This is a genomic window from Pseudomonas sp. P1.31, assembly GCF_001269815.1.
GTDB lineage: Bacteria > Pseudomonadota > Gammaproteobacteria > Pseudomonadales > Pseudomonadaceae > Aquipseudomonas > Aquipseudomonas rustica.
In genome coordinates this window covers 115,344-170,989 of record NZ_LHVN01000013.1, presented here as the reverse complement: position 1 = coordinate 170,989, position 55,646 = coordinate 115,344, and the positions used below count along the sequence as shown (strand labels likewise).

The 55,646-nt window shown below is 57.6% G+C and carries 59 protein-coding genes and 5 tRNA genes (2 of these 64 cut by a window edge); 22 read left to right on the top strand and 42 right to left on the bottom strand.

The features are described 5' to 3' along the window. The 5 genes from AD669_RS09555 to AD669_RS09535 form a co-directional block, all read right to left on the bottom strand. Positions 1-248: the 5' end (the start) of an amidohydrolase gene (locus AD669_RS09555; RefSeq protein ID WP_053119047.1), read on the bottom strand. It extends 1,591 nt beyond the left edge of the window; the window shows 248 of its 1,839 coding nt (coding positions 1-248); it begins with the start codon at positions 246-248; its stop codon lies beyond the left edge, outside the window. Positions 249-291: 43 nt separating this feature from the next. Further along, positions 292-918 (bottom strand): antibiotic biosynthesis monooxygenase, encoded by a 627-nt coding sequence (locus tag AD669_RS09550; RefSeq protein ID WP_053119045.1) that lies wholly within the window; start codon positions 916-918, stop codon positions 292-294. Then, entirely contained in the window at positions 911-1,327 is a 417-nt protein-coding gene (locus AD669_RS09545; RefSeq protein ID WP_053119043.1) for a DoxX family protein, read from the bottom strand. Before AD669_RS09545 ends, AD669_RS09550 begins: the two co-directional genes overlap by 8 nt. Before the next feature lie 273 nt (positions 1,328-1,600). After that, on the bottom strand, positions 1,601-1,960 hold the full coding sequence (locus tag AD669_RS09540) for a DUF6124 family protein (RefSeq protein WP_053119041.1): 360 nt from the start codon (positions 1,958-1,960) through the stop codon (positions 1,601-1,603). A 510-nt stretch (positions 1,961-2,470) separates the two neighbouring features. Beyond that, positions 2,471-3,394, bottom strand: a complete 924-nt coding sequence (locus tag AD669_RS09535) for a LysR family transcriptional regulator (protein WP_053119039.1) — start codon at positions 3,392-3,394, stop codon at positions 2,471-2,473. A 212-nt stretch (positions 3,395-3,606) separates the two neighbouring features. On the opposite strand from AD669_RS09535, the gene AD669_RS09530 reads away from it, so the two are divergent. Further along, positions 3,607-4,029 (top strand): helix-turn-helix domain-containing protein, encoded by a 423-nt coding sequence (locus tag AD669_RS09530; protein ID WP_053119037.1) that lies wholly within the window; start codon positions 3,607-3,609, stop codon positions 4,027-4,029. Positions 4,030-4,171: 142 nt separating this feature from the next. Then, positions 4,172-7,066 carry a winged helix-turn-helix domain-containing protein gene (locus AD669_RS09525; RefSeq protein ID WP_053119035.1) on the top strand — a complete coding sequence of 965 codons (2,895 nt, stop codon included), beginning with the start codon at positions 4,172-4,174 and terminating at the stop codon, positions 7,064-7,066. Here AD669_RS09525 and AD669_RS09520 read toward each other — a convergent pair. Continuing rightward, positions 7,031-8,467: a winged helix-turn-helix domain-containing protein gene (locus AD669_RS09520; RefSeq protein ID WP_053119033.1), complete on the bottom strand. Its 1,437-nt coding sequence runs from the start codon at positions 8,465-8,467 to the stop codon at positions 7,031-7,033. The genes AD669_RS09525 and AD669_RS09520 overlap by 36 nt on opposite strands. A gap of 89 nt (positions 8,468-8,556) precedes the next feature. Further along, the gene (locus AD669_RS09515; protein WP_053119031.1) at positions 8,557-9,507 is read right to left on the bottom strand and encodes a GlxA family transcriptional regulator; all 951 of its coding nucleotides are present in this window, start codon (positions 9,505-9,507) and stop codon (positions 8,557-8,559) included. A 220-nt stretch (positions 9,508-9,727) separates the two neighbouring features. Here AD669_RS09515 and AD669_RS09510 point away from each other — a divergent pair, with 220 nt between their 5' ends. Beyond that, the gene (locus tag AD669_RS09510) at positions 9,728-10,450 is read left to right on the top strand and encodes a pirin family protein (protein ID WP_053119028.1); all 723 of its coding nucleotides are present in this window, start codon (positions 9,728-9,730) and stop codon (positions 10,448-10,450) included. 48 nt (positions 10,451-10,498) lie between these two features. Here AD669_RS09510 and AD669_RS09505 read toward each other — a convergent pair whose 3' ends face one another. Beyond that, positions 10,499-11,005, bottom strand: coding sequence for a hypothetical protein (locus AD669_RS09505; protein WP_256218830.1), 507 nt, complete (start codon positions 11,003-11,005; stop codon positions 10,499-10,501). Between the two features lie 169 nt (positions 11,006-11,174). Further along, a complete protein-coding gene (locus AD669_RS09500) occupies positions 11,175-12,050 on the bottom strand; it encodes a LysR family transcriptional regulator (RefSeq protein ID WP_053119026.1) in 876 nt (291 codons plus the stop codon). 111 nt (positions 12,051-12,161) lie between these two features. Here AD669_RS09500 and AD669_RS09495 point away from each other — a divergent pair, with 111 nt between their 5' ends. The 4 genes from AD669_RS09495 (at position 12,162) to AD669_RS09480 (ending at position 16,130) form a co-directional block, all read left to right on the top strand. After that, positions 12,162-13,445 (top strand): YbfB/YjiJ family MFS transporter, encoded by a 1,284-nt coding sequence (locus AD669_RS09495; RefSeq protein ID WP_053119024.1) that lies wholly within the window; start codon positions 12,162-12,164, stop codon positions 13,443-13,445. Between the two features lie 60 nt (positions 13,446-13,505). Further along, a complete protein-coding gene (locus AD669_RS09490; RefSeq protein WP_053119022.1) occupies positions 13,506-14,504 on the top strand; it encodes an NAD(P)H-quinone oxidoreductase in 999 nt (332 codons plus the stop codon). A gap of 109 nt (positions 14,505-14,613) precedes the next feature. After that, complete coding sequence (locus AD669_RS09485) at positions 14,614-15,558, top strand: alpha/beta hydrolase (RefSeq protein WP_053119020.1); 945 nt, start codon at positions 14,614-14,616, stop codon at positions 15,556-15,558. Positions 15,559-15,716: 158 nt separating this feature from the next. Beyond that, positions 15,717-16,130: a VOC family protein gene (locus AD669_RS09480; protein ID WP_053119018.1), complete on the top strand. Its 414-nt coding sequence runs from the start codon at positions 15,717-15,719 to the stop codon at positions 16,128-16,130. Between the two features lie 57 nt (positions 16,131-16,187). Here AD669_RS09480 and AD669_RS09475 read toward each other — a convergent pair whose 3' ends face one another. Next, entirely contained in the window at positions 16,188-16,517 is a 330-nt protein-coding gene (locus tag AD669_RS09475) for a hypothetical protein (RefSeq protein WP_053119016.1), read from the bottom strand. Positions 16,518-16,714: 197 nt separating this feature from the next. Between AD669_RS09475 and AD669_RS09470 the strand changes: the two genes are divergently transcribed. The 3 genes from AD669_RS09470 (at position 16,715) to AD669_RS09460 (ending at position 20,591) form a co-directional block, all read left to right on the top strand. Beyond that, a complete protein-coding gene (locus tag AD669_RS09470) occupies positions 16,715-16,993 on the top strand; it encodes a hypothetical protein (RefSeq protein ID WP_053119014.1) in 279 nt (92 codons plus the stop codon). Positions 16,994-17,550: 557 nt separating this feature from the next. Further along, entirely contained in the window at positions 17,551-19,047 is a 1,497-nt protein-coding gene (locus AD669_RS09465; protein WP_053119012.1) for an MBOAT family protein, read from the top strand. Between the two features lie 11 nt (positions 19,048-19,058). After that, positions 19,059-20,591: a hypothetical protein gene (locus AD669_RS09460; RefSeq protein ID WP_053119010.1), complete on the top strand. Its 1,533-nt coding sequence runs from the start codon at positions 19,059-19,061 to the stop codon at positions 20,589-20,591. A 345-nt stretch (positions 20,592-20,936) separates the two neighbouring features. On the opposite strand, the gene AD669_RS09455 is transcribed toward AD669_RS09460, so the two are convergent. Further along, positions 20,937-21,266, bottom strand: a complete 330-nt coding sequence (locus tag AD669_RS09455) for a hypothetical protein (RefSeq protein WP_256218829.1) — start codon at positions 21,264-21,266, stop codon at positions 20,937-20,939. 244 nt (positions 21,267-21,510) lie between these two features. On the opposite strand from AD669_RS09455, the gene AD669_RS09450 reads away from it, so the two are divergent. The 4 genes from AD669_RS09450 to AD669_RS09445 all read left to right on the top strand — a co-directional run bounded on the left by AD669_RS09450 (position 21,511) and on the right by AD669_RS09445 (position 23,732). Continuing rightward, positions 21,511-21,786, top strand: a complete 276-nt coding sequence (locus AD669_RS09450; RefSeq protein WP_053119187.1) for a hypothetical protein — start codon at positions 21,511-21,513, stop codon at positions 21,784-21,786. After that, entirely contained in the window at positions 21,777-22,037 is a 261-nt protein-coding gene (locus tag AD669_RS28985) for a DNA methyltransferase (protein WP_082341414.1), read from the top strand. The genes AD669_RS09450 and AD669_RS28985 overlap by 10 nt, the downstream gene beginning before the upstream one ends. Before the next feature lie 260 nt (positions 22,038-22,297). Continuing rightward, positions 22,298-22,657 carry a hypothetical protein gene (locus AD669_RS28580; protein ID WP_172680096.1) on the top strand — a complete coding sequence of 120 codons (360 nt, stop codon included), beginning with the start codon at positions 22,298-22,300 and terminating at the stop codon, positions 22,655-22,657. Beyond that, positions 22,554-23,732, top strand: a complete 1,179-nt coding sequence (locus AD669_RS09445) for a tyrosine-type recombinase/integrase (RefSeq protein WP_053119006.1) — start codon at positions 22,554-22,556, stop codon at positions 23,730-23,732. Before AD669_RS28580 ends, AD669_RS09445 begins: the two co-directional genes overlap by 104 nt. A gap of 79 nt (positions 23,733-23,811) precedes the next feature. Here AD669_RS09445 and AD669_RS09440 read toward each other — a convergent pair. From AD669_RS09440 to thrS, 9 genes are all read right to left on the bottom strand, one after another. After that, a tRNA-Pro gene (locus AD669_RS09440) sits at positions 23,812-23,888 on the bottom strand. Positions 23,889-23,977: 89 nt separating this feature from the next. Continuing rightward, positions 23,978-24,334 carry a MerR family transcriptional regulator gene (locus tag AD669_RS09435; protein ID WP_003179985.1) on the bottom strand — a complete coding sequence of 119 codons (357 nt, stop codon included), beginning with the start codon at positions 24,332-24,334 and terminating at the stop codon, positions 23,978-23,980. Beyond that, a complete protein-coding gene (gene ihfA, locus AD669_RS09430) occupies positions 24,315-24,617 on the bottom strand; it encodes an integration host factor subunit alpha (protein ID WP_002553164.1) in 303 nt (100 codons plus the stop codon). Before ihfA ends, AD669_RS09435 begins: the two co-directional genes overlap by 20 nt. Positions 24,618-24,620: 3 nt before the next feature. Beyond that, on the bottom strand, positions 24,621-26,999 hold the full coding sequence (gene pheT, locus AD669_RS09425) for a phenylalanine--tRNA ligase subunit beta (protein ID WP_053119004.1): 2,379 nt from the start codon (positions 26,997-26,999) through the stop codon (positions 24,621-24,623). A gap of 26 nt (positions 27,000-27,025) precedes the next feature. Further along, positions 27,026-28,042, bottom strand: coding sequence for a phenylalanine--tRNA ligase subunit alpha (gene pheS / locus AD669_RS09420; RefSeq protein ID WP_003226365.1), 1,017 nt, complete (start codon positions 28,040-28,042; stop codon positions 27,026-27,028). A 109-nt stretch (positions 28,043-28,151) separates the two neighbouring features. After that, positions 28,152-28,508: a 50S ribosomal protein L20 gene (gene rplT / locus AD669_RS09415; protein WP_007913489.1), complete on the bottom strand. Its 357-nt coding sequence runs from the start codon at positions 28,506-28,508 to the stop codon at positions 28,152-28,154. A 28-nt stretch (positions 28,509-28,536) separates the two neighbouring features. Next, positions 28,537-28,731 carry a 50S ribosomal protein L35 gene (rpmI, locus tag AD669_RS09410; RefSeq protein ID WP_002553160.1) on the bottom strand — a complete coding sequence of 65 codons (195 nt, stop codon included), beginning with the start codon at positions 28,729-28,731 and terminating at the stop codon, positions 28,537-28,539. A gap of 60 nt (positions 28,732-28,791) precedes the next feature. Beyond that, on the bottom strand, positions 28,792-29,343 hold the full coding sequence (gene infC / locus AD669_RS09405; protein WP_170947229.1) for a translation initiation factor IF-3: 552 nt from the start codon (positions 29,341-29,343) through the stop codon (positions 28,792-28,794). Next, positions 29,343-31,265: a threonine--tRNA ligase gene (gene thrS, locus AD669_RS09400; protein ID WP_007913488.1), complete on the bottom strand. Its 1,923-nt coding sequence runs from the start codon at positions 31,263-31,265 to the stop codon at positions 29,343-29,345. The genes infC and thrS overlap by 1 nt, the downstream gene beginning before the upstream one ends. Before the next feature lie 372 nt (positions 31,266-31,637). Here thrS and AD669_RS09395 point away from each other — a divergent pair, with 372 nt between their 5' ends. Together AD669_RS09395 and AD669_RS09390 are read left to right on the top strand one after the other, a co-directional pair. Continuing rightward, positions 31,638-31,940, top strand: a complete 303-nt coding sequence (locus tag AD669_RS09395) for a hypothetical protein (protein WP_053119002.1) — start codon at positions 31,638-31,640, stop codon at positions 31,938-31,940. 290 nt (positions 31,941-32,230) lie between these two features. After that, positions 32,231-32,443 carry a cold-shock protein gene (locus tag AD669_RS09390; protein WP_003179963.1) on the top strand — a complete coding sequence of 71 codons (213 nt, stop codon included), beginning with the start codon at positions 32,231-32,233 and terminating at the stop codon, positions 32,441-32,443. A gap of 72 nt (positions 32,444-32,515) precedes the next feature. Here the strand turns inward: AD669_RS09390 and AD669_RS09385 are convergent, their stop codons facing one another. Together AD669_RS09385 and AD669_RS09380 are read right to left on the bottom strand one after the other, a co-directional pair. After that, complete coding sequence (locus AD669_RS09385; protein ID WP_053119000.1) at positions 32,516-32,833, bottom strand: I78 family peptidase inhibitor; 318 nt, start codon at positions 32,831-32,833, stop codon at positions 32,516-32,518. 167 nt (positions 32,834-33,000) lie between these two features. Further along, a complete protein-coding gene (locus tag AD669_RS09380) occupies positions 33,001-33,306 on the bottom strand; it encodes a hypothetical protein (RefSeq protein ID WP_053118997.1) in 306 nt (101 codons plus the stop codon). Positions 33,307-33,438: 132 nt separating this feature from the next. Between AD669_RS09380 and AD669_RS09375 the strand changes: the two genes are divergently transcribed. Then, on the top strand, positions 33,439-33,645 hold the full coding sequence (locus AD669_RS09375) for a hypothetical protein (RefSeq protein ID WP_053118994.1): 207 nt from the start codon (positions 33,439-33,441) through the stop codon (positions 33,643-33,645). A 33-nt stretch (positions 33,646-33,678) separates the two neighbouring features. Here the strand turns inward: AD669_RS09375 and AD669_RS09370 are convergent, their stop codons facing one another. The 8 genes from AD669_RS09370 to AD669_RS09335 all read right to left on the bottom strand — a co-directional run bounded on the left by AD669_RS09370 (position 33,679) and on the right by AD669_RS09335 (position 41,296). Beyond that, positions 33,679-34,707: a nucleoside hydrolase gene (locus AD669_RS09370; protein ID WP_053118992.1), complete on the bottom strand. Its 1,029-nt coding sequence runs from the start codon at positions 34,705-34,707 to the stop codon at positions 33,679-33,681. 31 nt (positions 34,708-34,738) lie between these two features. Next, positions 34,739-35,143, bottom strand: coding sequence for a D-ribose pyranase (gene rbsD, locus AD669_RS09365; protein ID WP_053118990.1), 405 nt, complete (start codon positions 35,141-35,143; stop codon positions 34,739-34,741). Next, positions 35,140-36,057 (bottom strand): ribokinase, encoded by a 918-nt coding sequence (gene rbsK, locus AD669_RS09360; RefSeq protein ID WP_053118988.1) that lies wholly within the window; start codon positions 36,055-36,057, stop codon positions 35,140-35,142. The genes rbsD and rbsK overlap by 4 nt, the downstream gene beginning before the upstream one ends. A 24-nt stretch (positions 36,058-36,081) precedes the next feature. Then, on the bottom strand, positions 36,082-37,101 hold the full coding sequence (locus AD669_RS09355; protein ID WP_053118986.1) for a LacI family DNA-binding transcriptional regulator: 1,020 nt from the start codon (positions 37,099-37,101) through the stop codon (positions 36,082-36,084). Between the two features lie 9 nt (positions 37,102-37,110). Then, on the bottom strand, positions 37,111-38,088 hold the full coding sequence (locus AD669_RS09350) for an ABC transporter permease (protein ID WP_053118984.1): 978 nt from the start codon (positions 38,086-38,088) through the stop codon (positions 37,111-37,113). Beyond that, positions 38,085-39,638, bottom strand: a complete 1,554-nt coding sequence (locus tag AD669_RS09345) for a sugar ABC transporter ATP-binding protein (protein WP_053118982.1) — start codon at positions 39,636-39,638, stop codon at positions 38,085-38,087. Before AD669_RS09345 ends, AD669_RS09350 begins: the two co-directional genes overlap by 4 nt. Before the next feature lie 56 nt (positions 39,639-39,694). Next, the gene (locus tag AD669_RS09340; protein ID WP_053118980.1) at positions 39,695-40,651 is read right to left on the bottom strand and encodes a sugar ABC transporter substrate-binding protein; all 957 of its coding nucleotides are present in this window, start codon (positions 40,649-40,651) and stop codon (positions 39,695-39,697) included. A 198-nt stretch (positions 40,652-40,849) separates the two neighbouring features. Further along, positions 40,850-41,296 carry a hypothetical protein gene (locus tag AD669_RS09335; protein ID WP_053118978.1) on the bottom strand — a complete coding sequence of 149 codons (447 nt, stop codon included), beginning with the start codon at positions 41,294-41,296 and terminating at the stop codon, positions 40,850-40,852. 349 nt (positions 41,297-41,645) lie between these two features. Here AD669_RS09335 and AD669_RS09330 point away from each other — a divergent pair, with 349 nt between their 5' ends. The 3 genes from AD669_RS09330 to AD669_RS09320 all read left to right on the top strand — a co-directional run bounded on the left by AD669_RS09330 (position 41,646) and on the right by AD669_RS09320 (position 43,899). After that, entirely contained in the window at positions 41,646-42,734 is a 1,089-nt protein-coding gene (locus AD669_RS09330) for an asparaginase (protein WP_053118976.1), read from the top strand. Positions 42,735-42,932: 198 nt separating this feature from the next. Further along, positions 42,933-43,202, top strand: a complete 270-nt coding sequence (locus AD669_RS09325) for a DUF1654 domain-containing protein (RefSeq protein WP_371262368.1) — start codon at positions 42,933-42,935, stop codon at positions 43,200-43,202. 4 nt (positions 43,203-43,206) lie between these two features. Further along, positions 43,207-43,899 carry an endonuclease gene (locus AD669_RS09320; RefSeq protein WP_053118972.1) on the top strand — a complete coding sequence of 231 codons (693 nt, stop codon included), beginning with the start codon at positions 43,207-43,209 and terminating at the stop codon, positions 43,897-43,899. A gap of 53 nt (positions 43,900-43,952) precedes the next feature. On the opposite strand, the gene AD669_RS09315 is transcribed toward AD669_RS09320, so the two are convergent. After that, the gene (locus AD669_RS09315) at positions 43,953-44,852 is read right to left on the bottom strand and encodes a siderophore-interacting protein (protein ID WP_053118970.1); all 900 of its coding nucleotides are present in this window, start codon (positions 44,850-44,852) and stop codon (positions 43,953-43,955) included. A gap of 86 nt (positions 44,853-44,938) precedes the next feature. Further along, the gene (locus AD669_RS09310; RefSeq protein ID WP_053118968.1) at positions 44,939-45,307 is read right to left on the bottom strand and encodes a sporulation protein; all 369 of its coding nucleotides are present in this window, start codon (positions 45,305-45,307) and stop codon (positions 44,939-44,941) included. Positions 45,308-45,557: 250 nt separating this feature from the next. Between AD669_RS09310 and csrA the strand changes: the two genes are divergently transcribed. Further along, the gene (gene csrA, locus AD669_RS09305) at positions 45,558-45,752 is read left to right on the top strand and encodes a carbon storage regulator CsrA (RefSeq protein ID WP_003179932.1); all 195 of its coding nucleotides are present in this window, start codon (positions 45,558-45,560) and stop codon (positions 45,750-45,752) included. Positions 45,753-45,972: 220 nt separating this feature from the next. Here the strand turns inward: csrA and AD669_RS09300 are convergent, their stop codons facing one another. After that, the gene (locus AD669_RS09300; RefSeq protein ID WP_053118966.1) at positions 45,973-46,428 is read right to left on the bottom strand and encodes a DUF2214 family protein; all 456 of its coding nucleotides are present in this window, start codon (positions 46,426-46,428) and stop codon (positions 45,973-45,975) included. Positions 46,429-47,248: 820 nt separating this feature from the next. Next, positions 47,249-47,325, bottom strand: a tRNA-Val gene (locus tag AD669_RS09295). Positions 47,326-47,508: 183 nt separating this feature from the next. Here AD669_RS09295 and AD669_RS09290 point away from each other — a divergent pair. Further along, positions 47,509-48,792 (top strand): FAD-binding oxidoreductase, encoded by a 1,284-nt coding sequence (locus tag AD669_RS09290; RefSeq protein ID WP_053118964.1) that lies wholly within the window; start codon positions 47,509-47,511, stop codon positions 48,790-48,792. Between the two features lie 145 nt (positions 48,793-48,937). On the opposite strand, the gene AD669_RS09285 is transcribed toward AD669_RS09290, so the two are convergent. The 8 genes from AD669_RS09285 to AD669_RS09250 form a co-directional block, all read right to left on the bottom strand. Continuing rightward, positions 48,938-49,909, bottom strand: coding sequence for an XdhC family protein (locus tag AD669_RS09285; RefSeq protein WP_053118962.1), 972 nt, complete (start codon positions 49,907-49,909; stop codon positions 48,938-48,940). A 1-nt stretch (position 49,910) separates the two neighbouring features. After that, on the bottom strand, positions 49,911-51,146 hold the full coding sequence (locus tag AD669_RS09280; protein ID WP_053118960.1) for a cytochrome c: 1,236 nt from the start codon (positions 51,144-51,146) through the stop codon (positions 49,911-49,913). Positions 51,147-51,148: 2 nt separating this feature from the next. Next, positions 51,149-51,688, bottom strand: a complete 540-nt coding sequence (locus AD669_RS09275) for a (2Fe-2S)-binding protein (protein WP_053118958.1) — start codon at positions 51,686-51,688, stop codon at positions 51,149-51,151. Beyond that, the gene (locus AD669_RS09270; protein ID WP_053118956.1) at positions 51,681-54,512 is read right to left on the bottom strand and encodes a xanthine dehydrogenase family protein molybdopterin-binding subunit; all 2,832 of its coding nucleotides are present in this window, start codon (positions 54,510-54,512) and stop codon (positions 51,681-51,683) included. The genes AD669_RS09275 and AD669_RS09270 overlap by 8 nt, the downstream gene beginning before the upstream one ends. A gap of 474 nt (positions 54,513-54,986) precedes the next feature. Beyond that, positions 54,987-55,063: transfer RNA gene (locus tag AD669_RS09265), tRNA-Asp, on the bottom strand. 93 nt (positions 55,064-55,156) lie between these two features. Beyond that, positions 55,157-55,233, bottom strand: a tRNA-Asp gene (locus tag AD669_RS09260). A 55-nt stretch (positions 55,234-55,288) separates the two neighbouring features. Further along, positions 55,289-55,364, bottom strand: a tRNA-Val gene (locus tag AD669_RS09255). Positions 55,365-55,531: 167 nt separating this feature from the next. Continuing rightward, positions 55,532-55,646 carry the 3' end of an SDR family oxidoreductase gene (locus AD669_RS09250; protein ID WP_053118953.1) on the bottom strand. Its footprint extends 662 nt past the window's final position, so 115 of the gene's 777 nt are visible here — the last part of the coding sequence; the start codon falls outside the window, past its right edge; it ends in the stop codon at positions 55,532-55,534.

Here is a 55,646-nt window from a genome sequence, read left to right as displayed (position 1 = left end):
CAGCGTAGTTCGAGGTTGTAGTTCAAACCGCCACGGATCAGGTGCAAGTGCGAGTCGTTGAGTCCGGGGATCACGCAGCGGCCGTGCATATCGACCACTTGCGTGTTCGGCCCGCGCAGGGCCATGGCCTGGTTGTCGTTGCCAACGACCACGAAACGGCCATCGGTAATCGCCACGGCACTGGCCAGCGGTTTGGTGCGGTCTACGGTATGAAATTGGCCATTGAACAGAATCAGATCGGCGCTCATCGCAGTTCCTCAAGCAAAGTAAAAAGAAGCAAACCCCGCGCGCTCAGCGTGGCGAGGTTTCTTGGGAATCGAGGTGTTCATGGGCCTGACTGGCTTCGAGCCACGGCGCGAACAAGCGAGTGACGCGCGGCATGAACACGTACACCACCGACACGACGATGGTCAGAGTGATCAGGAACGTGGCAACCACGTAGTTGGAAAGCAGCGGATGCAATCTGAGCAGCGGCCCCCAGATCAGCGGCACCAGCAAGGTGTGCGGCAGAATCACCAGCAGCGTGATCACTGCTTGTTTCCAGCGCGGCGGTGGCGAGGCGGCTTCGGCCAGCGGCGAGAACCAGAACTCGTTGACCGGCGCGACTTCGGTCTGGTCGCCATCGGCAAGCATCGGCGCAGCTTCATCGACCAGCGCCTGACGCTGCGGCGATTCCAGCCACGATTGCATGGCGTCGGTGGAGCAAAAGCGCAGTACGCAGGTGTAGAAGTCGAGACCGGCACGTTTACCGCGCACCACATCAACCCCCAAGTGCCCTTCCCGCTGCCCCGCGACCCGCACGATATTGCGCAGCCAGGCTTCATACGCCGCCTCAAACCCGGCCTTGACCCGGTGCTTGACGATCAGCGTCACGGTCTCATCAGACCCCGGTGCTTTTGGACTCAGGACTTCAGGCATAACGCAGCACTCCGGGCAAACGGACATTGAGCGCCAGCCGTCCCGGCCCGGCGATAAACACGGTGGCAAACAGGATCAACAGCAACCAGCCGAACTGCCCCTCGGCCACACTCCATTGCGGATGCACGACCAACAACGCCACCAGCAGAACAAAGAGAATAGGCACGCAGGCCAATCGCGCCAGTACCCCGGCGACGATCAGTAGCGGGCAGACGACTTCGGCGAAGATCGCCAGCATCAGGGTGAGGTGCGAACCGAGGTGGAACGGATCTTCGATCAGCTGTAGTTGCGCGCTGAAATCCAGCAGCTTGGGCAAGCCATGTACCCACAGCAAAAACAATCCGCCGCTGACCCGCAGAAACAGCAAACCGGCGTCGCGCGCCTGTTCATCGCGTTGCAAAGCGTTCATGACCCCATCCTGGAAACTTCATCGACCTGAATAATGCCGATGCCGGGAAGGGAAAAATTGAACGGGTGTGCTCAGTTCACCAGCGTACCGAGATATTCAGCACACCACAAAACCCTGTGGGAGCGGGCTTGCTCGCGAAGGCGTCGGGCCAGTCGATTGATCGTTCCCACGCTCTGCGTGGGAATGCAGCCCGGGACGCTCCGCGTCCCTTCCAGGGCCGAACGCGGAGCGTCCGTTGAGGCATTCCCACGCAGAGCGTGGGAACGATCATGTTCAGGCAGGTGGATTAAGGTTATCCAGCACCCGATTCACCGCGAGCTCGCCGAGCATGATCAACTGCGCTATCCCCAACAATGCCCGGCGCTGCGCGGCGGGCAAGAGGTGGGCGACGTCTTGGGCAATGGTTTTGGCCGAGGCGAGGGTTTCGCTGGCGTCGGTCAGAAGATCTTCGTTTTTGGTGTCGGCGGTGACGGCGTACATCCCACGGGTTTTACGTGGAGGCGGCGTAGAGCCGGGTGGGCAAAGGTAATGGTCGAGGGCGCGGTCGGCGGCTTGGTGGAGTTTTCTGGAATCGATGGATGCGTAGGGGGATGTGGGGTCGATGTCTGGTGGGTTTGGTGTGATTTTGAACATGGATGGTGCTCCTAGAGTCAATGGAGCTGCCACGATTCGCTGCGAGACGAATTAAGGTGGCAGCTATACGCGGGTCGCAGACCGGGACTCTAGAACCGGCAGACCCGAAGGTCTCCCACGTACAGCCGCCATGACAAAAACGAACAGATGAGTGTTCGACGATGGAAGATGTTGTGCGTCTAGAGATATGCGGGCTGCGAGACCCGATCACTGGTGTCAATGACCGACCCACAATAGAACCCAGCTCCAGAGCGCACAAGCCGGCGGATTCTGTCTTAGCTGTAGGCAAAGGCGCAAGGTTGTGTAGCCTGAAAGAGTGTCTGCTGGTGTTGCTTAAACAGTGGTGTTTAAAACACCAAAAACTCAAGCATCACACAGATGCCAATGTGGGAGCGAGCCTGCTCGCGAAGGCGTCGGGGCAGTCGATAAATGCTTTGACTGACACACCGCTTTCGCGAGCAAGCTCGCTCCCACAGGGGTCTTTTATTGTCTGTGAGATCGGCGCTGGGTTTAAATCGCAGGGATATCCAGCGGCGCCGCCATGAACTGACTGATCCGCGACCGCAACCACTTCTCCGCCGGATCGTTGTCATGCACCCCGCTCCACGCCATCGACAACTGCGCCGCATCAATCGGAAACGGTGGGTCTTCGGCGCGCAGCGCACAGCCCTCAACCAGCGCGCACGCCGCATAATCCGGCACGGTGGCGATCATTTCAGTACCCGCCAGCAACGCGCGCAAGCCACTGAACTGCGGCACGCCGAGCACGACGCGGCGGCTGCGGCCGAGTTTGGCCAGGTCGAGGTCGATGTTGCCGCTCAAGTCTCCGGAGAACGAGACCATCGCGTGCGGGCGTGCGCAGTATTCGTCGAGCGTCAGCGGGCCTGGGCGGTCGTCGCCGCGCAGGACTTTGCAGGGGATGTCGCGGAGTTTTTTGCGTTTGGCGTTGGCCGGCAGATCGGTGGTGTAACTGACACCGACGGAGATCTCGCCGGACGCCAGCAGCGCCGGCATCAGCAAGTAGTTGGCGCGGCGCACCACGACGACGATGCCCGGTGCCTCTTCCTGAAGCTGACGCAACAACGGCGGGAACAGGCCAAATTCCGCGTCGTCCGACAAGCCGATCCGGAACACATCGCAGCTGCTTGCTGGCTCGAATTCCTTGGCGCGGCTGACGGCGCCGGAGATCACGTCCATGGCCGGTTGCAGTTCTTTGAGAATGTCGAGCGCGCGCGCCGTCGGCTCCATGGCGCGACCGTTGCGCAGCAGCAACGGATCATCGAACAGATCGCGCAAACGGCCTAACGCGGCGCTGACGGCGGGTTGGCCCATGAACAGTTTTTCGGCCACGCGGGTCAGGTTCTTTTCGAACATCAGTGCTTCGAATATCACCAGCAGGTTCATGTCGACGCGGCGCAGATCGTTACGGTTCATGGGTTCGATTTCCTTGTATGGCCAGCCAGACGCAAGTGCTACGCACTTTACTCGATCAACGGCCCATCCAGCGCGGGTCTGTTAAGCGAATTAACAACGATTAACTCGTCAGCGGCCAGCCCGCGCACAACAATCGATGGCCTGCGCAGCGTTGTTTTTTGACCTGAGGGAAAGCGCCGAGTGTGCGTTCCCCACCGACACGGATCCTGGCCATGGCTCATTCTCTGCAAACCGTCGCCCTCGCCCCTGCCTGCGAACCCGTCGTGCCACGCACCGGTGGCCTCAGCCCGCAACGGGTGCGGCGGGTCAAGCAACTGATCCTCGACCGTCTCGGCGAAAGTCTGGAAGTCACCGAACTGGCGCAGGCGTGCTCGTTGTCGCGCAGTCATTTTTCGCGTGCCTTCAAGTGCAGCACTGGCGTTTCACCGCAAGACTGGATACGAGGCCAACGCCTCGCTCGCGCCAAACTGTTGATCCAGCACACCGACCTGAGCCTGACGCAAATCAGCCTGGAATGCGGTTTCTGCGATCAAGCGCACTTCTGCCATATTTTTACTCGCAGCGAAGGGATCAACCCGTTCGCCTGGCGCTGCCAGGTCATGCGTGAACCGAGAAGTCCTCGCCCACTGTCATGAAGTTTTGAACCCACCACTCACACCAGCCGTTGCACCGATGCTCAAACCTGAGGATTATGCCCGGACACCGCGAAACAGACGCCCTGCGCGCTCGCCCAGTGCTGTTTCGTCCTGTCCGCTGCAGCACCGCAGGAGTGAGTGGTTGAGTCTTCCGTCAAATCAGGCCATCGGCTTCGGCCCTTATCGGATTTACCCGGCACAACGGCTGGTGCTTGAGGGTGAGCAACCGTTGCGGCTGGGTCGCCGGGCCATGGACATTCTCCTGATTTTGCTGGCGCACGCTGGCGAAGTGGTAAGCAAGCAGGCGTTGATGGCCGGAGTGTGGCCGGACAGCGTTGTCGAAGACATCAATTTGCGCGTGCACATGGCCGCCTTGCGCAAGGCACTCGGCGATGGTCAGGCCGGTCAGCGCTACATCGTCACCGTGGCGCAGCGGGGTTACAGCTTTGTCGCACCGATTCTGCAACAGAATATCGATCAACAACCCGCTGGCACGCACGTTGGGCGACATAACCTGCCGCTGCGGCGCACGCGGATGATCGGCCGCCAAATGCTGGTCGACAGCCTGATGACGCAATTGCCGCGTCAGCGCTGCATCACCTTGGTCGGCCCCGGCGGAATCGGCAAAACCACGGTTGCCCTGCGCGTTGCCGAGCAATTGATCGGGCATTATCGCGATGGCATTCGCTTGCTCGATCTGGCACCGCTGTCCGACCCGCGAATGATCTACTCGCACCTGGCTGCCCTTCTCGACACGTTGCTTAACGATCACGATCCGCAGACCAGTCTGATCAACGCCCTGCGCGATCGGCAAATGCTGCTGGTGATCGACAATTGCGAGCACTTGATCGACGCCGTCGCCCTGCTCAGCGAGAGCATTTTGCGCGGCGCGCCGCAGGTGCACATTCTGGCGACCAGTCGCGAAAGCCTGCGCGCCGAGGGCGAGTATGTGCAGCGGCTGGAATCCCTCGACTGCCCGCCGGACATCGTCCTCGACCGCGCGCAGGCATTGAGTTTTGCAGCCCTGCAACTGTTCGTCGAACGGGCCATGGCCGCTTGCGAAAATTTTGAAATCAGCGAAGCCGAACTGCCGCTGGCGATTGAAATCTGCCGACGCCTCGACGGTATTCCGCTGGCGCTGGAGTTGGCGGCCGCGCAAATCGGCGAATTGGGATTGAGCGGTTTGTCGAAGCAGTTGCAGGGGCGTTTGCCGCCCGTGGCGCCGGACAATCAGGATCGTCACATCACACTGCGGGCCACGCTGGACTGGAGTTTCAATTTGCTCACCGCTTGTGAGCAAACCTGCTTGCGCCGGCTGGGGGTGTTTCGCGGCGGCTTCACGCTAGAGTCCGCTGCGGCAGTCATTGGTGGCCAGCACCTCACGCCCGGTGAGGTATTTGGCTCGATCACGCAATTGGTCGCCAAATCACTGCTGAACGTTGAAGTCGGCGATGAAGAGGTGTTCTACCGTTTGCTCGACACCACTCGCCGTTATGCCCTGGAAAAACTCTATATGTCGGGCGAGCTTGGACAGACCCGCAAGCGCCACGCGGAGCGCTGTCTGGCGCTGATGCATCAGGCGCAGAGCGCTTGGGAACACACGCCGACCACGCTGTGGATCGAGCGCTATGCGCGAGGTCTGGAAGATTTGCGCGCGGCGCTGGACTGGAGCCTGAACGGTGACGGCCCGGATGATCTGGCGATTCGATTGGCCGCCGCTTCCGCGCCGTTATGGCAGGAACTGTCGCTGCTCAAGGAATACGGCGGTTACGTGCGTCAGGCGCTGGCTTTGCTGGAGGATGCCGAGACGCCGTGTCCGCGTCTGCAAATTGCCTTGAATCTCGCACTCGGCAGCGCCTGTTATCACACTTGGGGTGGCACCCCGGAAACCATTGAGGCTTTCGCCAGTGCCACTGCGCTGGCCCATCAGCATGGCGATGTCGCCGGGCAACTGCGGGCGGTGTCGGGGCACATGGCGGTCAATCTCAGTTGTGGGCATTACCAAATGGCTCTTGAGCAGAGCGAACAATTCGATCGCCTCGGCCTGCACGGCGATCCGCTTTTGACATTAAGTACTCACCGTTTGCGCGTGCTGGCGCTGCACTACGCCGGCGACCAGACGCAGGCGCGCATCCACGCCGAACAAGTGATTCAGCGCATGGCGCAGAGCGGTCACCTCAATCGCTTTACCCACGGGTTCGGCGTGCAATACGACCAGAGCGTCGCTTCGCTGACCGTACTCGCCCGCGTGTTGTGGTTGCAGGGTTTTCCCGAACAGGCGTGGAATACGGCGCGGCAGGCGCTGGACATCGCGGTGCAGATCAATCATGGCACCTCGATTTGCTACACCCTGGCGCTGGCCACTTGTCTGATCGCGCATTACAACGGTGACCAACAGAACGCGCGGGCCTTGTTGCGTCTGCTGCTGGAGCAATCGCAGAAGCATTCGGTGCTGCTGTTTCATACGTGGGGGCGGCATTACGCGCAGGTGATTGATGCTGAGACGCCGACGGTTGTGCGGGCGGAGGGTGGCGGGTTGATCCGGGAAATCATGGTGACGCTGGACAGTGGTTTTGTGGAAGATGCGTTGCTGGAGCGGGCGCGCAGTGGTGCGGCGGGTTGGAGCACGGCGGAGATATTGCGGGCTCGGGCGGAGCAGCTTTTGGCTGAAGATTTGCAGTGTCTGGACTGGCCTCTTCGCGAGCAAGCCCGCTCCCACATTGGATTTGTGTCAGGCATAGATCCCTGTGGGAGCGGGCTTGCTCGCGAAGGCATTAGCCCGATCACCACAAAATCCCAAGAAGCAGAACACATCCTGCTGCAGGCCCTGTCCATCGCCCAATCCCAAGGCGCACTGGCCTGGGAGCTACGCAGCGCCATGTCACTGGCCCAGCTCTGGCAGCAACAATCGCGCTACCTCGAGGCCCTTGATCTGCTGACCCCGATCTACCAACGTTTCACCGAAGGCTACGCCACCCCGGACTTGCGCAAAGTGCGCCAGCTACTCGACAAGTTGCGCAATCAAACGCAAGCCTGAAACCCGGGATGACCGCCGCAGAAAATGTAGATGGCGATGTTCAAAATCACCGCTGATGAGTTTTGCCCGCGCGTACAACCGAGTGGTGTTGAGCATTCGATAGTGCAACGCCCCCTCCCCGCGCTTTACCGTTAGTAATGACTTCTGCACCAGTTGATCAATGATCAACTGCCCGTGTGCCTCGGCGAGCACCGCCAGCGCCGCCTCAAGCGTAAAAGCCACTTTGAACACCGACAAACGTTGCAGCACCCGCTGCTGTTGTTCGCTCAAGCGCTGATAGCTCCAGTCCAGCGCGGCTTGCAGGGTCTGATGCCTTGGCTCAGCAGTGCGTCGCCCCTGAAGTTGCAGACAATTACTCAATTGCGCCTGCAACCCCACCAGCGCCAGCGCATCGATTTGCGCTGCCGCCAGTTCTATCGCCAACGGCAAACCGTCGAGGCGTCGACAGATATCGCGCACGACTTCCAGATCCTGCAGCCGCAGGCAAAACCCCTGCTGACGTGCGCGGGCGCGGCTGACAAACAGCTGCACCGCCGAATAACCCATGGTTTCTTCGACGCTGTCCAGCGCGCTCGACGGGGGAAGGCTCAGAGGTGGCAGGTGCTGCACGGTTTCCAGATCGGCTTGCAGCGCTTCGCGGCTGGTCACGAGGATCGACAAACGCGGCGCCGCATTCAGCAGTTTCTCCACCACAGACTTGCAGGCGTCGCGCAGATGCTCGCAGTTGTCGAACAGCAACAGCGTGTGACGACTGGCCAACGTGGCGAGATCGGTATTTAGCGTGAGCAAAACGTGATCAAACAGCGCAGTGCCATCGTCGACAAGCGCCAGATCCACCCGCCACACGCCATCGCGAAAGTGCTGCAGCAACAACTCGGCCGCGCGCAAAGCCACCGTGGACTTCCCGACCCCGGCCGGGCCCGTCACGCTCATCAACCGGCACAGTGGCAATTGGCGCACCATCGAACCGACTAACGAATCGCGGCCGGTCACCGGCGTCAGGCGTGCCGGCAGATTGTGCTGGGGCGCTTGCACAGTTTCGAACACCACTTGCGCGGTATTGTCGCCCTGCACCGGGGCGACGAAGCTGTAACCGCATTGCGGCACGTTGACGATGTAGCGCTGGCCATTTTCACCGTCACCCAGCGCCCGGCGCAGCGCGGCAATGTGCACGCGCAAATTGATCTCTTCGACCACCGACGTCGGCCAGACCAGCGCAATCAAGTGCTCCTTCTTGACCACTCGACCGGCGCGCTCGACCAGCACTTGCAGAATGTCCAGCGCACGCCCGCCCATGCGCAATTGCCGATCCCCTTCCAGGATCAGCCGCTGGCGCAAGTGAAACGCGTAAGGGCCAAAATGCAGCACTGACGCCGAGGTCAAATCGATGGGGCTGTTCATGCCATCATCTTGGCAGCCTCAAGTGACGGTACAACTGCCACGCGGGGCGCAACACGGACTTCCGAGTGCGCGAAACGGACAGAACCGCTCTAGCTGAACTGTTCGCGGTACTGCGCGGGGGTCAGACCGAGCTTTTCTGCAAACAGAAAACGCATATGGCGGACGCTGCCGAAACCACTTTTGTAAGCCACGGTTTTCAGCGGCAAATCGCTGGTCTCCAGCAAATTACGCGCGCAATCGATGCGCGCACTTTGCAGAAACTCCATCGGCGTCATGTCGACGTCACGGCTGAACAGGCGCGCGAAATGCCGCGCACTCATGTTCGCCAACCCTGCCATGCGCTCGATGGTGAAAGCCTCGTCGAGGTGTTCAAGGACGTAATTCTGCACGCGGGTAATCGGCGTTTCCTGCGGCGCAACCGCTGCCATCAATGGGCTGAACTGCGCCTGACCACCTTGGCGTTTCATGACGACCAGCAACACTTTGGCGACATTCTGCGCGAGCGTCTTGCCGTGGTCTTGAGCGACTACGGCCAACGCCAGATCGATGCCCGCCGTGACCCCGCCAGAAGTGATCAAGTTGCGATCCTCGACGAAAATCTGATCGGTCGCGACGTCTGCCTTGGGAAATCCCCTGATTAGACGTTCGGTGTAATTCCAGTGGGTGGTCACGCGATAGCCGTCGAGCAACCCGGCGTGTCCCAGCACAAATGCACCGGTACAGATTGACCCGTAACGCTCGGCCCGACTGACCGCGCCCTTCAACCAATTGAGCAACGGCGGAGACTTGTCGTTGTAGGCACCGGGGCCGCCCGGCACCAACAGCAAGTCGTAGTACTCGTCTGTCTGCTCAATATGGCGGTCGGCGTGTACCAACACGCCATTTGAAGCGCGCAGGGGGCCGGGCTCGGTACCCAGAGTGGTCAATTGGTAATGTGCTTCAGCCTTCAAAAAGCGGTTGGCGACCGAAAACACTTCCATTGGCCCGGCCATGTCCAGCAGAAGAAAGTCGGGGAACAGCACCATTGCCACGGTTTTCATGGAAGATTTCACTGAGTTCAAAGAAAGAAAGACGCACCGGATACGCGAGGCATTATGGCCAACTGCAGCGCAGACGTCGGAAAAAATGCGTGAACCACCGCGCAAAACTGTCAACCTGATCAGGACAGTCTTTCAATTTTCATCTACTTATTGCACATGGCAATTACCAGTAACCTTCTCCTCACTCGGACGAATTAACGTCCCGTAAGGAGATTTCATCATGCTGACTCTTCGCAAAGCCTCCGATCGTGGCCTCGCCAATCATGGCTGGTTGAAGTCGTTCCACACCTTTTCCTTCGCCAGCTACCGCGACCCGCGTGAACAGGGTTTCTCTGACCTGCTGGTGATCAACGATGACCGCGTTGCTGCCGGTAAGGGTTTCGGCCAACACCCGCACCGCGACATGGAGATCTTTTCCTACGTGCTGGAAGGCGCGCTGGAACACAAAGACACCTTGGGCACCGGTTCGGTCATCCGCCCCGGCGATGTGCAACTGATGAGCGCCGGCAGCGGCGTGGCGCACAGCGAGTTCAACCACTCGGCGACCAAGCCTGTGCACTTCCTGCAAATCTGGATTGTGCCGGAAGTCAGTGGCGCCAAACCGCGTTATCAGCAGGAGCATTTCAGCGCCGAGAAAAAACGCGGTCGCCTGCAATTGATCATCTCGCCGGACGGCAAAGATGGATCGCTGAAAGTGCGCCAGGATGCGCGAGTGTATGCCGGCCTGTTCGATGGCAAGGAAAGCGCCACACTGAAACTGGCCGCTGACCGTTATGCTTACGTGCATGTGGCACGGGGCAGCGTTGAACTCAATGGCGTGCAATTGCAGGAAGGCGATGGTGTGCGGGTTCGTGAGGAACAGGCACTGACCTTGAGCAATGGCGTAGACGCCGAGGTGCTGGTGTTTGACTTGCGGCCGCAGGAATTGCCGCAGATGCCATAAGCAGTATTTCAACGCCAACAGAAACGGCCTTCTTTTGAAGGCCGTTTTTCATTGGGGTGGTACCGGCATTTGCAACGAGGCCGGCTTTTGCACGCTGATGTCTTTGCCCAGTTGAATTGCTGCGAGCGTAGTCTGCAGGGTAGTCAGCACGGCGGCTTGATTGGCGAAGTGCGCGGCCACAACGATGGTGATCACTCCGAAAAAATGTACGGCAGTCGCTGCCCAGTAATTAGCCTTCACAGTCGAGGCCTGTTTGATGGCTTCTTTCGACTCTTCGGCGATTTTTTGCACTCCGGCCCACATCAAATCATAGCGTTTATCGCGCTCTGCTTGAGTCTGATCCCGCTCCAATCGAGTATTGTCCCGCTCGGCCTGGGCCGAAAGAAAGGCATCGAATCTCGCCGACACGCCCTCAAGCCGAGCATCCATTCTGGCTTCGATGGTTTCTATCTTTGCATTGAATTCTTCGCGACTGATTGCACTCATGGTTTGGGTATTCCGACCTTGTCTCGACAGGTCACTGATTAAGTTTTGGCTGAATTCCGTAGTTTTCAATTCGACACCTTCCTGGGTCTACCGATACCGTCCCTGGTACTCCACATCAGTGCGAGCCTTTGGCCTCTCACCGAGCTGTCGTAACGATAGAACCCGCCCAGTCGGCTGACAAGCCAGCCGATTCTGCCTGTTTTGTAGGCCGTTTCGTCAGAAGACGTAGCCCTTGCATCTAGTCATTCTCAGCTGCAAACACACTGACAATCTGCTCGATCACCGCCCTCACCCGCGCGGTATGGCGCAGATCCGCGTGGGTCACCAGCCACACGTCATACGGTAACGGCCGAGTACGTTCGGGCCAGAGCCTGACCAATCCATCGCGCTCGCCCATGTACACGGGAATTTCTCCTACACCGAGACCGGCCGCCATCGCACGGCGCACCAATAAGCTGGAACCCAGCCCGGCAACAATCCGCCCGCGAGTCATCGGTTCAGAGACCAGCGTCAGGTCTTTATTGCCCTGCAGATACGGCTGATAGACCACCAGATCATGCCCCTCGAACGCCGAGCCCGGTTGCGGAATGCCCTTGGCATCGACGTACGCTTGCGAAGCGAACAAACCCACCGGCCAGCGGGCAATCCGCCGGGCGATCAGATCAGGATTGTCCGGCCGCGTATTGCGCACGGCGATGTCCGCCTCGCGCTTGGCCAGGCTGAGAATCTGCGTGGACGCGTCCAGTTGCACGCGTACGTCCGGGTGCAGTTCGTGCAGGCGGGCAATGGCCGGAATCAGAAAGTCGATGGCCAGCGAATCGGTAGTGCTGACGCGCACATTGCCGGTCAGGCGGTCGTCGAGCCCCTGAATCTGTCGCTCAAGCTCCAGCGCCGAGTGCTCCATTTTCTCCACGTTCTTCAGCGCGGCCTCACCCACCGCCGTCAACGCGTAACCGTCGGAGGTGCGCAGGAACAACGTCGCACTCAAGGACTTTTCCAGCGCAGTGATGCGTCGCCCTACTGTCGCTTGATCAACTCCCAGCACCCGCGCTGCGCCGCGTAACGTCGACTCGCGACAAACCGCGAGAAACACCCGCGCATCATCCCAATTCATGCTGTCTCCTGATGATGCAATTCCGCATCAGTGCGCCGCTTAATCGCTGCGCGAATGCAGCAACGATAGCCGATATCCTCAGCGCCATATACCTTCCTCGAGATCGCTCTCATGCGTACTTCATCATCCACCGGCCTCTGGCTGCCGATCTTCGCCGGACTCTGCGCCAGCCTGGTCAGCATCGGGCTGGCGCGGTTTGCTTACACACCGCTGATTCCTGCGCTGATTCAAGCGCAGTGGTTTTCTGCCAACGACGTCGTGTACCTCGGCGCCGCCAACCTTGTCGGCTATTTGATCGGTGCCCTGCTCGGCCGTCCTGTGGCGCGGCAACTTGGCAACAAAAATGCGCTGCGCCTGATGATGTTCGCGGTGACTGCGGCATTTTTCGCCTGTGCCTATCCGCTGTCAGTGAGCTGGTTTTTCGGCTGGCGACTGCTGTCGGGGATTGCCGGTGGCGCGATCATGGTGCTGGTGGCTGCGACCGTGCTGCCGCATGTGCCGGCCGCGCGCAAAGGGCTGGCCAGTGGCGCGATTTTTCTGGGGATCGGTTTGGGCATCGCCGGCTCGGGGACGATTGTGCCGCCGCTGTTGAGTTTGGGTCTGCAGGCGACTTGGCTGGGACTGGGCGCTTTGTCGCTGGTACTGACGGCGTTGAGCTGGTTCGGCTGGCCTGCGGATCTGCCGCAGCCGACCGCCTCACATGAGGTGGCGGCGACTCAAGCGACTCCGCCCGGCGTTTATCTGCTGTTCGCTCAATACGCCTTCATGGCGGCGGGTCTGGTGCCGGCGATGGTTTTTCTGGTGGATTACGTGGCGCGTGGACTCGGTGCCGGGGCGCATGTCGGCGCGTTGGTGTGGGTGATGTATGGCGTGGGCGCGATTGTCGGGCCGGTGAGTTATGGCTTTCTGGCGGATCGATTCGGCGCACGTAAAAGTATTCGGCTGGTGCTCGTCGTGCAGGCGATCACGCTGGGGCTGCTGGCGGTTTCGCATTCCTTTCTGGCACTGGCGCTGCTCGCGGTGATTCTCGGCTCATTCCCGCCGGGCATCGTGCCGCTGGCCCTGGCTCGGGTGCATGAACTGGTGCCGAATCATCATCGCCAGCAAATCGCCTGGAGCCGCGCCACGGTATCGTTTGCCACGTTTCAGGCGTTGGCCGGGTTTGCCTATTCGGCGCTGTTCAATGCCACGGGCGGCCATCACGCGTTGCTGTTTGTGATTGCTGCTGGTGCGATTGCGCTGGCGCTCATCCTGGAGCTAGCCATGAACCTTTGGACACGCACAAAACAATGTAGGAGTGAGCCTGCTCGCGAACGCGGTGTGTCTGGCAACCCTGCATCGACTGCCCCGACGCCATCGCGAGCAGGCTCACTCCTACAGGGGTGCGGGGATTGACCTGAATTTATTGATCGACGCAGCACTCCCATTTACACAAACCTTCTGAGAGGACTCTGCATGTCTTTGCCTAACGAAATGACCCAAATTCAAATCACCGAACCCGGTGGCCCGGAAGTCCTGCAACCCAAACGCGTACCGTTGCCAGTCGCCGCTGAAGGCCAAGTACTGATCCGCGTACATGCCGCCGGCGTCAACCGTCCCGACGCCCTGCAACGTGCCGGCAAATACCCGATGAAGCCTGGCATGGATCCGATTCCCGGGCTCGAAGTGGCCGGTGAGGTCGTGGCGCTGGGCGCCGGCGTCAGCCAGTTTGCCGTGGGCGACCGGGTTTGCGCGTTGACCAACGGCAGCGGCTACGGCGAGTACTGCGCGGTTGCAGCAGGCCAGACCTTGCCGATTCCCGACGGCATCGACTGGATTCAAGCGGCAGCGATCCCGGAAACCTTCTTCACCGTATGGGCCAATCTGTTCGTGCTCGGGGCTGCCAGCCGTGGTCAACGTGTGCTGATTCACGGCGGCACCAGCGGCATCGGTACGACCGCGCTGATGCTCTGCCGCGAATTCGGCATCGAAACCTTTGCCACCGCCGGTAGCGCTGACAAATGCGCGGCAATCAGCAAACTCGGCGGCCAGCCGATCAACTATCGCGAAGAGGATTTCGCCGCGGTGATCGCCGAGAAGACCGACGGCAAAGGCGTGAATGCGATTCTCGACATCATGGGTGGCTCGTACCTCAACGGTAATGTCAGCGCGCTGGCGATGGACGGCCGTCTGGTGATGCTCGGTTTCCTCGGCGGCGCCCGTGCCAATGACTTCGATCTGCTGGCAATGATGGCCAAACGTGCGGTGATCACCGGTTCGCTGCTGCGCGCCCGCACTGCGGCGGAAAAAGCCGAGATCGCCAGCCAACTGCGCGAGCACGTCTGGCCGGCACTGGCTGCCGGGCGCTGCCTGCCGATCATCGACAAGGTCTACCCGCTCGCCGACGCGGCCCAGGCCCACGCGCACATGGAGGCCGGCGACCATATCGGCAAGATCGTGTTGCGGGTGATTTAAGCCGTTGCAGCATTTTGTAATCGTTGCCCACGGGCGCTGGTCGAAATTGTCACGCGCAGACCGAGGGTTCTGGTAAAAAGCGTTCTTTGTCTGCGTGGTGAAACGTTTAATGTTCCAGTCCTTCATGACTCGTCTGCGCCGCCGCCGTCTGGCGTTCGCCTGCATGGCCGCGCTGATTATCGGCGTGCCAACGAGTTGTGCCGTGCTCGAACACACCGAACGCAAACTGCTGTTTCGCATCGAACCGGGCACGGCCGGCTGGTATCACGGCTTGCCCGGCAGCGTGCAGGAACTCGACCTGCAACCAAAGAGCTTCAAGGCCGGGCAAAACATTCACGCGTGGTGGTGGCCGGCGGAAAAAGCCAATGCCCCGGCCATTCTCTATTTGCACGGCGTGCGCTGGAACCTGACTGGGCAGTTGTTCCGCATTGAGCAATTGCGCGCAGCGGGTTACTCGGTGCTGGCCATCGACTATCGCGGTTTCGGCCAGAGCCACGGTGATCTGCCGTCGGAAAGCAGCGTTTACGAAGATGCCCGCGTCGCCTGGGAGCGCTTCAAACTGCTGCAACCGGATCCGAACAAACGCCTGATCTACGGCCACTCTCTTGGCGGCGCAGTGGCGATCGATCTGGCTGCAGAACTTGGCCAGGACGCCGAGCTTAATCACACACCGCTGCCGGTTCGTGGATTGGTGATTGAATCGACCTTCACCACACTGGCGGACGTCGCCGCGTCTGTGGCCAACACCTCGCTACCAGTGCGCTGGTTGCTCTCGCAGAAATTCGATTCGATCGACAAGATTGCCGACATTCATATGCCTTTGTTGGTGGTACACGGTTTGGCCGACGCTTTCGTGCCACCGCGTTTCAGTGAGCAACTGTTCAATGCCGCGCAACAACCCAAGCGTCTGCTGTTGGTGCCGGGAGCAACGCACAACAACAGCATGGCGCTCGGCGGTCAAAGTTATCGCAAAGCGCTGGACAGCCTGATGCAATCCAAACCCGCTCCCCGCATGGCCGGGCCTGCTTTGTTAAAAAGCTCAGGCGATTCCTGACCTGGATTCAGACAGCGCTAAACCAGACGTTTTTGAGAACGAATACATCTGGAAAACTCCGCCCTTCCCGACGTCCAACGCTCTGCTATGTTTTAACCGCCCAACGCGGAACCTGGCGAATAACCGCCGCTCTCCGCGCTACTGCCGGGAGCAGAGACATGAGAATCAACCCGTACCTGATCTTCAACGGCGACTGCCGCGAAGCGTTCACGTTTTACGAACAAGCCTTGCAGGGAAAGCTCGAGGCGATGATGACCTTCGGCGAAACACCCGCCGCCGAGCACGTGCCCAAAGAACATCACCATCTGGTGATTCACACCTGCCTGAAGGTCGGTGATCAGATGATCATGGCCTCGGACACCACGCCCGACCGCCCGACCCAAGGCATGAGCGGCTGCTCGATTTCATTGAACGTCGACAGCATCGCCGAAGCCGAGCGCGTGTTTAACGCATTGGCCAAGGATGGTCGCGTCGATATGCCACTGGAAGCGACCTTCTGGGCCGCGCGTTTTGGCATGCTGGTCGATCGTTTTGGCGTGTCGTGGATGGTCAATTGCGAAAGCGAAAAGTGACACTGACGTTGTGTGAGGCATGAAAAAGCCCAACCGGTTCAGGTTGGGCTTTTTGCGTTAACGCTGGGCCAATTCGTGGCGTATGCACTGTTCGTAATAAATTTGCTTGATCGCCGCCGGTTTGAGCTTTGAGCTGCTGTTGTAGGTCTGCTCGGTGATCCCCATCGCGGTCATGCGCATCCACGGTTGCTTAAACTTGCGCACCTGCAATTGCTTGCGCGCGCCATATAAAGAAACGCCAGACAGCTTGGACTGCTGCGCTCCGGCAGCCATGTCCGAGCCCCAGGTGCAGGCAAACTGATGACTCTTGCTAATCTCTTTCGCCTCGACAGTCGAAGCAAAAGCAGCCAGGGAAAGCGTTGCAACGGTGATGGCAATCGTCCGCATATAGCCAACCTAACCTTTTGAAAAAAAGGCGATTTTGACTGGATGTTTCCGATCAGGGGGCCAGCAATTTGCCGCCTATTGAGGATTTTTTCAGACAGATAAAAGGACGGTGATGTCTACCGCTCGTCCTACGCGACGCACCTTTGCCTGCGAGACACTTCCAATGCAGTACATCCCCAGCGTGGAAGGCTCAGACCATGAACAAGAAAATTGCCGCCCTGTCGCTCGCCAGCCTGCTTGTGGCCGGCCCTGTTTACGTCTTGGCAAGTGAACAAAACACGGCGGGATTCGCTGCGCCGCCAACCGCCATGCCGGGGGTCAATCAGTCGAAAAGCTCGAAAGCCAACGACGAAAAGGCCAGCAAAAAAGGTGAAGAATCTTCCGGTGGGAATGCTGGCGCGCAATCCCATGAGACGGCGAAGGATGCTGCGACGTCGAGTGATTCGGAGGACATTAAGAAAGCGCCGAAACCGTAGTTTTTTTTCGCAAAAAAGCCCAACCTGTTCAGGTGGGCTTTTTCATGTCAGCCGTAGAACTTATCTGCCATAGATCTTCGCCGCCGGCATCGTTTGGCTAAGCGATTGCTATTTTCAGCTCCGGCCCTAGGCACGAGTCGCGCCGATTCACGGATCATTTCCTGTTCGTCGCTGAATGCAAACTCCATCGCGGCACCTTCTACTCGTCTGGGGAACGCGCACGAAACGGCGCTCCTTTAGGTTTGGAGCGTGCGACGGTCTAAGGGAATCGTCGGGGTGCATGGTCTGAATGGGGGATGCTGTAGAGCAGTTGAGCGTCTCACTCCATTGCCTCTTATCGGCTAAGGCTTTGAGATATGTCGTAGGCAGTCTCTTGGCAGAACGCCGCAATCGTTAAACAACACGATGATTTTCAACGTTCTGTGTGCTGGAAAAATACGCTCGCTTTGACCTTTCCCAGCGCTATACCATAGCGCCCGAATTTGCCTGGCGTTTTCAATATACTGCCCTGGCTCGATTCGGCTAAATCCAATTAACTATAATCGGCCTCAAAACCCATGATTTTCAGCTCGTGGCAGTTCATATTTCTATTTTTACCCATCACGTTTTTCATTTATTTTTGGTTAAACGAAAGGCGCCTGATCATTGCCGGAAAAGTGTGGTTAGTCGCAGCAAGCCTATTCTTCTATGCCTATTGGGACGCGCAATATCTGCCGCTGATTCTGGGATCAATTTTTCTCAATTTCGCGATAGGTACTGGCCTGGCTCAGGCACACCACCGTTCGCTGACGGACACGAAACCGCACCACGGAGTGAACAGAAGGGTCGTACTTGCCACGGGTATCGCCGCAAACTTAATACTCTTGGGTTACTTCAAATACACTGACTTTTTACTGACCAACATAAATACTGCCTTCGAAGCAAGCTTCCAACTTCCTCATATACTGCTCCCCCTGGCAATCAGTTTCTTCACCTTCACTCAAATTGTTTATCTGGTGGACAGCTATCGAGGTGAAACTGCAGAGTATGACCTGCTGAACTACGCTCTTTTTGTGACCTTCTTTCCCCATCTCATTGCGGGACCCATTGTCCACCACCGGCAGATCATGCCTCAGTTTTCATCTCGATGGACGATAGCCCCTCGATACCCGAACATTCTGAAAGGGCTATTTATTTTCTCTATTGGTCTTTTCAAAAAAGTCGTTATCGCCGATAACTTCGCTGTGTGGGCCTCAGCAGGCTTTGACGGTGGACAGCCGCTAGACTTCTATGCGGCCTGGGCAGCAAGCCTCTCTTACACCTTTCAGCTCTACTTTGACTTCAGTGGCTATTGCGACATGGCCATCGGCGCATCGCTGCTTTTCAACATCTGGTTACCGATAAACTTTAACTCTCCTTATAAGGCGCTGGACATCCAGGACTTCTGGCGACGCTGGCATATCACACTGAGTAACTTCCTGCGTGACTACTTATACATTCCGCTGGGTGGCAACCGATCCGGTGAGTTGCGTACTTACGCGAACCTATTCGCCACCTTTTTACTCGGCGGACTCTGGCACGGCGCTACCTGGATGTTTGTCATCTGGGGCGCCCTGCACGGAGCGGCACTGGTCGCTCATCGTTTCTGGAAACGGTTCGGCCGACCGATGCCAGATGCACTTGGCTGGTTAGTGACATTTATGTTCGTGAACATCAGTTGGGTTTTCTTCCGTGCGAAAACTTTGGACGACGCCCTGAGGGTGCTCCAAGGAATGTTCGACTTCAGCTCAGCATTTGGCGATTCACCTGCAGTGACACCAACGTCTGATCTTGCTTGGGGGGGAAAGCTCTCAGATGCCTTGATGACGATTATGCCCACCCCCTCAATTGGGCACCTGCCAGCCTATGCAGCAATCATCGCCGCATTTTTCCTGGTCGCGCAGAAGAATTCGCTGGAGCTTTCGAGCGGGATGATCGGAAGATACAGAATGATCTACAGCGTCATTTTGTTCTCGGTAGCGATGTGTTGCTCTCTCGCGGCAACCAGTACTGTCTTCCTTTACTTTAATTTCTGATACCCATCTCTATGAAACGCAACGTAATGGTCTTTATATTTTTGGTGCTAGCAGTACTCATTGCTATTCCTGCAAAAAACATAATCACAGCACCCCACAATCAAGATTTCAATTGGCGGGACAAGGCGTTTCTTTACAACATGGACTTTGCCTCCCGTTGGGCAGCCACCGTGCTGTATCCATTGGGCATCAGTACAGACCCTCAACAGGTTATTATCGGTAGAAATGGCTGGTTGTTTCTCGGCGATATGTACGTCAACACGCTCTCCGACGATCGAACGCCAGCCACAGATGCTGATCGATTGACGGCCAAAAATATCGAAGCCGCTACGGTTGCCTGGAACGCCTATCTGTCCGACCACGGTGTAAAAATATACCGTGTGATAATTGGTCCCAACAAAGGCACTCTTTACCCTGAAAACATGCCCAAGTGGGCCGCGCCAGTCACGCCCAACCCTACCGACGCATTGCTGGAAGCAGACTCGGGAAGATTTTATGTAGATCTTCGCCCTGCTCTGCGAGAGGCCAAGCAAACCGCGAGAGGAGATTTGTATTTCAAAACGGATACGCACTGGAATGCGATCGGTGGTGGGCTCGCGTTCAAAGAGTTTGCACGCCACGTTGCGCAAGAAGTGCCTGAGCTCCAATGGCCTTCGGATAGCCTTTATGACGTCACAAAGACAACGTCGCGCAAAGGCGGCGACCTTTCAAGCTTTCTACGCATGAGTTCACATCTCGACGACGTTGCGCCAGCGCTCAGACTTTTCGATCTCCCGATCAGTATCACGCAAGTTGATTTCAACACTGGAAGAATACTGAGCACCGGCCCGAACGAACTCATCGACTACTCAATGACCCCCCTCCTGGTGAAGTCCAGCAGCGCCTTGAACAACAAAAAGGTTCTTTGGTTGCGTGATTCGTTTGGCGGAGGCATGTCTCAATTGATGGCTGCGACTTTTAGTGAAGTGATGCAGCTTCATTGGTCCGAAGCGTTGAAACCTGGAGGATCATTCGCGAAGCTGGTTGATGAATGGCAACCAGACTATGTATTTGTCACTGTGGTGGAACGCAGCGCCAGAACAGAGGTATTTACCCTTCCGCCGCCACCAAGCTTTGTGAAAAAAGACAGTGGATTTCAGGCCAACGTAACCGCGACTCCAATAGTCGTCAATCACCTGACTCCCGGAGCCTCTGACACCAATTACACAATTAGCGGGGACGACGCCTTCATCGACTTCGCCCTGTCATCTCCAGCAACCGCCGCATCAGCGCAGTATCTTAACGTCGACTTTTCATGCTCGGATGGAGCTCCATCGGTTCCTGTTCAAATTTTTTGGCTAGCTGAAGGTATGAACTCTTACGACGAACCCCACAGCGCCAGGCTTCAACTGCGCACAGGAGAATACATGTTAAACCTACTCACCGTTCCGAAGTGGGTAGAGGCTACCAGTGTCAGAAGTGTACGAATCGATATTGATCCAGACGCGTCGTGCCATCAATTCCAGATGAGCAACCCGGTTTTAGGCAATCGGACGCAATATTGAACGCCTCCCCCCTGCGATGCACCGCCACGTCGTAGTTGCTTAGGTCGGGCCATGCTGATTGCCGTGAACAGTTCATTGGCCAGGGCAGTAGAGTGGGTACCCTTTCCCCCAGCAGTAACTCCCTCCCCCTTCAAAGCCAACCGCTATAGCGGCAAGGACGAACTCGAACATGGAAATGATAAAACTGATTCAGCCAGCCCCAGTCGTGCGCGACGAAATGGGTTCGTTCCAACATCCGGATATGCCCTTCGAAGAGGGTGACGGCGACAAGTGCAAGGCCTGGGTATCGGAGCAGGGTTTGACCGTTAGACCTGCGAAAGGATCAGCAGCATGCACCACTATCAATTACTGCTGCTCAGCCGACCTGCCAATCTCTTCGCGCGCAGGCATTGCCCAATCCGAGGCTCTTTTCTCATAGATTGATTGTTCTTGCTTTGTAGGCTCGTAACCAAAAGCTAAAAAATAAACTGCGAGTGAAAATGCCGCTAATCCAGCACGGCCAACTGGATCCGCGTCCTTGGAAAGACGTCCGCCAGGCGCAACGTGAATGGCTGATCCCCTTATAAATGCGAACACTGCTTGACCAAAAAACACCTGAATAAGAAGCACAGTCCAAAAACTCTTCCAATCTCCAATGAACCGAATACAGACGTTTAGAAGCGAGGCCGTGGTCATGAGCAAGAGCAACCAGTACTGACAGCGCCTCAAAACCTCCATAACTCGATTGACCGCTCTCAAACCTAATACTCCATTCAGTTAGTTTTCAAATCAGCGTACTCAGATATCGGCCAACGTAAGCCCGATCCTAAACCGCAACCCCATCCCCCTTCAAAGTCAGCCGCTATAGCGGCAAGGACGAGTCGACTATGGAAAAGATAAACTGATTCAGCCGGCACCCGTCGTGCGCGATGAAGACGGCATGTTCCAACACCCCGACGGGCCTGATTTTGATGAGGACGACGGCGAGAAATGCAAAGCCTGGATCGCCGAGCAAGGCCTGCAAGTGAAGATGGTCGAGCTTGAGTACCACAGCGACCAAGCAATATCCGACCGCTACTTCGACGCGGGCGATTCGGATTGCAGCTACTGGAACCCGGATCGTCCAGATGGCGAAGGCTGGTTTTGCCTGTCGATCCACGACACCGACAACGGCCCGGACTGCTGGTGGCCGCGCCGTGAGGTGGCGTGGTACTGAACCCGTTCGGAGGCGCCGGTACCACAGCAGTTGTCGCGATCCAAGAAGGACGCAAGTCGATCCTATGCGAACTCAAACCAAACTATGCAGCATTGGCCGAACGCCGGATCGCGACCACTTGGCTTGATGGCGCTGCGCAGATGGACGTCTTTCGCGACTCAACGCCGGCCGCTTCATCAGCCAAGCTAGCTACTTGCGTTTGCTTTTATCGCCTTCTTTCTGAGCAGGAGTTCGATCATCTCCCTTGTTAGATCGATGATCGTGCCCCCCCGTGTCCTTCTGACGGCCGCTATTAATGACGCCTTTGCTGGTTCCTGTGTCTGAAGGCCCGAAAAGTCCCATGTAGTGCTCCTTGCTCTCAAAAGCTCTGATTAGCCGGCTTGCTGCCGGGACTTAACAAATAGCCGAATTTAATTAGTTTCGCCACCTCCTAACCAACCTTCTGCCGACACGCGCGGCATGGAGCAGAACTATTTAATTAACTGCCCCATCAAGGGGAAAAGGATGCTGTATGGGCGCACAAAAATTGCAGCCGCGCTTTATCCGGGCCGGCGAGGCGCCTGCCCACTTGAGCATGAACTTGCCTTTGTTTAACCAACTCGTCAGGCCGTTTGTGAATGAGTTCCCGATCGGCGCGCGCGGTGCTGGCTTCGATCGCCAAGAGCTTGATGCGTGGGCATCGTCTTACGTGGCAGCCAAGGCAATTGATAAAAAGGGCGCAGGGAGCAACAATTGCCTCGCAGCGAGCGCCAGAAAAGAGAAACACAATGGCGCGAAAAACGATCACAGGCCTCTCCCAAAGGAAAGGTCGCTGGCATATCGACAAGAAAATCAACTGCGAAAGACTTTACGAATCTACTGGAACAAGTGACCGGCAAGAAGCAGAGCGCTACCTGATACATCAACTGGAGCAGATCCGGCAGGAGAAAGTCTACGGCGTTCGGCAGGTCAGAACGTGGCGGGATGCGGCGATGCGTTTTTTGGTCGAATTCAAGGATCAGCCTTCGATCAAGCTTTCGGCTCACCACCTTTCACAGCTGGACGAATTCATCGGCGACATGCCGCTGACCCATATTGATGACCAGGCCCTAGGGCCTTTCATTAAGGACAGGTTGGCGACCAAAACGCTGCCGGATGGCAAGGTGAAGAAAGGCGTGAGCAACAGAACGGTGAATATCTCGATCGAGCGTGTGGTTCGGGTTTTTTCGTTGTGTGCCAGGAAGTGGCGAGACGATGAGCGACGGCCGTGGCTGGATAGCGTGCCAATGCTCACGAAGCTGGAAGAGAAGAAATCGAGTCGTAAGCCCTATCCGATGTCGTGGGAAGAGCAGTCGATTCTTTTCGGGGAGTTGCCGGCCCACCTGCAGACGATGGCGCTGTTCAAAGTGAACACCGGTTGTCGCGAGCAGGAAGTTTGCAAGCTGAGGTGGGACTGGGAGATTTCGGTGCCGGAGCTTGGTACCAGTGTATTCCTGATCCCGGCTGACTTTGGCGGCAGACACGAACGGTCTGGCGTGAAGAATGGCGACGAGCGCCTGGTGGTGCTGAACAGCGTTGCCAAGTCGATCATTGATAAGCAGCGCGGCCTGAGCAAGGAATGGGTTTTTCCTTACAACGGCAACGCAATGCACCGGATGAACGACTCGGCTTGGAAGAAGGCGCGAGTGAGAGCGGCGAAACTCTGGCAGGAGGAAAACCTTCGCCCCGCTCACCTTGGCTATCTGTCGATCAGGATTCACGATTTGAAGCACACGTTTGGCCGTCGCCTTCGAGCAGCGGGCGTAACCGAGGAAGACCGAAAGGCACTTCTGGGCCACAAGAACGGCAGCATCACCAGTCACTACTCGGGCGCTGAGCTCGGGCATCTGATTGAGGCTGCAAACATGGTATCAGCAACCGATTCGCGTGGGCCGGTGCTGACAATATTGAAGAGGAAGCAGGCGTGAGAAATGGAGAAGTCACGCAAATGTCACGCGCATGAAAAAGGCCAATGCTGTAAACATTGGCCTAAGTCATTGAATTATATGGTCGGGACGGAGTGATTCGAACACTCGACCCCTAGCACCCCATGCTAGTGCGCTACCGGACTGCGCTACGCCCCGACTGGTTTTTCATCTCACCCTTCACCTCGAAGAGAGCTCAAGAATATATCGCAAGCTTTTGAAAACTGGAAGTATTCAAAAGCAGCTTTTTATTTCTTGAGAACCACCAGCACGTCTTCCAATTCGGCAATCATCTGGCGAATCATCTGTTTGTATTGGGTGGTGTCGTCTTTGGCTTCATCGCCGGACAGGCGCAAGCGTGCGCCGCCGATGGTGAAACCTTGATCGTAAAGGAGCGCGCGGATTTGCCGGATCATCAGCACGTCCTGGCGCTGATAATACCGGCGGTTTCCGCGGCGTTTGACGGGGTTCAGTTGAGGAAACTCCTGCTCCCAGTAGCGCAGCACGTGTGGCTTTACGGCACACAGCTCGCTGACTTCACCGATGGTGAAGTAGCGTTTGCCCGGGATGACGGGTAGTTCGTCGTTATGACTTGGTTCCAGCATAAGCCTCAACTCGGGCCTTCAACTTCTGCCCTGGACGAAAGGTGACCACACGGCGAGCCGTGATCGGGATTTCTTCCCCCGTTTTCGGGTTGCGGCCAGGCCGCTGGCGTTTGTCCCGAAGGTCGAAATTGCCGAAACCGGACAATTTGACCTGCTCGTTGTCTTCAAGAGCGTGCCTGATTTCCTCGAAAAACAGTTCTACCAATTCCTTGGCTTCCCGCTTGTTCAGGCCCAGCTCTTCATACAGACGTTCCGCCATCTCAGCTTTCGTCAAAGCCCCCATACGTCACTTCCTTAACGTGGCGTTCAACCTTTGTTCGAGCGAGGTGAGGATATTTTGCGTCGTCGAATTCACCTCATCGTCATTAAGAGTGCGCGATGGATGCTGCCAGGTCAAGCCAACTGCAAGGCTTTTTCTATCAGGATCAATGCCTTTACCCTGATATACGTCAAACAGCCTGAGATCTGTGAGCCATTCGCCTGCATTTTCACGGATTACGTCCAGTACTGCCGAGGCTGCGACGTCTTTGTGTGCAATTAATGCAAGGTCACGACGCACTTCAGGAAAGCGCGACAACTCGTGGAATTTCGGCATTTTACCGAGTGCCACTTCAGCCAGAACCAGCTCGAAAACGAAGACTGGACGATCCAGACCCAAGGCTTTCGACAATTCCGGGTGAATGGCGCCGATGAAACCGACTTCACGCCCTTCTCGCTCGATGCGCGCGGTTTGACCCGGGTGCAGCGCCGGGTGTTTGCCCGGTGCGAAAGTGAACGAATCCAGTGCACCGGCAAAACCCAGTACCGCTTCCACGTCAGCTTTGACGTCGAAGAAGTCGATGGTGTCGCGACCTTGTGCCCAGCCTTCCGGCAGACGGCTACCGCAGACAACACCCGACAGCATCGGCTCTTGCTTCAAACCTTCGAGCTGACCAACGAAGCGCAGACCGCTTTCGAACAGACGCACGCGATCTTGCTGACGATTGAGGTTGTGCTGCAGCGCCTTGACCAGACCCGGCCACAGCGACGAGCGCATCGCAGCCATGTCGTTGGAGATCGGATTGGCCAGCAACAGCGGCTCAACGCCTGGATTGAACAGTTCGAACTGGCGTGGATCGATGAAGCTGTAGGTAATCGCTTCCTGATAACCACGAGCCACCAGCAGACGACGCAGTTCCGGCAGATCGCTACGCGCTTCAGCCTTGGCTTGCGGCGCGAGACGCGCTTGCGGGTAACGAACCGGAAGACGGTTGTAACCGTACAGGCGAGCCAGTTCTTCGATCAGATCGACTTCAAGGCTGATGTCGAAGCGATGGCTTGGCACTTCTACGCGCCATTGGTCAGCGCCGTCGGCAGTAATGCCCAGACCCAGGCCGCTGAGCAGACGCTCAACCTGAGCCGAATCCATTTCCATGCCGAGCATCTGGGTGATGCGCTGCGAACGCAGGGTAATCGGCGCGATCGACGGCAGGTGCTGCTCGCTGACGGTCTCGATGATCGGGCCGGCTTCGCCGCCAGTGATTTCCAGCAGCAGGCCAGTGGCGCGCTCCATGGCTTCACGGGCCAGTTGCCAGTCAACGCCACGCTCGTAGCGGTGCGACGCATCGGTGTGCAGACCATAGGAACGAGCCTTGCCCGCCACAGCGATCTGGTCGAAGAAAGCACTTTCCAGAAACACGTCGCGAGTGGTCGCGGACACGCCGCTATGCTCGCCACCCATCACACCGGCAATCGCCAGAGCGCGAGTATGGTCGGCAATCACCAGCGTATCGCTACGCAGGCTGACTTCCTGACCGTCGAGCAGTACCAGCTTCTCACCCTCTTCCGCCATGCGCACACGGATGCCGCCATTGATTTCGGCGAGATCGAAAGCGTGCAGCGGCTGACCCAGCTCGAGCATCACGTAGTTGGTGATGTCGACGGCAGCGTCGATGCTGCGCACGTCGGCACGACGCAGACGCTCAACCATCCACAGCGGCGTAGGCTTGGACAGGTCGACGTTACGGATCACGCGACCGAGGTAACGCGGGCATGCAGCCGGCGCCAGCACTTCGACCGAACGCACTTCGTCGTGCACGGCAGCTACGGCCGGCACTACTGGACGGGTGACCGGAGCGTCATACAGCGCGCCAACTTCACGGGCCAGACCGGCCAGGGACAGGCAGTCGCCACGGTTCGGGGTCAGGTCAACCTCGATGCTGGCGTCTTCCAGATCCAGGTACACGCGGAAATCTTCGCCCACTGGCGCATCGGCCGGCAGTTCCATCAGACCGTCGTTGCCTTCACCAACCTGCAGCTCGGCTTGCGAGCAGAGCATGCCGTTGGACTCAACGCCACGCAGTTTGGCTTTCTTGATTTTGAAGTCGCCCGGCAGTTCGGCACCGATCATGGCGAACGGAATCTTCAGGCCCGGACGCACATTTGGCGCACCGCACACGACCTGAAAGGTTTCCGCGCCATTGCTGACCTGGCAAACGCGCAATTTGTCGGCATCAGGGTGTTGCTCGGTGCTCAGCACCTCGCCCACAACCACGCCGCTGAATACACCGGCGGCCGGCGTAACGCTATCGACCTCAAGACCGGCCATCGACAGACGAGCAACCAGCTCATCGCGATCTACCTGCGGGCTAACCCAGCCACGCAGCCATTGTTCACTGAATTTCATCCTGCTCTCCTAAGAATTCGTTACGACTAGCGAAATTGCGCGAGGAACCGCAAGTCGTTGTCGAAGAACAGACGCAAGTCGTTCACGCCGTAACGGAGCATGGCCAGACGCTCGACGCCCATGCCGAAGGCAAAGCCGGAGAACTCTTCCGGATCGATGCCGGACATGCGCAGCACGTTCGGGTGAACCATGCCGCAGCCCATCACTTCCAGCCAGCCGGTCTGTTTGCAGACGCGGCAGCCTTTACCGCTGCACATCACGCATTCCATGTCGACTTCAGCGGATGGCTCGGTGAACGGGAAGTACGAAGGACGGAAACGTACGGCCAGTTCTTTCTCGAAGAACACCCGCAGGAATTCTTCGATGGTGCCTTTGAGATCGGCAAAATTGATGTCGCGATCAACCAGCAGGCCTTCGACCTGGTGGAACATCGGCGAGTGGGTGATATCGGAGTCGCTGCGATACACGCGGCCTGGGCAGACGATGCGAATCGGCGGCTGCTTCGATTCCATGGTGCGAACCTGTACCGGCGAGGTATGGGTGCGCAGCAACATGTTGGCGTTGAAATAGAAGGTGTCATGCATCGACCGGGCCGGGTGGTGGCCTGGGATGTTGAGCGCTTCAAAGTTGTGATAGTCGTCTTCGACCTCAGGGCCTTCGGCAATGCCGTAGCCGATGCGGGTGAAGAACTGTTCAACACGTTCCAGAGTGCGGGTAACCGGATGCAGACCACCGGAGGTCTGGCCACGGCCCGGCAATGTCACGTCAATGGATTCAGCGGACAGTTTGGCAGCCAGTTCGGCTTCTTCAAACAAGGCCATGCGCGCATTGAGAACGCCTGTTACACGTTCCTTGGCAACGTTGATCAGGGCGCCGACTTGCGGACGCTCCTCTGCCGGCAAATTCCCCAGGGTCTTCATCACCTGAGTCAATTCGCCCTTTTTGCCAAGGTATTGAACCCGGATTTGCTCCAGGGCATTGATATCTTCAGCGCTTTGCACAGCCTCTAGTGCTTGAGAGACCAGCGCATCCAGGTTTTCCATGTACAGACTCCAGATACAAAATAGGGGAAGAGCTTGAAGGCTCTTCCCCTATTTAAGACGTTTACCACCTAGCCCCACGGAAGTGAGGCCGGGTGATTGTCGGGGGTACTTAAGCCAAGGTGGCTTTAGCTTTCTCGACAATCGCAGCAAACACCGCTTTTTCGTTCACTGCCAGATCAGCCAGAACCTTACGGTCGATCTCGATGGACGCTTTTTTCAGGCCAGCGATGAAACGGCTGTAGGACAGACCGTTAACACGAGCACCAGCGTTGATACGAGCGATCCACAGAGCGCGGAACTGACGTTTTTTCTGACGACGGTCACGGTAGGCGTATTGGCCTGCCTTGATTACCGCTTGCTTGGCAACACGGAATACGCGCGAACGTGCACCGTAGTAGCCTTTAGCAAGTTTCAGAATTTTTTTGTGACGCTTACGGGCAATGACGCCACGCTTTACACGAGCCATGAGTTACTTCCTCTATTCTTGACTAAAATTAACGAAGGCGCAGCATGCGCTCGACTTTTGCCACGTCAGACGGATGCAGCAAGCTGCTACCGCGCAATTGACGCTTACGCTTGGTCGACATTTTAGTCAGGATGTGGCTCTTGAAAGCGTGCTTGTGCTTGATACCGTTAGCAGTTTTCAGAAACCGCTTAGCAGCACCACTTTTGGTTTTCATTTTTGGCATGTTCGGATACTCCGCATTCAGTTGATAAACATAATCAGAAGGCCTGCCGTGCCCTGTTGATTACTTCTTCTTTTTCGGGGCGATGACCATGATCAGCTGGCGTCCTTCCATCTTAGGATGCTGTTCGACCGAACCGTACTCGAGCAGGTCAGCTTCAACCCGCTTGAGGAGTTCCATCCCCAGCTCCTGGTGGGCCATCTCACGGCCGCGGAATCGCAAGGATACCTTGGCCCTGTCCCCATCACTCAGGAAACGTACCAGGTTGCGCAGTTTTACCTGGTAATCCCCTTCCTCCGTCCCTGGACGAAACTTGATTTCTTTAACCTGAATCTGCTTCTGGTTTTTCTTGGCCGCGGCAACCTGCTTCTTCTTCTCGAAGATCGATTTGCCGTAGTCCATCAGTTTGCAAACAGGGGGTACTGCATCGGCGGAAATTTCCACCAAATCCAGTTTGGCCTCTTCAGCCTTAAGAAGCGCGTCTTCAATTGACACAATCCCAAGCTGTTCACCTTCAGCCCCAATTAACCGAACCTCGCGTGCCGAGATATTCTCGTTGATCGGGGCTTTCGGTGCAGCTCGTTTATCTTGTCTCATTTCACGCTTAATAATAATTACTCCGAATCTGGGCGACCACGCCGGGAAACCGCTTGCGCGAGAAACTCAGCGAACTGGGCGACGGGCATCGAGCCCAGGTCAGCACCTTCACGAGTACGCACAGCGACAGTCTGCATCTCGACTTCCTTATCTCCGATTACCAAGAGATAGGGAACCTTGAGCAAAGTATGCTCGCGGATTTTAAAGCCGATCTTTTCATTTCTCAAGTCGGACTTGGCACGAAATCCGCTTTCGTTGAGAGTTTTTTCAACTTCTGCAACAAAATCTGCCTGTTTATCAGTGATATTCATGATCACCGCCTGGGTCGGCGCGAGCCACGCAGGGAATGCACCTTCATAGTGCTCGATCAAAATACCGACGAAACGCTCAAAGGAACCGAGGATCGCACGGTGCAACATCACTGGGTGTTTGCGGCTGTTGTCTTCGGAGACATATTCAGCGCCCAAACGGACAGGCAGGTTAAAATCGAGCTGCAAGGTACCACATTGCCAGACACGACCGAGGCAATCTTTTAGCGAAAACTCGATCTTAGGACCGTAGAACGCACCCTCACCCGGCTGCAGATCGTACGGGAGGCCCGCAGAATCAAGGGCTGCAGCCAATGCGGCCTCAGCGCGATCCCACAGCTCGTCGGAACCGACGCGTTTTTCCGGACGAGTGGACAGTTTCATTTCGACGTCGGTGAAGCCGAAGTCGCGATAAACGTCCATGGTCAGCTTGATGAATGCAGCGGATTCGGCTTGCATCTGCTCTTCGGTGCAGAAGATGTGGGCATCGTCCTGAGTGAACGCACGCACACGCATGATGCCGTGCAGCGCACCCGACGGCTCGTTACGGTGGCAGGCACCGAACTCTGCCAGACGCATCGGCAGCTCGCGGTAGCTCTTCAGGCCTTGGTTGAACACCTGCACGTGGCATGGGCAGTTCATCGGCTTGATGGCGTAGTCGCGGTTTTCCGACTGCGTGGTAAACATGTTGTCGGCGTAGTTGGCCCAGTGCCCGGATTTCTCCCAGAGGCTGCGGTCAACGACTTGAGGGGTTTTGATCTCAAGGTAGCCGTTGTCACGCTGGATCTTGCGCATGTACTGCTCGAGCACCTGGTACAGAGTCCAGCCGTTCGGGTGCCAGAACACCATGCCCGGGGATTCTTCCTGGGTGTGGAACAGGCCCAGACGCTTGCCGATCTTGCGGTGATCGCGTTTTTCAGCTTCTTCGATGCGCTGGATGTAAGCCGCCAGCTGCTTCTTGTCTGCCCAAGCGGTGCCGTAAACGCGCTGCAATTGCTCGTTCTTGGCGTCGCCACGCCAGTAGGCGCCCGACAACTTGGTCAATTTGAAGGATTTCAGGAAGCGAGTGTTCGGCACGTGCGGGCCGCGGCACATGTCGACGTATTCTTCGTGATAGTACAGACCCATGGCCTGTTCGTTCGGCATGTCCTCGACCAGACGCAGCTTGTAGTCTTCGCCGCGGGCCTTGAACACTTCGATCACTTCGGCGCGCGGAGTGACTTTCTTGATGACGTCGTAATCTTTCTCGATCAGCTGCTGCATGCGCTGTTCGATCGCAGCCATGTCGTCCGGAGTGAAAGGACGCTCGAAGGCGATGTCGTAATAGAAGCCTTCGTCGATGACCGGGCCGATCACCATTTTTGCAGTCGGGTACAGCTGCTTGACCGCATGCCCCACCAGGTGAGCGCAAGAGTGGCGAATGATCTCCAGCCCCTCTTCATCCTTTGGCGTAATGATTTGCAGGGTCGCGTCGCTGCTGATGATGTCGCTGGCGTCGACCAGTTGACCATTGACCTTGCCGGCCAGTGTGGCTTTGGCCAGGCCAGCACCAATGGATGCAGCGACCTCGGCTACGGAAACCGGGTGATCGAATGAACGTTGGCTGCCGTCGGGAAGAGTAATAGTTGGCATGGCGCCTCCTCTCCTAGTGGTGACCCCTACCAAAGGTCACGTGGGTTGGGATGAGCCAGTACAAGATCCGATCCAGGCCATTCAATGACGAACGCCTGCCTTACAGCGGCAGGAGCCTTGCGGCCAACCGGAAAACCGAACCAGAGTGACTGGGATTCAAATCAGAAATATTCGCACGTTGACCGCGTCCGGGACTGTAGGTCATCCGGCGCCTGAGAACGCTTGAGCCCGGCATGCTAGCACAGATGAGCGGTCACTTATGCCTCTGTTTGATCAGAAGGCAAATCGTCCGTTTTTATGCCAGAGTGCTGAACTTGATCGGCCTTTCAGCCCTCAGATAACAAGACATTGACCCACAAGGAGCATCCTCGCATGCGTCTGAATACCCTGTTCGCCGTCGTCGCCCCTATCGTTATGCTGCTGCCGTTGACTGCCCACGCCGATTGGCCAAAGGGCGAGCGCGAAAAGTACATGGCGCAGTGCACTCAGGCTGCGACCCAACAAATCGGTGCTGCCGCAGCGAAATCTCATTGTGCTTGCGGCGCTGACGCCATCAAGTCTTATCCGGCCAGCGACATTCAGGCGCTGATGGACAACAAGGCTCCTCCTGAATTGCAGCAGAAAGCGCTGGGCCAAATCGCCAAATGCAAGGCAAATACCCCGGCGAAAAAGTGATCAAAAAAGTCTTTTGAATCGGCTCAGCGCCTCTAAAAAGGGCTGAATTTGAGCCTTTTCGGAGGATTTATGCATGTTTTACAGGTTTTTTTATTGTCTTTACGTTCCGCGCAAACCCTTGTAAACCGGGGCTTTCAGCCGAAACAGGCAGTAAAGAAAACACGACTGATTGGCAAACAGCACGTCCGGGGGGCTACCAAAGCGAACATTTCGACTATGATACTCCGGTGTGCCCAGTTGGCCTGAGCAGCACAGCACTACTGAAAATATATGTTTCTTGGAGATACACCATGTCTAATCGCCAAACCGGCACCGTTAAATGGTTCAACGATGAAAAAGGCTTCGGCTTCATCACTCCTCAAGGTGGCGGTGACGACCTGTTCGTACACTTCAAAGCTATCGAATCCGACGGTTTCAAAAGCCTGAAAGAAGGCCAGACCGTCTCCTTCGTGGCTGAGAAAGGCCAAAAGGGTATGCAAGCTGCACAGGTTCGCCCAGAGTAATTTCTCGGCGCACTAAAAAAACCCCGTCCATGTGACGGGGTTTTTTATGCCTGCAACAAAAGCCTTGTGAAATCAGCCGCAGTTGACGCGGGTGATCACCAGGTTGTTGTCGGTGTTCAGGTTCAAGCGATCGGAACGGTACTCAAGCGTGATCATGTCGTTCGGCTTGAGGAAGCGGGCATTCTGCGCGCCTGCTTTGGTGCGGGCTTGCTCCAGCAGTTCCGGCGAGGCTTTCTTGCCGATGGTGAATTGCGCTGCCGAAGCATCACAGCGGCTGTGACCCGCTTCGGTCGCCACGGAATCCTTTGCCGACTTGCTGGAGGTCGTGCTGCAACCGGCCAACATGGCAGCGGCCATAAGTGCACCCAGTGTCGCGAACTTCAAAGGCATGAAGCCTCCTTATTTCTAAAAGTTAAGCTGAGATCGTGCGACCGCCATTCCGGCGTTTGGTTTCACGGCCGATGCCATCACCCTGCCCCACGATCGGAAAAACGCCGAGTGTGCCTGAGCGGCGTTCATGTCTTCATCAATCAATCGTGACTGAATATTAACGGCGCTCAATAGACGTCGATGTAGTCAAACGGCGGATTCGGCCAGTTGTCCTTGAGCGCGTTGAAAATCTGCATCACCCAGACCTCATCACTGGCCGCGACATTGCCCACATAGCCCGAGCCCTTGGCCCAGGTTTCGAGGCGAAACAACAGTCCGTCGATATTCTGCCCACCGGTAATGCCCGAAGAAAGGTAAGCGATGCCGCCCTTGGTTACGCGCAGTTGCGTGTGTTCGTCATCACTGGCTGAAGCGAGCAACTGGCGCACCGCGTCGAGCGTAAGGCCGTCAGGGGTATTCAAATCGATCTGCACAGCACGATCCTTGGAAAGCCGGAAAAGACCAAGTGTCGCATAGCGCTCCGCTCATGCCTAAGTCGCAGTGCCAAACGCCCGACAAAATGGTTAACTCGGCACACAGACTTCCCGACTTTTCGAGCGCACCTCATGACCACCATCAGCATCGACGCCGACATCAAAGCCAAATGGGCAGACGGACACAGCTCCTATAGTCCGGGGACGACGGAAGAATTGGCGCTGATTGGCATCGATCTATTGGTCAAAGAGTTGGGCACGGAAGCGGCCAAGCAATTCATCAAGCAGATTTTTGAGCGTTACCCGAGCGAACAGGTCGAGCACGCAGAGAAAGGGTAAACACCCGCAGGCTTGCACCTGCGGGCTTAAGACTTATTTCAAGCGCTTCAGGCGCTCGGTCAGCAAGTCGAAGAAGCCCTGAGCGTCACCGTTTTCAACCCAGAAGGCATTCTTCGGCGCTTTCAGGCCGTCATACCAGTCAACAACGGTCTGGCCGAAAGTCGGGCCTTCACGGCTATCAACCACGACATTCACCGAACGACCGGTGAACAGCTCAGGCTTGAGCAGGTAAGCGATGACGGTAGCGTCATGCACCGGGCCACCCGGGATGCCGTAATGCTCCATGTCGCCTTTGATGTACTCGTTGAGGATGTCGCCAACAATCTTGCTCGCATTGTTGTTGAGCGCAGCGATCTGCTTCAGGCGTGCGTCGCTGGTGAGGATCTTGTGGGTCACGTCCAGTGGCAGATAGGTCAGTTTCACGCCGCTTTTGAGTACCACTTCAGCCGCTTGCGGATCGGCAAACAGGTTGAATTCGGCCACCGGGGTGATATTGCCGCCATTGAAGTGCGCACCGCCCATGATCACCACTTCCTTGATGCCCTGCACAATCTCGGGCTCCTGGATCAGCGCCAGCGCCAGGTTGGTCTGCGGGCCGAGCATGGCGATGGTGATGCTGTGCGGCTTGGCGCTTTTCAGGGTATCGATCAAGTAGTTCACAGCATTGCCTTGCGCCAAGCCTTTTTTCGGCTCATGCACGGTGACACCCGACAGGCCTTCCTTGCCATGGATGTTTTCGGCGTAGATCGGCGTGCGCATCAGCGGCTTTGGCGCACCGGCGTAAACCGGCACATCCTCGCGCCCTGCCCACTCGCGAGCCAGACGTGCATTACGTGAGGTTTTGTCGAGACGCACGTTGCCGGCAACGGTGGTCAGCGCGCGAATGTTCAGTTCTTCTGGCGAGGCCAGTGCGAACAGCAAAGCGACCACGTCGTCAGCACCCGGGTCGGTGTCGATGATCAGGTCGATTTTTTCCGCCGCCTGAGCGCCGGTTGCAGTGATGACGGACAAAAGCAGCAGACTCCGGAGCAAGTGGTGCAGTTTCTGAGCATAGCGTTGCATGGCGCATTCCTTGTGCTGGTGAAATCAAAAGTTAGAAGGTGACCCCGGCGACCAGCACGATGTTGCAGTACGGCTGGCATTCGCCCGTACGAACAATCGCTCGCGCCTGTCGGCTAAGCACCTTGAATTGCTCATGACTGAGCAGATCGCGGCGCCCCAAAGCGCCCTCTTCGTTCAACGCGTCCAGCGTACTGAGCGCCGTCGGTTGCTTGTCGAAAATTTCTTTAGCCAGCGCATGGCTTTCCACCTGCATCTCGCTGAGCACGACTTTCAACGTGCTGACGAAATCCGGCACGCCATGGGTCAGCGCCAGATCGATCAGCTCGACACCCGGCGGCACCGGCAGCCCGGCGTCACCGATGACGACCATGTCGCCATGGCCCAGGGAGGCGATCAGTCGCGACAGGGCGACGTTGAGCAGAGGAGTCTTTTTCATGCGGGTTTAAACGCCTGTACGTCGGATTGGGTGGGAATGGACGGTTGCGCGCCAGCGCGAGTGACCGACAGCGCGGCGGCAATCTGCCCGTAGCGAATGGCTTCGGTCTCGGACTTGCCAGCGGCCAGCCCAGCGGCGAAACCACCGACAAAGGTGTCCCCCGCCGCCGTGGTGTCGACGGCTTTCACCTTCGGCGCCGGGAAATGCTCGAAGCTTTGACCGTTGGCGAACAGCGAACCTTGCGCGCCGAGGGTGATGATGACTTTGCCCGCACCCATGGCGATCAGGTGGCTGGCCGCTTTTTCTGCGGACTCCAGCGAGTCCACCGGCAATCCACTCAACGCGGTCGCTTCGCTTTCGTTGGGAATCAGGTAGTCAATGGCGGTGAACCAGTCAGCGGGCAGCGGGCGGCTAGCCGGTGCCGGATTGAGGATCACGGTTTTGCCGAGTGCGCGCGCACGCTTGAGCGCATGTCCAACGGTTGCGTCGGGAATTTCCAGCTGGCAGATGACCACCTCAGCCGCCTGCAGCACAGCGTCGAACTGGTCAATCACCGCTGGCGTCATCGCGCCATTGGCCCCGGCGACGATAACGATGGCGTTCTGACTGTTGTCATCGACCACAATCAACGCCACACCACTGGAATCCTCAACAACGCTTACGGCCTGGCAATCGATCTGCTCGGCCAGCAAGGCGTCGCGCAATTGCACGCCATAGTCATCGTTGCCCACGCAACCGACCATCGCCACCTGCGCGCCCAACCGGGCAGCAGCGACGGCCTGATTGGCACCCTTGCCGCCGGAAACCGTGGCGAAGGAATGACCGATCAGCGTTTCACCGCCGACGGGAAGGCGTGGCGCCCGGGTCACCAGATCCATGTTCAGGCTGCCTATTACCACTACATTTGCTGGCATACATCACTACTCGTCAATTCGGTTTCAGCGGTATTCGGTGAACACGCCGGACAGCGGCGCGGTCGATTCGCGCAGGACAATACTCGGGGTCACGATGCGTTGATCGGTGCCCAGATTCGGGGTGGCAATCCTTCGCAGCAGTACTTCCGCGGCCATCTCGCCCAGTTGCAGGATCGACTGGCCGACGGTGGTCAGCGCCGGGTACACGTAACGGCTCATCTGGATATCGTCGAAGCCGATCACCGACAACTCGCTCGGCACGCGCACGTTGCGCTCAGCCGCCGCACGCAACACGCCGATACCGATCATGTCGTTACCGGCGAAAATCGCGCTCGGCGGATTGCTTTCGAGCAGGATCGCCGCCGCGTTGTAGCCGCCGGTGCTGGTGAAATCGCTTTCCAGCATGCGTTCCTGCCGGACTTCGATACCGGCCTCTTTCAGCGCTCGGCAATAACCGGCCTGACGCATCTGCGCCACGCTGGTAGTCGCCGGCCCACCGATAGTGGCGATGTCGCGATGGCCCAGTTCCAACAGGTGGCGAGTCGCGAGGTAAGCGCCGTATTCGTGGTCGATGCGCACCAGATCGGCGTCGACACCGTCCAGTCCCCGATCGACGATGACCATCGGCGTTTTAACACCGGCCAAGCCTTGCGCCAGACCGCTGTCACCCCCGGCGGAGGCGACGATCAAACCGTCGATGCGTTTTTCCAGCAGCACGCGTAAATAACTGCGCTGCTTTTCCGGGTTGTCGTCGGAGTTGCAGAGGATCACGCAGTAGCCGTTACGCTCGCAATAATCCTCGATGCCCCGCGCCAGCTCGGCGAAGTACGGGTTGAGACTGTTCGGCACCAGCAGGCCGATGGTCGCAGTGGTTTTGGCTTTCAGTGAGCGCGCCACGGCACTCGGCACGTAGTCGAGGCTCTTGATCGCCGCCTCGACTTTCAGCCGCACTTCCTGGCTGACTGGCCGGGTTTTGTTCACCACATGGGACACGGTCGTGTAGGAAATTCCCGCGAGCGCCGCCACATCCTTGATCGTTGCCATAAGTCTTTCTCAGCCCCGTCGACTGGCGCGTTGACTGCGATAGGTGTCGAGCACCACAGCAATGACAATCACCGCACCGGTGATGATGCGCTTGGTCGGTTCACTCGCGCCAATCTGCGCCAGACCGGCCGCCAGCACCGAGATGATCAATACGCCAAAGAACGTGCTGATCACCGAACCGCGTCCGCCCATCAGGCTGGTGCCGCCGATGACCACGGCCGCAATCACTTGCAGCTCAAGGCCGGAACCGGCATTCGGATCCGCCGCTTCCAGACGCGAAATCTGAAACAGCGCCGCGATACCGGCCAGCAACCCCATCAGGCTGAACACCAGAATCTTGTACGGCTTCGGATTGATCCCGGCGAGGCGCACGGCCTCTTCGTTGGTGCCGATGCCGATCAGGTAGCGACCGAACACAGTGCGGGTCAACACCGCTTGAGCAATGATGATCACCAGCAAGGCGATGATGAACGACGGCGAGATACCGAACGCCACCGGATTCGACAGCCAGGCGAACGAGTCACCAATGTACGCGGTGCGCGAGCCGGTCATCTGATAGGCCAGACCCCGAGCCATTTCCAGCACACCGAGGGAGACGATGAACGACGGAATGCGCCAGGCCACGGTGATCGAACCGGTGACGGTACCGGCCAGTGCTGCCACTGCCATGCCGAGCAGCGCCGACGGCAACACACCCCAGCCCCAGCCGAGAATCGCCACGCTGACTGTCGACGCCGCCAGCGCCAGCACCGAACCCACTGAGAGGTCGATGCCGCCGATGATCAGCACGAACGTCATGCCGACCGCCAGCACCATCAAGTCCGGAATCTGGTTGGCCAACGTGCTGAAAGTGTTATAGGACAGAAAATGGCTGCTCAAGACCGAGAACAGCGCAATCATCGCCAGCAAGGCCCCGGCCAGGCCCAGATAAGTACCCAGACCGTAGAAATTGCCACTACGTTTGCTGGCAGGAGATGCAGTTTTCATGGGAGATCCCTAGGCGCCGCTTCGTTGAGCAACGCATCACGTTTTTGGTAGCCGGCGAATGCGGCGGCAAGCAAATCATCCTGAGTCCAGCTGTCACGCTCGAAGGTGTCGATCAGGCGCCCCGCCGACAGCACACCGATGCGATCGCAGATCAGCATTAACTCACGCAGATCGCTGGAGACCACCACCAGCGCTTTGCCCTGGCGAGTCAATTCGCCGAGCAATGCATAAATGTCGAATTTGGCGCCGACGTCGATGCCTCGGGTTGGCTCGTCGAACAGCAGTACCGAGCAATCACGCTCCAGCCAACGGCCGATCACGACCTTTTGCTGGTTGCCACCGGACAACTCTGAAACAAGCTGTGTCGGGCTCGAACTGCGGATGCGCATGGCGTCGATCTGACGCTTGGCCAAGGCGATTTCGTCGCTGTTATTGACGACACCGCCACTGGAAATTTCCGGCATGTTGCCCAGTGCGATGTTGGCGCTGATCGACTGACTGAGCAGCAGCCCTTCGCCCTTGCGATCTTCGGTGATCAGCGCGATACCGTTGCGCACGGCATCAACCGGCGAACGAATGCTGACTACTTTGGCGGGCGAACCGAGGGCGATGGTGCCGCTGTCGGCCAGATCCGCACCGAAGATCAGCCGCAGTAACTCCGTGCGCCCTGCCCCGATTAATCCGGAAATCCCGTAGATCTCGCCGGCGCGCACTTCGAAGGAAACGTCGCGAACCTTGTCGGAGCGAGTCAGGCCGGTGACCGTCAACGCTGGCGCGCCAATATTGCGCGCGCCCATATCAATATGCTCGCCCAGCTCGCGGCCGACCATCAGCGTGACCAGTTGCTCGCTGTTGTAATTGGCCATCGGCTCGACGCAGACCAGATTGCCGTCACGCAGCACGGCGATGCGCTGCGCCACACGGGCAAGCTCTTCGAGGCGATGGGAAATGTAGATGATCGAGACGCCGCGCGCTTGCAATCGGGTGATCTGCTCAAAGAGCATTTCGACTTCGCGCGCCGTCAGCATCGCGGTCGGCTCATCGAGAATCAGCACATGGCAATCGCCGATCAGGTTGCGGGCGATTTCAACCATCTGCTGATGGCCGATGCCCAGCTCGCCGACCAGTGTATCCGGATCGATCGCGTCGAGGCCGACTTGCGCCATGGCTTCGATCGCCGCTTTACGCAGTTGCTTGCGACTGATCCAGCCACCGTTGCTCGGCAAGTTGTCGAGAAACAGGTTCTCCGCCACCGACAAGGTCGGCAACAAATTGAGTTCTTGCATGACCATGCGCACGCCAAGCTCTTCGGCCTGAGTACGACTGCCCGGGCGATAGTCCTTGCCCTGAAACTGCATCTGGCCAGTGGTCGGAGTGACCAGTCCGCCAATGATTTTCGACAAGGTGCTTTTGCCGGCGCCATTCTCGCCGGTCAGCGCCAGCACTTCACCGCGCATCAGCGTCAACTCGATGCCGGTCAGCACCGGTTGCGCATAGGTCTTACCGATACCGCTGACCGAGAGGACAGCGTTCGGGGCGGAAACTGACATAAAAACTCTCCATGCGCTCGCCCGGACGGACGAGCGCCGTTGTGCCGCCAGAAGACTTACTTGGTGACCAGCTCGACCGGCGTTTCGATCACGCCATTCGGGCCGCTGTCGACTTTCTCGCCTTTGATGATTTTCAGCGCAGTCTCGATGCCGAATACAGCTTGTTTGGCAGCGAACTGGTCAGCAGTGGCGAGCACACGACCGTCCTTCAGCATCGGCTTGATCGCGTTGATGTTGTCGTAACCAACGACCTGCACCTGACCAGCCTTGCCGGCGGCACGTACGGCGGAAACGGCGCCAACGGCCATGCTGTCGTTACCGGCCAGCAGTGCTTTGACGTCGGGGTATTCGCTGAGGATCGAGGCGGCAACCTTGTTGCCCTTGTCGATTTCCCAGTCGCCGGATTGCAGCGAAACCACTTTGATCTGCGCCGCGTCCATCGCGTCCTTGAAGCCTGCGGTTCGTTGCTGGGCGTTGGTGGTCGTCGATACGCCTTCGATGATGCCGACTTCGTCACCGGCCTTGAGCTGCTTGGCCAGGTATTCGCCGACCAGACGCGCGCCTTTACGGTTGTCCGGGCCTACGAAAGGCACGCTGATGTTTTTGCTTTTGACGATGGCCGGATCAAGCTGATTGTCGATGTTGATCACGGTAATACCGGCGTCGACGGCTTTCTTGATCACCGGCACCATGGCCTTGGAGTCAGAAGGCGCGATCACCAATGCGTTGACCTTGGCGAGAATCATCTGCTCGACGATGCGCGTCTGGCCGGCGGTATCGGTTTCATCTTTGATGCCGTTGGAGATCAGGTCGAAATCGGCGGAGTGTTCTTTCTGGTAGGCCTTGGCGCCGTCTTCCATGGTCAGGAAGAATTCGTTGGCCAGGGATTTCATGACCAGTGCGACTTTAGGTTTTTCGACAGATTCGGCGAACGCCGAGGAGACAGGTAGCGCGGCGGCGGTGGCAGCCAGCATAGCGACAGCAAGAAGACGTCCAGCGAATGGCAGCTTCATGGGTTCACTCCGATCTTATGATTATTGTGAGCAAAGGTTGCGCTGGCGTAAGCTGCGTGGTCTTCCCTACAGGAGAAACCAGCCGACAAAGCCGCGCAAACGTTTGCGTAGACCGAACTATGCGAATCCCGCCGACATTTGTCAATAAACAGAAATCAGTATTTTGCGGCAGGGCAAGTCATCGGACTCGCCCTCTTCTCATGCCGTGGTATTGACCACGCTGCCGGTGCTCGAACCCTTGGCCATCTCTTTGACAAGGGTGCCCGCCACCTCCATAAGCGCTGCGTTGGTATCGGCGATCTGCCCCTGAATCGACATGACCGCGGTGGTCTTGGCTTCCGGAGTTGGATACTTCGCGGCTTGCGCGGCGGCTAGTTGCTGCTGCTGTTCCTGCAACTGCTTTTGCAGTTCCTGCATGCGCTTGAGCAGCAGTTTTATGGTGACGCTTTGATTGCCGCCGCTTTCAGCCTTGCTCTCTTCCTGCGCCGGCCCGCCGGTTCTCACCGTTTTGCTATCAGCCTCTTCCTTGCCCACTGCATTGGGTGACGCTTCTGCATCCGCTTTGGCCAGCGCATCGATCGTTGCCGCCGTTTTACCACCGATGGTGACCGCGCCGGGGTTGGCAAAACCGACTGTCAGTGACATGTGAAACTCCTGAAAAAATGGATTCCTTGAACAGGCATCGGCCTGCCTGACGCTTTCTTTAATAAGACGCTGGAAACGTCGGACTCCCGACAGGCAATCAACATCGCCATGCTTTTCGGTGAGCCGAACATAAAAGCCCGTTCTGTTCGGAAAGCCGGATATGCACTTGATTACGACACGCTATCGATCGAATAAATCCTGATATAAATCATGAACTTAAACATTTTTCTCGAGCAGAGTACGAATGGTACAGATCCTGCTCCCTACCCTGCACCCCGGCATCCAGATCGGCTGGGGCGCATCTAGATGAACCTGCATCAGCACCGTCTCACTACTAGAGAGAAAAATAATGAAATCTGCTTTCAACACTTTGTTTCCGGGCGCTTTGGCCCTCCTCATGCTCCTGCCCACAGCCCTTCAGGCAAAAGAAGTCGAAACCCAGACCAAACTCGCCAACGTTGTGGTGCTTGCCACGGGCGGCACCATTGCCGGTGCGGGTGCCAGCGCCGCCAACAGCGCGACGTATCAGGCGGCTAAGGTCGGCGTCGAGCAACTGATCGCCGGCATTCCGGAGCTGAGCAAACTGGCGAACGTGCGTGGCGAACAAGTCATGCAGATCGCCTCCGAAAGCATCACCAACGACAACCTGCTGCAACTCGGTCGTCGTGTCGCCGAACTGGCTGACAGCAAAGACGTCGACGGCATCGTCATCACCCACGGTACCGACACCCTCGAAGAAACCGCGTACTTTCTGAACCTGGTCGAGAAGACTGACAAGCCGATCATCGTTGTCGGTTCGATGCGCCCAGGCACCGCCATGTCCGCCGACGGCATGCTCAACCTGTACAACGCCGTGGCCGTGGCCAGCAGCAAAGACGCGCGCGGCAAAGGCGTACTGGTGACCATGAACGACGAGATCCAGTCGGGTCGCGACGTCAGCAAAATGATCAACATCAAGACCGAAGCATTCAAAAGCGCCTGGGGCCCGCTGGGCATGGTCGTTGAAGGCAAATCCTACTGGTTCCGCTTGCCTGCCAAGCGCCACACCATGGATTCGGAATTCGACATCAAGAACATCAAGAGCCTGCCTGACGTAGAAATCGCCTATTCCTACGGCAACGTAAGCGATACAGCCTACAAAGCCCTGGCCCAATCCGGCGCCAAAGCAATCATCCATGCCGGCACCGGCAACGGTTCGGTGTCTTCCCGCGTGGTGCCAGCCCTGCAAGAGCTGCGCAAGGAAGGCGTGCAAATCATTCGTTCGTCCCACGTCAACGCCGGCGGTTTTGTTCTGCGCAACGCCGAACAGCCTGACGACAAGTACGACTGGGTGGTTGCTCACGACCTGAACCCACAGAAAGCCCGCATCCTGGCGATGGTCGCGTTGACTAAAACCAACGACAGCAAAGAGCTGCAACGGATGTTCTGGGAATACTGATTGACCTTCGCCCGGTCTTCTCTTGATCGGGCACACTTCACACCACTCGTTTACCGGGCGAGTGGTGTGACGCTTACGACCCTTCTGCATTTTTCCTACAAAAAAATCGACTCGCCTCACATTAAAATCAAAAAACCGCTGTCAGAGGATTTTCTTGAATTTTAAGCAGTTGCGAAAATGCCTACAGTTAAATACTGTATGCACGTACAGCTTAATAAGGATAACCTCGTGGCCACCTCCCCTGATGCTCCTGACGCCTTTGAACGCATGGGTATGCGCGTTCAAAAGATCATCAATTCCCCTACCGCACAAAAAGCCAAAGCCGCACTGATCTTCCGTCTGCCGGACGAGCCGATGGATGACTGGGAGCGTTTGCTTGAGGAAATCGACGAGAACGACAACGTTACCCTCGCCTATCGCGACGATGGTGGCGTGCAGATTTTTTGGGTTGTGCCGAAGGAAGATTGATTCAATGAGTGTCCGCTGTTTTGTTTTGCTGTTGTTGTCGTTCATCGCTTTTGGCGCACAGGCCGGAGCGCCACGCACGTTTTCTGAAGCCAAGAAGGCTGCGTGGAAGCTCTACGCGCCACAGTCCACGGAGTTTTATTGCGGGTGCAAGTACTCCGGCAACAAAGTGGATTTGAAGGCCTGCGGTTATGTGCCGCGCAAGAACGCCAAGCGTGCGTCGCGCATCGAATGGGAACACATCGTCCCGGCCTGGCAGATTGGCCATCAGCGCCAATGCTGGCAGGACGGGGGTCGCAAGAATTGCACACGCTACGATCCGACCTACCAGAAGGCCGAAGCCGATTTGCACAACCTGGTGCCGAGCATTGGCGAGGTCAACGGCGACCGCAGCAACTTCAGCTACGGCTGGCTGCCGGTGCAATCCGGTCAATACGGTTCGTGCCTGACCCAGGTTGATTTCAAAGCGAAGAAAGTCATGCCCCGCCCTTCCATTCGCGGCATGATCGCCCGCACCTATTTCTATATGAGCAAGCAATACGGCTTACGCATTTCGAAACAGGATCGGCAATTGTATGAAGCGTGGGACAAGACTTACCCGGTGCAAGACTGGGAGCGTCAACGCAATCAAAGCGTGGCGTGCGTGATGGGGCGCGGCAATGAGTTTGTCGGCCCGGTGAACATGAAAGCCTGCGGTTGATCGAACACGCAAAAGAAAGGCCTCGAACGTGATGTTCAAGGCCTTTTTTGTGGCTAGCTGCCGGCCTTGTTGTAGCGCCAGTAACCCATCAGATTGAGCGACTCGCGCGGGATGCCACAGTCTTTGATCAAGTACCTGCGCAAGCTCATCACTGCCGCGCTTTCTCCAGCGATCCAGCCGTAAAAACCTTCGGCGGCGGTTTCGGCGATTTCCCAGAGTATTTCTTTGTCGATATCGACGTCGGCGAGCTCAACAGCCTGGCCGACGGTTGAAGTGTTGATGGGTGTAATGGCTGTTTTTACTGCCTCTACCATCAACGTGCCGGCGGTGGTTTTCTCGCGGATCAGCCACTGCACTGTCAGCCCCGGCCAATCGGGAACTGGCAGCATGTCCTGAGCGCTGTCGACTTCAAAGAACGCTTGAGTCTGGGGCGGAGCGGCTTTCGCGGCCAACAAATCAAGAATGCCCATGGCAGCCGGCAACGCGGTGCCGTCGGCGACCAGCAGAACCTGATTGAGGACTTGCGGCGGCTTCCATTCGAAGCCCCCGGCGTCATTCGCCGAGAAGCGCCGGTCGGGCGCAAGGATCTGCATCGAATCCCCCGGTTGCGCACGAAGCGCCCAACGCGAGGCCGGGCCGGTTTCGCCGTGCAGGACGAAATCGATATCCACTTCGCCTTGTTCGGCGCGCAAATGGCGAATGGTGTAAGTGCGCATCGCCGGACGTCGATCGACGATCATGGCCTTGAAGCGCGCGTACCAGCCTTCGCCTTGAGCCAGTCTGGCCGGCGAACCATCGGCCGCAGGGAAAAACAGTTTTACCCGTTGATCCGGCGCCCAGGTGGCCATGTCGTTGACCGAGGGATGGGCCAGGGTGATCCGCATCATGTGCGGGCTCAGTTGGGTTTTGCGTTGCAGGGTGACATCGAACAGCTTGTAGGGGTTGGAGGCCATGCGGAGCTCCTTTGGGAAATCGTGACTGACTCGTATAAGACGAGCCTGATCCGATGACCTTTAGGGCGCTCCGCTGAAAGGCAGGCTTACGGCGTGATCGGGTGCTCGATCACCACCGATTCAATATTTTGTTTCTTGGCTTTTACCAATGCCGCATCCACTTCTACTTTTCGCGCTTCGGCGTCGGCTTGCGAGTTGAACGGGCCGATCAGAATGCGCGGTTTGCCGCTGCTGTCTTTGATCACCGTCGGGATGAAAGCGTGCTCGATCAACCAGCCGCTCAGGTCGCTGACAGCCTGCGGGGTTTCGCCGCGCACTTCGAGATCCCATTGCGGTGCAGCCGCCGCTGCTGGCGCCGTCACTGCTGCCGTTTGTGGTTTCGGTGCCTCAACGTTTTTGCCTTCACCACACCCGGCCAATACCAGTGCCGCGACCATCCAGACCAATTTGCGCACAACGCTTTCCTCGAAATTCTCAAAGGCGCGATCTTAACATTCAAAAATACTTCGCGAGCCCCGCAAAATGGGCACAAAACAACGAGAATGATGATTGCAGCCTCTGTATAGTTACGCCCTGGGAATTAATGCCGCATCTGCGCGTCAGAAAGAGGCACCCAAACTGTGAGACTTCGCACTAATCTATACGTACCACCGACCTCTGCACTGTCTGAATCAGGTGCCCTACAAAGCAATCAAGGAGAAGACCATGCTGATACTCACCCGCAAAGTCGGTGAAAGCATAAACATTGGTGATGACATTACGATCACCATTCTGGGCGTAAGCGGCCAACAGGTTCGCATCGGCATCAACGCTCCAAAGAACGTTGCCGTACACCGTGAAGAGATCTATCAGCGCATTCAAGCTGGCCTGACCGCACCGGACAAGCCACAAACGCCCTGAGCCTCACAGCAGTCAGTAGCCAGTTAGCTTGCCCGAACGCAATGACTGGCTAAAGATTCATGCGCCGTCCTGCCATCCACCCCCACTTCGTTGGCCACGGCGCTTGATATGCTTTCCCGCCCCGCTTGATCCACCCTGCCCTCTGTTGAATCCGATACTACCCGCCAATCTTAAGGCTGGATGTCGGACGTTTCCGAGAGAGCACGGGGAATCCGCTCTCCTAGCCGAACGTCACCCCTCGCGCCATTCCTGTTGCGGCGACAACCATCAGCACCAGCAATAGCGCTTCAGCGTGACTGATTCGTGCATAGATTTTTGCCCGCCCGGTATCAATCGGCTTGCCCTTTGCCAAAGCGATCCGCCATTTGATCAACGTAATCATCGGCGCGAGCTCCATCAGCAGAATCAGCACAAACAACGTCATCTTCAGATGGAACAGCGGCTGATGCAGGTAATAGTCGGTGCCTTTTTCATACCCACCGAAGGCCCGCATCCCGCCGGTGATCAGCAGGATCAACGCAGAGACACCCCATAGATTGTCAGCGAGCAAAACCCGCTTCACCTCTCCGGTTCCGGCAGCGAGTCGACTGAACGCCGTCCCGCGCGTCAGTACCGCCCAGAAGCCCAGGGCAAACGCCAGTAGATGAACCGCTGCAAGAAACCAGTGAACCAGCATCGAGACACTCCCATGAACAAGAGTAGAAAATCGGCCAGTCAGTAGTAGTCGAAAAAGTAGGGGTTTGCTCGCGCAGGTACGTGGGACTTGTTACGTCCTTGCGCAAGAAGAACGGAGAAGCCAAATCGCAGGCAAAAAAAATCCCAAGCAGCTGATGGAAGCTTGGGATTTAAAAATGCATAAACCGTGGTGGTGAACGCGGGGCGAATGTTACTGAAATTCACAGTCTGTAACAAGGTGTTTTTGATAACCGGTTGGTTAAATAAAACCGTAACCCATTCAATATACGAATTATTTTTCATGCCATCGGCGACGAACGGTGATCGCTTACCAAGGATTGGTTCGAATTTATAGATTCACAACTCGACCAGTTTTTACGAGCAACCCCGGAGCAGATTCCTTGGAAAGGTCGACTGCATTCGACTTAATCACTTTCCACGCCGAACAACTCACTCAGGCAGAAAAAATGAATTACCTGATTCGGCATTCGGTCAAGAATTGTGAACGCAGTAAATCTGACGAGGTGCAGTAATGACTATCGAAGCAGAGACACTCGTACAACTGACCGAAGCGCTCCAGGAACGCGGCATGACTCTGGTATCAGACGTTGCATTCATCCGAGCGCCCTACCGGCATAACCATCGCTGGGTTTGCAGCGTAGAGTAAATAATCGACTGGATCTGTCTGTGGCAGCAGTCAGGATTGGCGAAGATCCTCGCTCCAAAACGGGCTTTGCAAAAGTTTTGCAAATCGCAGACAACAAAAAAGGGCCCACCTTTCGGTGAGCCCTTCTAGACCGCCCAGCAGAGCGGATTTTGTTTGGTAGGCGCGATTGGACTCGAACCAACGACCCCCACCATGTCAAGGTGGTGCTCTAACCAACTGAGCTACGTGCCTGCTGTGAGGCGGCATTCTACGGAATTCCGGAGGGGTGTCAACACCTTTTTTTCACCTAACCCTATGAATATGCAAAATATTTAATTTCGAGTCGGCGACGAGGATTTTCCGGTGGCTGGCGGAGGTTTTTCAACTCGGGTAGGATCGATGCACTCGTAAAATATATTAAACAGAGGCTGCAGGATGGCGAACACCCCTTACCCAGAGTCCTATTACGCTGCGTCGGCCAATGCCGTACCGCCCCGCCCTGTTTTGCAGGATGACGTGGAGACGGACGTCTGTGTGATCGGCGCCGGGTATACCGGGCTGTCCTCGGCGTTGTTTCTGCTGGAGAACGGTTTTCGCGTGACGGTGCTGGAGGCGGCCAAGGTTGGTTTCGGCGCGTCGGGGCGCAATGGCGGGCAGATCGTTAACAGTTATAGCCGCGACATTGATGTGATCGAGCGCAGCGTCGGGCCGAAGCAGGCACAACTGCTCGGGCAGATGGCGTTTGAAGGTGGGCGGATCATTCGTGAGCGTGTGGCCAAGTACAACATTCAGTGCGACTTGAAGGACGGCGGCGTGTTTGCCGCGCTGACTGCCAAGCAGATGGGTCATCTGGAATCGCAGAAGCGCCTGTGGGAGCGCTTTGGCCATACGCAGCTTGAACTGCTGGATCAGCGCCGCATCCGCGAAGTGGTGGCGTGTGATCAATATGTCGGCGGCATGCTCGACATGAGCGGCGGGCACATTCATCCGCTGAACCTGGCGCTGGGTGAAGCGGCCGCTGTGGAGTCGTTGGGCGGCAGCATTTATGAGCAATCGCCCGCTGTGCGTATCGAGCGCGGCGCTAACCCGGTCGTGCATACGCCGCAGGGCAAGGTGAGGGCCAAGTTCATCATCGTCGCGGGCAATGCCTACCTCGGCAATCTGGTGCCGGAGCTGGCAGCGAAATCGATGCCGTGTGGCACGCAGGTGATCACCACCGAGCCGCTGGGTGATGAACTGGCGAAAGCGCTGTTGCCGCAGGATTACTGCGTCGAAGACTGCAATTATCTGCTCGACTATTACCGACTGACCGGCGACAAGCGTCTGATCTTCGGCGGCGGCGTTGTTTACGGCGCCCGGGATCCGGCGAACATCGAGGCGATCATCCGTCCGAAAATGCTCAAGGCGTTTCCGCAGCTCAAGGATGTGAAGATTGATTACGCCTGGACAGGAAATTTCCTGCTGACCTTGTCGCGTTTACCGCAGGTTGGGCGGCTGGGTGACAACATCTATTACTCGCAGGGCTGCAGCGGTCATGGCGTGACGTACACGCATCTGGCGGGCAAGGTGTTGGCTGAGGCATTGCGCGGTCAGGCTGAGCGTTTTGATGCGTTTGCGGATTTGCCGCATTACCCGTTCCCGGGCGGGCAGATGTTGCGCACGCCGTTTGCGGCGTTGGGGGCTTGGTATTACGGGTTGCGGGATAAGTACGGTTTTTAAATTCGAGCTATGGAAACCCTGTGGTGAGGGGATTTATCCCCGATGGGTCGCGCAGCGGCCCCAAAAAATGGGACTGCTACGCAGTCCATCGGGGCGGTGCGACGTTTCGCTAAATCCCCTCGCCACAAATGCATCTACCAGGTAATCAGAGCTGGTCGCGAGCGATGCCGCTACGAATCCGCAGGATATCGGCAAGTACCGCCAAGGCAATCTCCGCCGGCGTCTTGCTGCCAAGGTTAAGCCCGATCGGCGCATGAATTCGCGCCAACTCACTCTCCCCCAGCCCGCCAATCCGGCGCAGGCGCTCAAAGCGTTTCTGCGATGTCTGCAGCGAACCCATCACGCCAATGTAGAACGCTTCGGTACGCACTGCCTCCATCATCGCCAGATCGTCAATGCGCGGATCATGGGTCAGCGCCACCACCGCCGTATCACGGTGGCAGCCACCATCGGCAATAAACACCGATGGCAGTTGCCGACGAATTTCCACGCCATTGAGCACCACACCTTCAAGCACTTCATCGCGCGGATCGCAGAGAATCACTTCAAAGCCGAGGCCGACAGCAAATTCGGCACACGCCTGCGCCACACTGGAATAGCCGGCGAGCAACAAACGTTGCGCCGCGCCGATGCGGATACGCACCCGATCAATCTCACGCTCGATGCGCGCACCCTGCTCGCGATCAGCGAACAGGCTGCGCGCACCGCTGGCCAGATCGACCTCGCGAATCAAACGACGCTGACCGAGCAGCGCCGATTCCAACTCACGCAGATGCGCCTGCACCTCGCAGTCAGCGTCAAATTTCTCAACCAGCACATCGAGAATGCCGCCGCACGGCAGGCTGACCCGCGAGCGCGGATCGTCGCCTTCGCCATAACGCACGACGTTGATCGCATCGAGAAATGCACCTTCGGCGACGCGCTCAAGAAAGTCTTCCTCGACGCAGCCACCCGACAGCGACCCGATCCACTGCCCGCCTTCGTTCACCGCCAGCAGCGAACCCGGCGCGCGCGGCGCCGAGCCGTAGGTGGTCAGCACGGTGCAGAGCCAAATGCGCTGCCCCGCCACCGACCACTCCAGCGCTCGCCGAACCACTTGCAGATCGAGATGCTGCATGTCAGTGCGCCTTGTGCTCGATGGACGGTGCGTCAGCTTGCAGCTTCTGCACGTCGCTCACTGCCAGTTCAGCCGACTGACCACCCCAACCTTGACGCAGGTAGTTGAGCAGATCGGTCAGTTGTTCAGGCTTGAGTTTGTCGGCGAAACCCGGCATCGGCTGCATGCGCTCGAAGCCAGAGAATTTCTGCTCGCCGATACCGTCCTCGATCACGCGCAGCAGGTTGCGCGGATCTTCCAGACGCAGCGTGGTGTTGCCGCGCATGGCCACCGCGATGTGCGGTTTGCCTTCGCCACCGACCGCATGGCAACCGGCGCAGACGTTCAGGTATTCCTGCTGACCGCGCTGGGCACTGGCGCTGAGTTTCTCGACCGGCACTTCAACCAGCGCTTTGGCTGCCGGCGGTTTGTCGCCAAGCAGGAACGTCGCCATCGCCGCCAGATCCTGATCGCTCAGGCCCTGAGTGCTGTTGTGGAACACCGGGAACATCTCGTTGAACATCGTCCCTTGCGCGCTCATGCCGTGCTTGAGGAACGTGCTCAGATCCTGTTCGTTCCAGCCGCGCGCGGCCAGATCAGTGGCCAGCAGGCTTGGCGCCAGATAACCATTGAGGATGCCGCCCGTCAGGCGCTTGTCCAGTTCCATCGCGCCCGGCAGGCCGCGTGGCGTGTGGCATTCGCCGCAGTGGCCGAGAACTTCGACCATGTATTGGCCGCGCTTCCACGCTTCACTTTTGCCTTCGGCCGGCTCCAGTTTCAGGGCTTTGCCGTACAGCACGTTCCAGCCCATCAGGCCCAGACGCACGTTGAACGGGAAGCTCAAACTGGTGACCGGTGCAGCGCGCTCGATCGGCTCGATGGTTTTCAGGTACGCATGGATCGCGTCCGAATCTTCGCGCGGCATCAGGTGATACGAGGTGTATGGCATCGCCGGATACAGGTTCGCACCGTCGCGACGCTTGCCTTCGGTGAGCGCTGCAAAGAACTCGTCATCGTTGTACAAACCGATGCCGTGTTCTTTGCTCGGCGTGATGTTGGTGCCGTAGATCGTGCCGAACGGCGAGACGATCGGCAGCCCGCCGGCAAACGGCGCGCCGCCCGGTGCAGTGTGGCACGCCATGCAGTCAGCGCCGCGAGCCAGATACTCGCCGCGTTTGACCTGATCATCGGCGTGAGCAAACAACACCGGCGCAGCCAGACCGACCGCCAGGGTCAGTCGGGTCAGAAAAAGCTTCATGCTTAACCCTCCTTGACCAGGCCGAGATCGGTCAGCACGTTGCGGGTGGCGTTGTAGTAACGCACGTACCCGGTGCAACGGCAGATGTGATGGCCGAGGCTGTCTTCGATGACTTGCTCGAGTTTGCTTTGCACGGTCGGCTGGCGTTGCAGCTTCTCGACCAGCACGGTCGCGGCGTTGACGAAGCCTGGCGCGCAGTAGCTGCACTGGAAGGCGAACTCATCGACGAAACGCTGCTGGATCGGGTTCAGCTCAGTGACCTGGCCCGCTTCGTCACGCTTGGCGTGGGATTCGATGGTGCGGACTTTCTTGCCTTCGAAGTAATGCGCGCCGGTGATGCAGGTGCGCACTTCTTCGCTGGTGCCGTCCGGGTTATCGACAATCACCACGCAAGCGTGGCAGATACCTTGACCGCAGCCCAGACGCGAGCCGGTGAGGTTTTTGTATTCGTGCAGGTAGTCGATCATCGGCAGGTCATCAGGGATGTCCACCGGGCCGACGGATTGACCATTGAGGGTCAGTTGAAGCGGACGGTTAGCCATTGAGGGCCTCCTTGATGCGCGCTGGAGTGATAGGCAGATCGCGAACACGTTTACCGATGGCATGCGCCACGGCGTTACCGATGGCCCCGACAACCGGGATCATCACCACTTCAGCGATGCCTTTGGACGGATCGCTCGGCGACAGTGCCGGGAGAATCTCCGACGTCTGTTTCCACACGGCAACGTGACGCGCCATCGGCAGACGGTAACGGTTGAAGTTCCAGTCACCCTCCCCCGGCCCGCCTTCGTACAGCGGCATCTCTTCCATCAGTGCGTGACCGATGCCCATGGCGATACCGCCTTCGAGCTGGCCCTTGACCAACTCTTCAACCAACACACGACCGCACTCGACCCACGAATGGTGGTTGAGCACTTCAACATCCAGCGAGCCTTTGTTGACCTTCAGCTCGACCAGCGTGGCGACCGGGCTGTAGTAAGTCACGGCAGCGTTGTTCAACTGAACAACCGGGTAGTTGATGTTCTGGCGATCCAGCAGATGGAAACCAGACGTGGTCATCAACGCTTTCTTGGCTTTCGGCGCACCATCACCGTATTTCACCGCCAGACCGTCGAGCGGCAGACGCTCGCGCACGCCGTCGATGCTGTATTCGGCCTCAGCCCAGCTCCAGCGGTTGAACGCGTGAACGGTGGCGCCGGTAACCAGACCACGCTCGTGAGCGTGCTTGGCCAGCTCTTCGAAGGTCAATGGCTGCATGCCGTTGGCAGTCAGCTTGCCATCCACCCAGTGCGCATCTTCGCGACGCACAACGTATGGGTTGGCTTGGCCGCCGTAAGGGCCCTGACGCCAGATCTCCATGGCCGCCGGCCACAAACCGTTGTTGAACAACACGCGGGCTGCTTCACGGGTGGCGTGACTGAAGTAGTAAGCCGAGTTGGTCGCGGACGACGCCGAGGCCAACTTGCCGACCCAGCGCGGGTTGCGCAGCAGGTTATCTTGGTCGGCCTGGCTCATGATGTAAGGGTTGCCGCTGGTGATCAGCTGCATTTCCTTCCATTCGGTTTCGCCAGTCTTCACTTCGTGGGCCGGGCTGCCGAGGAAATCGGCGACGACCAAGGCTTGCGAAGTGGACATGCCGGTGCCGATTTCGATGCCGATGTGGCGCAAGGTGATGCGACCGTCAGCGGTGAATTCGATGCTGGCCATCGGCGCTTCAGAACCGGTGCCAAAGTCTTTCTGGCAGATGGCGAAACCAACGCCGTACCAGTTATCCGGGTCAGCGGCTTCGCGTTGTTTCTTGATCGCGTCGCGGTTTTTCCAGACTTCGTGTGCAGCGGCCTTGTCGAGAATCTCGTGCAAACGCAGAGCACCGGCCGGGATCGCGCCCTGGGTGTTTTTCATCCCCGAACGCAGCGCGTTCTTGCGGCGCAGTTCGATGGCATCGACGTTCAGGCGATCGGCGATTTCGTCGACCATCATTTCGGTCGCCGCCATGCTTTGCAGGGTGCCGTAACCGCGCATCGAACCGGCTTCAACACCACGCGAGTGATACGCGGTGACTTGCAGGTCGTTCTGCGGCATGTAGTAAATCGACTGCGCGGCCGTGGCGCCCACAGCGGCCACCGACGGGCTGTAGTTGATCCGGCCACCGCCGTCGACGCTCATGTCGGCGAGGAAAATCTTGAAGGTCTGATCGTTCTTGTCCACGGCCAACTGGTAGCGAATGTCGAACGGGTGACGCTTGATGCCGCTCTGGAACTGCTCGTAACGGTCGTTCGCCAGACGCACTGGCACACCGGCGCCGTACAGCGCAGCGAGGGCTGCGTAGTAAACGAAGATGTTGTGGTCTTTGGAACCGTAACCCACGGTGTAACCCGGGTGCATGTTCAGGTTGTCCAGGCCGAAGCGCGACGGCGAAATCATTTTCGCGGTCTCGGTCGCCGCTTCCAATGGGCACTGGGTAGCCACCACGAAATGCAGCGTCTTGGTTTTCGGATCGTACCAGCCGTTGCCGTTGTCCGGCTCCATGGCGGCCGGTTCGATCGACGGCGTCTTGTAGCGCTCATCGAACACCAGCCAGTTGTCCGGCGGCGTGTTGATCTGGCCCTTCATGCGATCGGCGTAGAACAGGCCACGCTCGGTGAGATTACCGTGCAGGTTCGGCTGGGAATTCCACACCGGGCGACGGTTTTTCAGCATCGGGAACAGGATCGAATCCTTGAGGCTGGCGAATTCGTCTTCATCTGCCGAGGTCGGGCCGCCCACGCGCACGTAGCGGAAGCTGCCGTAGGGATCGCCTTCGTAGAACGGCACATTGGCGCCGTAACGAATCGCTTTGTCATTGAATTTGAGTTTGTTCTTGGCCTGACGGAAACGCTCGAAGTCGTTCCAGATCAGGATCGCTACCGGGTGACCGATGAACATCGGCACTTTGCCTTCAGGCAGCAGCGGATCCGGTGCATGCTCCTCAGGGAAGACGATACCGTCCTTGTCCAGATCGGCAGCGGTGACGATGCGGTCAGGCTGCAGATCGGCGCCAAGCCACGACAGGTCGTAGCCGGCATAGATATGGTCGGCCTTGATGGTTTTCAGCAGCATGGCGTGGCCTTGCTGCTCGGGCCAGCCCGGCATGTCCTTGGAACGGATGTCGCGGGCAAAGACTTTGCTGCCGCAGACTTTCGACAAGGCATCGTTACGCTGGCGCGCTTTGCCGTTGTTGCCGAGCCATTTTTCGGACGGCACGGTCACGCTGTTTTCCATCAAGGCAGCCAGCGCCTGGGTGCTGAGCGGCGTAAGCGTGACGCTCACACCCGCCACCAGCCCGCCCTGGAGGAACGAGCGCCGGGTTATTTCACGGTTGGACATGGATCATCCTCTGGACGGTTATACATCCGCCCTTCTGGTTATCTACTGGGGAATCTCGAGTCTTGCAGAAGCCCTTCTTGGCTAAACGAAGGACGAAATGACAGTGCAAAGCTGACCGAAAGGTTAACTTTAAAGGTTTCTGCGCTCGCAGCAAACAACCAGATACAAATTTCTGACTAAAGAATCAAAAAAGACAATGCGACGTGGCACCGCAGGATGGTTACAGGCATCCCTTGTAGGAGCTGTCGAGTGAAACGAGGCTGCGATCTTTTGATCCTGTTTTTTACGATCAAGATCAAAAGATCGCAGCGTGCCGCAGCTCCTACAGGGAGCCGGGTTGCGTGATGGGAGCGGAGGTCAAATTTCAGACACAAAAAACCCCGGTCTCTCGACCAGGGTCTTTGCTATCGATTCCGAATCAACCAACGGTTGCTTTCGGTGCTTCAAGGCGTTCAGTGATCCTTGAAGCAGATATGGCGCAGCGGACGGGACTCGAACCCGCGACCCCCGGCGTGACAGGCCGGTATTCTAACCGACTGAACTACCGCTGCGTATCGCTTTGAGCTTGCGCTCAAGTAACTCGTTTTGATTGAAAGCTTCGGTGCTTTTCAATCGCAAACCAGACAAGTCTGATTTGTACAATATGGCGCAGCGGACGGGACTCGAACCCGCGACCCCCGGCGTGACAGGCCGGTATTCTAACCGACTGAACTACCGCTGCGCGTCGGTGCAGGCACTTTCAGCCTACGTTCTTGCTTACGCAAGTTTCTCGGGAGTGGTGGGTGATGACGGGATCGAACCGCCGACATTCTGCTTGTAAGGCAGACGCTCTCCCAGCTGAGCTAATCACCCGTTTGCATCTCCGAGGCCGCGAAATTTACGCAGGTAGCGAACCTAAGTCAATAGCAGGATTGAAGTTTTTCTAAAAAAGACGAAATTGCTTCAATCCCTGAGAAAGTAACATCCATGAAACCGCTATCGCGAGCAGGCTCACTCCTACACGTTCGCGGCTTCGCTTCTTACTCTGTGTAAATCATCTTCTTGGTCATACCGCCATCGACGACGAATTCCTGCCCGGTGACGAACCCGGCATTCCTTGACAGCAACCACGCAACCATCGCCGCCACGTCTTCG

Excerpts from the sequence above, each read along its gene's own strand:
- AD669_RS09550 (WP_053119045.1), bottom strand. The coding sequence starts at position 918 with ATGCCTGAAGTCCTGAGTCCAAAAGCACCGGGGTCTGATGAGACCGTG.
- AD669_RS09545 (WP_053119043.1), bottom strand. The coding sequence starts at position 1,327 with ATGAACGCTTTGCAACGCGATGAACAGGCGCGCGACGCCGGTTTGCTG.
- AD669_RS09540 (WP_053119041.1), bottom strand. The coding sequence starts at position 1,960 with ATGTTCAAAATCACACCAAACCCACCAGACATCGACCCCACATCCCCC.
- AD669_RS09535 (WP_053119039.1), bottom strand. The coding sequence starts at position 3,394 with ATGAACCGTAACGATCTGCGCCGCGTCGACATGAACCTGCTGGTGATA.
- AD669_RS09530 (WP_053119037.1), top strand. The coding sequence starts at position 3,607 with ATGGCTCATTCTCTGCAAACCGTCGCCCTCGCCCCTGCCTGCGAACCC.
- AD669_RS09520 (WP_053119033.1), bottom strand. The coding sequence starts at position 8,467 with ATGAACAGCCCCATCGATTTGACCTCGGCGTCAGTGCTGCATTTTGGC.
- AD669_RS09515 (WP_053119031.1), bottom strand. The coding sequence starts at position 9,507 with ATGAAAACCGTGGCAATGGTGCTGTTCCCCGACTTTCTTCTGCTGGAC.
- AD669_RS09510 (WP_053119028.1), top strand. The coding sequence starts at position 9,728 with ATGCTGACTCTTCGCAAAGCCTCCGATCGTGGCCTCGCCAATCATGGC.
- AD669_RS09500 (WP_053119026.1), bottom strand. The coding sequence starts at position 12,050 with ATGAATTGGGATGATGCGCGGGTGTTTCTCGCGGTTTGTCGCGAGTCG.
- AD669_RS09495 (WP_053119024.1), top strand. The coding sequence starts at position 12,162 with ATGCGTACTTCATCATCCACCGGCCTCTGGCTGCCGATCTTCGCCGGA.
- AD669_RS09490 (WP_053119022.1), top strand. The coding sequence starts at position 13,506 with ATGTCTTTGCCTAACGAAATGACCCAAATTCAAATCACCGAACCCGGT.
- AD669_RS09485 (WP_053119020.1), top strand. The coding sequence starts at position 14,614 with ATGTTCCAGTCCTTCATGACTCGTCTGCGCCGCCGCCGTCTGGCGTTC.
- AD669_RS09480 (WP_053119018.1), top strand. The coding sequence starts at position 15,717 with ATGAGAATCAACCCGTACCTGATCTTCAACGGCGACTGCCGCGAAGCG.
- AD669_RS09475 (WP_053119016.1), bottom strand. The coding sequence starts at position 16,517 with ATGCGGACGATTGCCATCACCGTTGCAACGCTTTCCCTGGCTGCTTTT.
- AD669_RS09470 (WP_053119014.1), top strand. The coding sequence starts at position 16,715 with ATGAACAAGAAAATTGCCGCCCTGTCGCTCGCCAGCCTGCTTGTGGCC.
- AD669_RS09465 (WP_053119012.1), top strand. The coding sequence starts at position 17,551 with ATGATTTTCAGCTCGTGGCAGTTCATATTTCTATTTTTACCCATCACG.
- AD669_RS09460 (WP_053119010.1), top strand. The coding sequence starts at position 19,059 with ATGAAACGCAACGTAATGGTCTTTATATTTTTGGTGCTAGCAGTACTC.
- AD669_RS09455 (WP_256218829.1), bottom strand. The coding sequence starts at position 21,266 with ATGACCACGGCCTCGCTTCTAAACGTCTGTATTCGGTTCATTGGAGAT.
- AD669_RS09450 (WP_053119187.1), top strand. The coding sequence starts at position 21,511 with ATGTTCCAACACCCCGACGGGCCTGATTTTGATGAGGACGACGGCGAG.
- AD669_RS28580 (WP_172680096.1), top strand. The coding sequence starts at position 22,298 with ATGGGCGCACAAAAATTGCAGCCGCGCTTTATCCGGGCCGGCGAGGCG.
- AD669_RS09445 (WP_053119006.1), top strand. The coding sequence starts at position 22,554 with ATGGCGCGAAAAACGATCACAGGCCTCTCCCAAAGGAAAGGTCGCTGG.
- AD669_RS09435 (WP_003179985.1), bottom strand. The coding sequence starts at position 24,334 with ATGCTGGAACCAAGTCATAACGACGAACTACCCGTCATCCCGGGCAAA.
- ihfA (WP_002553164.1), bottom strand. The coding sequence starts at position 24,617 with ATGGGGGCTTTGACGAAAGCTGAGATGGCGGAACGTCTGTATGAAGAG.
- pheT (WP_053119004.1), bottom strand. The coding sequence starts at position 26,999 with ATGAAATTCAGTGAACAATGGCTGCGTGGCTGGGTTAGCCCGCAGGTA.
- pheS (WP_003226365.1), bottom strand. The coding sequence starts at position 28,042 with ATGGAAAACCTGGATGCGCTGGTCTCTCAAGCACTAGAGGCTGTGCAA.
- rplT (WP_007913489.1), bottom strand. The coding sequence starts at position 28,508 with ATGGCTCGTGTAAAGCGTGGCGTCATTGCCCGTAAGCGTCACAAAAAA.
- rpmI (WP_002553160.1), bottom strand. The coding sequence starts at position 28,731 with ATGCCAAAAATGAAAACCAAAAGTGGTGCTGCTAAGCGGTTTCTGAAA.
- thrS (WP_007913488.1), bottom strand. The coding sequence starts at position 31,265 with ATGCCAACTATTACTCTTCCCGACGGCAGCCAACGTTCATTCGATCAC.
- AD669_RS09395 (WP_053119002.1), top strand. The coding sequence starts at position 31,638 with ATGCGTCTGAATACCCTGTTCGCCGTCGTCGCCCCTATCGTTATGCTG.
- AD669_RS09390 (WP_003179963.1), top strand. The coding sequence starts at position 32,231 with ATGTCTAATCGCCAAACCGGCACCGTTAAATGGTTCAACGATGAAAAA.
- AD669_RS09385 (WP_053119000.1), bottom strand. The coding sequence starts at position 32,833 with ATGCCTTTGAAGTTCGCGACACTGGGTGCACTTATGGCCGCTGCCATG.
- AD669_RS09375 (WP_053118994.1), top strand. The coding sequence starts at position 33,439 with ATGACCACCATCAGCATCGACGCCGACATCAAAGCCAAATGGGCAGAC.
- AD669_RS09370 (WP_053118992.1), bottom strand. The coding sequence starts at position 34,707 with ATGCAACGCTATGCTCAGAAACTGCACCACTTGCTCCGGAGTCTGCTG.
- rbsD (WP_053118990.1), bottom strand. The coding sequence starts at position 35,143 with ATGAAAAAGACTCCTCTGCTCAACGTCGCCCTGTCGCGACTGATCGCC.
- rbsK (WP_053118988.1), bottom strand. The coding sequence starts at position 36,057 with ATGCCAGCAAATGTAGTGGTAATAGGCAGCCTGAACATGGATCTGGTG.
- AD669_RS09355 (WP_053118986.1), bottom strand. The coding sequence starts at position 37,101 with ATGGCAACGATCAAGGATGTGGCGGCGCTCGCGGGAATTTCCTACACG.
- AD669_RS09350 (WP_053118984.1), bottom strand. The coding sequence starts at position 38,088 with ATGAAAACTGCATCTCCTGCCAGCAAACGTAGTGGCAATTTCTACGGT.
- AD669_RS09345 (WP_053118982.1), bottom strand. The coding sequence starts at position 39,638 with ATGTCAGTTTCCGCCCCGAACGCTGTCCTCTCGGTCAGCGGTATCGGT.
- AD669_RS09340 (WP_053118980.1), bottom strand. The coding sequence starts at position 40,651 with ATGAAGCTGCCATTCGCTGGACGTCTTCTTGCTGTCGCTATGCTGGCT.
- AD669_RS09335 (WP_053118978.1), bottom strand. The coding sequence starts at position 41,296 with ATGTCACTGACAGTCGGTTTTGCCAACCCCGGCGCGGTCACCATCGGT.
- AD669_RS09330 (WP_053118976.1), top strand. The coding sequence starts at position 41,646 with ATGAAATCTGCTTTCAACACTTTGTTTCCGGGCGCTTTGGCCCTCCTC.
- AD669_RS09325 (WP_371262368.1), top strand. The coding sequence starts at position 42,933 with ATGCACGTACAGCTTAATAAGGATAACCTCGTGGCCACCTCCCCTGAT.
- AD669_RS09320 (WP_053118972.1), top strand. The coding sequence starts at position 43,207 with ATGAGTGTCCGCTGTTTTGTTTTGCTGTTGTTGTCGTTCATCGCTTTT.
- AD669_RS09315 (WP_053118970.1), bottom strand. The coding sequence starts at position 44,852 with ATGGCCTCCAACCCCTACAAGCTGTTCGATGTCACCCTGCAACGCAAA.
- csrA (WP_003179932.1), top strand. The coding sequence starts at position 45,558 with ATGCTGATACTCACCCGCAAAGTCGGTGAAAGCATAAACATTGGTGAT.
- AD669_RS09300 (WP_053118966.1), bottom strand. The coding sequence starts at position 46,428 with ATGCTGGTTCACTGGTTTCTTGCAGCGGTTCATCTACTGGCGTTTGCC.
- AD669_RS09290 (WP_053118964.1), top strand. The coding sequence starts at position 47,509 with ATGGCGAACACCCCTTACCCAGAGTCCTATTACGCTGCGTCGGCCAAT.
- AD669_RS09285 (WP_053118962.1), bottom strand. The coding sequence starts at position 49,909 with ATGCAGCATCTCGATCTGCAAGTGGTTCGGCGAGCGCTGGAGTGGTCG.
- AD669_RS09280 (WP_053118960.1), bottom strand. The coding sequence starts at position 51,146 with ATGAAGCTTTTTCTGACCCGACTGACCCTGGCGGTCGGTCTGGCTGCG.
- AD669_RS09275 (WP_053118958.1), bottom strand. The coding sequence starts at position 51,688 with ATGGCTAACCGTCCGCTTCAACTGACCCTCAATGGTCAATCCGTCGGC.
- AD669_RS09270 (WP_053118956.1), bottom strand. The coding sequence starts at position 54,512 with ATGTCCAACCGTGAAATAACCCGGCGCTCGTTCCTCCAGGGCGGGCTG.